This window comes from Bradyrhizobium sp. MI1.11 (assembly GCF_055811255.1).
In genome coordinates, this window is sequence record NZ_JBVVPM010000036.1 from 1 (window position 1) to 57,671 (window position 57,671).

The 57,671-nt window shown below is 65.2% G+C and carries 49 protein-coding genes (1 of these 49 running past the window's edge); 19 read left to right on the forward strand and 30 right to left on the reverse strand.

The window, feature by feature from the left end; all coding sequences use genetic code 11:
- Nucleotides 1-238 precede the first annotated feature (238 nt).
- Together AC0L30_RS28935 and AC0L30_RS28940 are read left to right on the forward strand one after the other, a co-directional pair.
- Nucleotides 239-616 carry a TIGR02301 family protein gene (locus AC0L30_RS28935; protein ID WP_007594891.1) on the forward strand — a complete coding sequence of 126 codons (378 nt, stop codon included), beginning with the start codon at nt 239-241 and terminating at the stop codon, nt 614-616.
- 253 nt (nt 617-869) lie between these two features.
- Complete coding sequence (locus AC0L30_RS28940; protein WP_007594892.1) at nt 870-1,136, forward strand: hypothetical protein; 267 nt, start codon at nt 870-872, stop codon at nt 1,134-1,136.
- A gap of 93 nt (nt 1,137-1,229) precedes the next feature.
- Here AC0L30_RS28940 and AC0L30_RS28945 read toward each other — a convergent pair whose 3' ends face one another.
- The 5 genes from AC0L30_RS28945 to AC0L30_RS28965 form a co-directional block, all read right to left on the reverse strand.
- Nucleotides 1,230-1,547, reverse strand: a complete 318-nt coding sequence (locus AC0L30_RS28945) for a cupredoxin domain-containing protein (protein ID WP_007594893.1) — start codon at nt 1,545-1,547, stop codon at nt 1,230-1,232.
- Nucleotides 1,548-1,557: 10 nt separating this feature from the next.
- The gene (locus AC0L30_RS28950; protein WP_219678664.1) at nt 1,558-2,091 is read right to left on the reverse strand and encodes a DUF4142 domain-containing protein; all 534 of its coding nucleotides are present in this window, start codon (nt 2,089-2,091) and stop codon (nt 1,558-1,560) included.
- Nucleotides 2,092-2,181: 90 nt separating this feature from the next.
- Nucleotides 2,182-2,886, reverse strand: a complete 705-nt coding sequence (locus AC0L30_RS28955) for an RNA polymerase sigma factor (RefSeq protein ID WP_473405765.1) — start codon at nt 2,884-2,886, stop codon at nt 2,182-2,184.
- A 105-nt stretch (nt 2,887-2,991) separates the two neighbouring features.
- Nucleotides 2,992-3,861, reverse strand: a complete 870-nt coding sequence (locus AC0L30_RS28960; RefSeq protein ID WP_219678668.1) for a sulfurtransferase — start codon at nt 3,859-3,861, stop codon at nt 2,992-2,994.
- A gap of 168 nt (nt 3,862-4,029) precedes the next feature.
- Nucleotides 4,030-5,364 carry a dihydroorotase gene (locus tag AC0L30_RS28965; protein WP_473366349.1) on the reverse strand — a complete coding sequence of 445 codons (1,335 nt, stop codon included), beginning with the start codon at nt 5,362-5,364 and terminating at the stop codon, nt 4,030-4,032.
- Nucleotides 5,365-5,465: 101 nt separating this feature from the next.
- Between AC0L30_RS28965 and ygfZ the strand changes: the two genes are divergently transcribed.
- The 6 genes from ygfZ (at nt 5,466) to AC0L30_RS28995 (ending at nt 12,185) form a co-directional block, all read left to right on the forward strand.
- Entirely contained in the window at nt 5,466-6,347 is an 882-nt protein-coding gene (gene ygfZ, locus AC0L30_RS28970; RefSeq protein WP_219678672.1) for a CAF17-like 4Fe-4S cluster assembly/insertion protein YgfZ, read from the forward strand.
- Complete coding sequence (locus AC0L30_RS28975) at nt 6,344-6,970, forward strand: DNA-3-methyladenine glycosylase I (RefSeq protein WP_473405766.1); 627 nt, start codon at nt 6,344-6,346, stop codon at nt 6,968-6,970. Before ygfZ ends, AC0L30_RS28975 begins: the two co-directional genes overlap by 4 nt.
- Complete coding sequence (locus AC0L30_RS28980; RefSeq protein ID WP_473405767.1) at nt 6,967-7,581, forward strand: YfbR-like 5'-deoxynucleotidase; 615 nt, start codon at nt 6,967-6,969, stop codon at nt 7,579-7,581. The genes AC0L30_RS28975 and AC0L30_RS28980 overlap by 4 nt, the downstream gene beginning before the upstream one ends.
- A 144-nt stretch (nt 7,582-7,725) precedes the next feature.
- Nucleotides 7,726-8,232: a tyrosine phosphatase family protein gene (locus AC0L30_RS28985; RefSeq protein WP_007594910.1), complete on the forward strand. Its 507-nt coding sequence runs from the start codon at nt 7,726-7,728 to the stop codon at nt 8,230-8,232.
- Between the two features lie 220 nt (nt 8,233-8,452).
- Nucleotides 8,453-9,421 carry an NUDIX hydrolase gene (locus tag AC0L30_RS28990; RefSeq protein ID WP_007594925.1) on the forward strand — a complete coding sequence of 323 codons (969 nt, stop codon included), beginning with the start codon at nt 8,453-8,455 and terminating at the stop codon, nt 9,419-9,421.
- Nucleotides 9,422-9,470: 49 nt separating this feature from the next.
- Entirely contained in the window at nt 9,471-12,185 is a 2,715-nt protein-coding gene (locus AC0L30_RS28995) for a DUF2339 domain-containing protein (RefSeq protein ID WP_473405768.1), read from the forward strand.
- 3 nt (nt 12,186-12,188) lie between these two features.
- Here the strand turns inward: AC0L30_RS28995 and AC0L30_RS29000 are convergent, their stop codons facing one another.
- The 9 genes from AC0L30_RS29000 to AC0L30_RS29040 form a co-directional block, all read right to left on the reverse strand.
- Entirely contained in the window at nt 12,189-13,877 is a 1,689-nt protein-coding gene (locus AC0L30_RS29000; RefSeq protein ID WP_354162036.1) for a methyl-accepting chemotaxis protein, read from the reverse strand.
- Nucleotides 13,878-14,164: 287 nt separating this feature from the next.
- The gene (locus AC0L30_RS29005) at nt 14,165-16,135 is read right to left on the reverse strand and encodes a methyl-accepting chemotaxis protein (protein WP_219678684.1); all 1,971 of its coding nucleotides are present in this window, start codon (nt 16,133-16,135) and stop codon (nt 14,165-14,167) included.
- 194 nt (nt 16,136-16,329) lie between these two features.
- Nucleotides 16,330-18,072, reverse strand: a complete 1,743-nt coding sequence (locus AC0L30_RS29010) for a methyl-accepting chemotaxis protein (RefSeq protein ID WP_473405769.1) — start codon at nt 18,070-18,072, stop codon at nt 16,330-16,332.
- A 285-nt stretch (nt 18,073-18,357) separates the two neighbouring features.
- Entirely contained in the window at nt 18,358-20,511 is a 2,154-nt protein-coding gene (locus tag AC0L30_RS29015) for a methyl-accepting chemotaxis protein (RefSeq protein WP_473405770.1), read from the reverse strand.
- A 328-nt stretch (nt 20,512-20,839) separates the two neighbouring features.
- On the reverse strand, nt 20,840-22,573 hold the full coding sequence (locus AC0L30_RS29020) for a methyl-accepting chemotaxis protein (RefSeq protein ID WP_473405771.1): 1,734 nt from the start codon (nt 22,571-22,573) through the stop codon (nt 20,840-20,842).
- 207 nt (nt 22,574-22,780) lie between these two features.
- Nucleotides 22,781-23,032: a DUF6894 family protein gene (locus AC0L30_RS29025; protein ID WP_007594936.1), complete on the reverse strand. Its 252-nt coding sequence runs from the start codon at nt 23,030-23,032 to the stop codon at nt 22,781-22,783.
- Between the two features lie 164 nt (nt 23,033-23,196).
- Nucleotides 23,197-23,796, reverse strand: coding sequence for a hypothetical protein (locus AC0L30_RS29030; RefSeq protein ID WP_473405772.1), 600 nt, complete (start codon nt 23,794-23,796; stop codon nt 23,197-23,199).
- Between the two features lie 112 nt (nt 23,797-23,908).
- Complete coding sequence (gene acuI / locus AC0L30_RS29035) at nt 23,909-24,895, reverse strand: acrylyl-CoA reductase (NADPH) (RefSeq protein WP_219684675.1); 987 nt, start codon at nt 24,893-24,895, stop codon at nt 23,909-23,911.
- Nucleotides 24,896-24,935: 40 nt separating this feature from the next.
- The gene (locus AC0L30_RS29040; RefSeq protein ID WP_007594939.1) at nt 24,936-26,189 is read right to left on the reverse strand and encodes an MFS transporter; all 1,254 of its coding nucleotides are present in this window, start codon (nt 26,187-26,189) and stop codon (nt 24,936-24,938) included.
- A gap of 330 nt (nt 26,190-26,519) precedes the next feature.
- Here AC0L30_RS29040 and nadA point away from each other — a divergent pair, with 330 nt between their 5' ends.
- From nadA to nadC, 3 genes are all read left to right on the forward strand, one after another.
- Nucleotides 26,520-27,626 (forward strand): quinolinate synthase NadA, encoded by a 1,107-nt coding sequence (gene nadA, locus AC0L30_RS29045; protein WP_007594940.1) that lies wholly within the window; start codon nt 26,520-26,522, stop codon nt 27,624-27,626.
- A 199-nt stretch (nt 27,627-27,825) separates the two neighbouring features.
- Nucleotides 27,826-29,433 carry an L-aspartate oxidase gene (locus AC0L30_RS29050; protein ID WP_473405773.1) on the forward strand — a complete coding sequence of 536 codons (1,608 nt, stop codon included), beginning with the start codon at nt 27,826-27,828 and terminating at the stop codon, nt 29,431-29,433.
- Between the two features lie 11 nt (nt 29,434-29,444).
- Nucleotides 29,445-30,323, forward strand: coding sequence for a carboxylating nicotinate-nucleotide diphosphorylase (gene nadC / locus AC0L30_RS29055; RefSeq protein ID WP_007594942.1), 879 nt, complete (start codon nt 29,445-29,447; stop codon nt 30,321-30,323).
- 4 nt (nt 30,324-30,327) lie between these two features.
- Here nadC and AC0L30_RS29060 read toward each other — a convergent pair whose 3' ends face one another.
- From AC0L30_RS29060 to AC0L30_RS29070, 3 genes are all read right to left on the reverse strand, one after another.
- Entirely contained in the window at nt 30,328-31,782 is a 1,455-nt protein-coding gene (locus AC0L30_RS29060; RefSeq protein WP_473405774.1) for a cell wall hydrolase, read from the reverse strand.
- 501 nt (nt 31,783-32,283) lie between these two features.
- Nucleotides 32,284-35,238 (reverse strand): pyruvate, phosphate dikinase, encoded by a 2,955-nt coding sequence (ppdK, locus tag AC0L30_RS29065; protein ID WP_473405775.1) that lies wholly within the window; start codon nt 35,236-35,238, stop codon nt 32,284-32,286.
- A gap of 96 nt (nt 35,239-35,334) precedes the next feature.
- Nucleotides 35,335-35,490: a DUF3096 domain-containing protein gene (locus AC0L30_RS29070; protein ID WP_007594951.1), complete on the reverse strand. Its 156-nt coding sequence runs from the start codon at nt 35,488-35,490 to the stop codon at nt 35,335-35,337.
- Nucleotides 35,491-35,713: 223 nt separating this feature from the next.
- Between AC0L30_RS29070 and AC0L30_RS29075 the strand changes: the two genes are divergently transcribed.
- A complete protein-coding gene (locus AC0L30_RS29075) occupies nt 35,714-36,067 on the forward strand; it encodes a DUF1236 domain-containing protein (protein WP_007594952.1) in 354 nt (117 codons plus the stop codon).
- 264 nt (nt 36,068-36,331) lie between these two features.
- Here AC0L30_RS29075 and glyS read toward each other — a convergent pair whose 3' ends face one another.
- The 6 genes from glyS to AC0L30_RS29105 form a co-directional block, all read right to left on the reverse strand.
- Nucleotides 36,332-38,431 carry a glycine--tRNA ligase subunit beta gene (glyS, locus tag AC0L30_RS29080; RefSeq protein WP_473405776.1) on the reverse strand — a complete coding sequence of 700 codons (2,100 nt, stop codon included), beginning with the start codon at nt 38,429-38,431 and terminating at the stop codon, nt 36,332-36,334.
- Nucleotides 38,431-39,378 carry a glycine--tRNA ligase subunit alpha gene (locus AC0L30_RS29085; protein WP_219684680.1) on the reverse strand — a complete coding sequence of 316 codons (948 nt, stop codon included), beginning with the start codon at nt 39,376-39,378 and terminating at the stop codon, nt 38,431-38,433. The genes glyS and AC0L30_RS29085 overlap by 1 nt, the downstream gene beginning before the upstream one ends.
- Nucleotides 39,379-39,588: 210 nt before the next feature.
- Nucleotides 39,589-39,780: a hypothetical protein gene (locus AC0L30_RS29090; protein WP_007607173.1), complete on the reverse strand. Its 192-nt coding sequence runs from the start codon at nt 39,778-39,780 to the stop codon at nt 39,589-39,591.
- Nucleotides 39,781-39,896: 116 nt separating this feature from the next.
- Nucleotides 39,897-40,805: a S49 family peptidase gene (locus tag AC0L30_RS29095; RefSeq protein ID WP_219684681.1), complete on the reverse strand. Its 909-nt coding sequence runs from the start codon at nt 40,803-40,805 to the stop codon at nt 39,897-39,899.
- A 211-nt stretch (nt 40,806-41,016) separates the two neighbouring features.
- Entirely contained in the window at nt 41,017-41,787 is a 771-nt protein-coding gene (locus AC0L30_RS29100; RefSeq protein WP_473405777.1) for a tRNA1(Val) (adenine(37)-N6)-methyltransferase, read from the reverse strand.
- A complete protein-coding gene (locus AC0L30_RS29105) occupies nt 41,780-42,007 on the reverse strand; it encodes a putative signal transducing protein (protein WP_007607161.1) in 228 nt (75 codons plus the stop codon). The genes AC0L30_RS29100 and AC0L30_RS29105 overlap by 8 nt, the downstream gene beginning before the upstream one ends.
- A gap of 132 nt (nt 42,008-42,139) precedes the next feature.
- On the opposite strand from AC0L30_RS29105, the gene AC0L30_RS29110 reads away from it, so the two are divergent.
- From AC0L30_RS29110 to AC0L30_RS29130, 5 genes are all read left to right on the forward strand, one after another.
- Complete coding sequence (locus AC0L30_RS29110; RefSeq protein ID WP_007594965.1) at nt 42,140-43,147, forward strand: polyprenyl synthetase family protein; 1,008 nt, start codon at nt 42,140-42,142, stop codon at nt 43,145-43,147.
- Between the two features lie 315 nt (nt 43,148-43,462).
- Nucleotides 43,463-43,978, forward strand: coding sequence for a winged helix-turn-helix transcriptional regulator (locus AC0L30_RS29115; protein WP_007594966.1), 516 nt, complete (start codon nt 43,463-43,465; stop codon nt 43,976-43,978).
- Between the two features lies 1 nt (nt 43,979).
- Entirely contained in the window at nt 43,980-45,236 is a 1,257-nt protein-coding gene (fabF, locus tag AC0L30_RS29120) for a beta-ketoacyl-ACP synthase II (protein ID WP_473405778.1), read from the forward strand.
- A gap of 60 nt (nt 45,237-45,296) precedes the next feature.
- Nucleotides 45,297-45,929: a LysE family translocator gene (locus AC0L30_RS29125; protein WP_473405779.1), complete on the forward strand. Its 633-nt coding sequence runs from the start codon at nt 45,297-45,299 to the stop codon at nt 45,927-45,929.
- A gap of 7 nt (nt 45,930-45,936) precedes the next feature.
- A complete protein-coding gene (locus AC0L30_RS29130) occupies nt 45,937-46,797 on the forward strand; it encodes an alpha/beta fold hydrolase (RefSeq protein WP_473405787.1) in 861 nt (286 codons plus the stop codon).
- Here AC0L30_RS29130 and AC0L30_RS29135 read toward each other — a convergent pair.
- The 3 genes from AC0L30_RS29135 to AC0L30_RS29145 form a co-directional block, all read right to left on the reverse strand.
- Entirely contained in the window at nt 46,794-47,678 is an 885-nt protein-coding gene (locus AC0L30_RS29135) for a 4-(cytidine 5'-diphospho)-2-C-methyl-D-erythritol kinase (protein WP_354127370.1), read from the reverse strand. The genes AC0L30_RS29130 and AC0L30_RS29135 overlap by 4 nt on opposite strands.
- Before the next feature lie 86 nt (nt 47,679-47,764).
- A complete protein-coding gene (locus AC0L30_RS29140; RefSeq protein ID WP_219684687.1) occupies nt 47,765-49,567 on the reverse strand; it encodes a tetratricopeptide repeat protein in 1,803 nt (600 codons plus the stop codon).
- Nucleotides 49,568-49,903: 336 nt separating this feature from the next.
- Complete coding sequence (locus AC0L30_RS29145; RefSeq protein ID WP_219684688.1) at nt 49,904-51,565, reverse strand: electron transfer flavoprotein-ubiquinone oxidoreductase; 1,662 nt, start codon at nt 51,563-51,565, stop codon at nt 49,904-49,906.
- Between the two features lie 135 nt (nt 51,566-51,700).
- On the opposite strand from AC0L30_RS29145, the gene AC0L30_RS29150 reads away from it, so the two are divergent.
- Nucleotides 51,701-52,510 (forward strand): uracil-DNA glycosylase, encoded by an 810-nt coding sequence (locus AC0L30_RS29150; protein WP_473405780.1) that lies wholly within the window; start codon nt 51,701-51,703, stop codon nt 52,508-52,510.
- Between the two features lie 120 nt (nt 52,511-52,630).
- Here AC0L30_RS29150 and AC0L30_RS29155 read toward each other — a convergent pair whose 3' ends face one another.
- From AC0L30_RS29155 to AC0L30_RS29170, 4 genes are all read right to left on the reverse strand, one after another.
- A complete protein-coding gene (locus AC0L30_RS29155) occupies nt 52,631-54,139 on the reverse strand; it encodes a glycosyltransferase family 39 protein (RefSeq protein ID WP_473405781.1) in 1,509 nt (502 codons plus the stop codon).
- A gap of 98 nt (nt 54,140-54,237) precedes the next feature.
- A complete protein-coding gene (locus tag AC0L30_RS29160) occupies nt 54,238-55,074 on the reverse strand; it encodes a ribonuclease HII (protein WP_473405782.1) in 837 nt (278 codons plus the stop codon).
- A gap of 84 nt (nt 55,075-55,158) precedes the next feature.
- On the reverse strand, nt 55,159-55,614 hold the full coding sequence (locus tag AC0L30_RS29165) for a VOC family protein (protein WP_007594979.1): 456 nt from the start codon (nt 55,612-55,614) through the stop codon (nt 55,159-55,161).
- Nucleotides 55,615-55,638: 24 nt separating this feature from the next.
- Nucleotides 55,639-56,802, reverse strand: coding sequence for a PA0069 family radical SAM protein (locus AC0L30_RS29170; RefSeq protein WP_473405783.1), 1,164 nt, complete (start codon nt 56,800-56,802; stop codon nt 55,639-55,641).
- 211 nt (nt 56,803-57,013) lie between these two features.
- Between AC0L30_RS29170 and AC0L30_RS29175 the strand changes: the two genes are divergently transcribed.
- Nucleotides 57,014-57,671, forward strand: partial view of a phosphoketolase family protein gene (locus AC0L30_RS29175; RefSeq protein WP_473405784.1) — the beginning only. The gene runs 1,757 nt beyond the window's last position; only the first 658 of its 2,415 coding nucleotides appear in the window; its start codon is at nt 57,014-57,016; its stop codon lies beyond the right edge, outside the window.

Below are 57,671 nucleotides of genomic sequence, written 5' to 3' on the forward strand. Positions count from 1 at the left end.
CCAGATCCTCTTCAGATGTCTCTTAGAGAATCGCAGATTCGCGATTTACGCAAAGCCCTCGCTTGCGGGAGAGGTCGACGCGCGAGAGCGCGGCGGGTGAGGGCCTTTTCCTCTTGGGGGTGCTCGCCTGCGGAGATACCCTCTCCCCGACCCTCCCCCGCAAGCGGGGGAGGGAGCGCAACGCTCGCACGGCCCGGCGCCTTGCGTCCACCGCCCCGAGGAGGCATACACCCGGCCGATGTCGATGCGATTTCTGGCCATTTTTGCCCTGATTCTCGCCTGCGCCTCGGTGCCCACGAGGGCTCAGGACGGGGCAGCGCCGTTTGACGGCGATTTGCAGCGGCTGGCGGAGATCCTCGGCGGGCTGCACTATCTGCGCGGCATCTGTGGGTCCAACGAGGGCAACAAATGGCGCAGCGAGATGCAGGCGCTGATCGATGCCGAAACCCCCGCGGGCGAACGCCGCACCCGCATGATCGCCGGCTTCAACCGCGGCTATAACGGTTTTCAGCAGACCTACCGGAGCTGCACGCCGGCCGCGACGGTGGCGATCCGCCGCTACATCGAGGAAGGCGCGAAGATCTCGCGCGATCTCACGGCGCGTTACGCGAACTGAACTCTCCATTCGTCATTCCGGGGCGCGACGATGTCGCGAGCCCGGAATCCATTCATCCACCGTCTCTGCGACCAGATGGATTCCGGGCTCGCGCTGCGCGCGCCCCGGAATGACAGCGGCGGGAACCCTGTCATCGACTTTGTACACAGCCGTTAACCGTTCCTAAAGAAGTGGCCTAGCGGGCGTTAACCCGCGTGCTACACCTCTCGCACAGCGCATCGCCGTGGATTGCGCCCCAGCCCTGACGAGTTTCATGAGCCATCCAGTGTCCTACGCCCCCGCACGCGCGCCGCTGCCCGATCACGAGCAGAAACAGGCCGCACTGAGCTATCTCAACGAGGCCTGGGCCGAAGCGCGCCATGACGGCGTCGACGGCGACTGCCTGGCGCAGGCGAGCCTGTTCGCGGCCCTTGCCGAGCTCGTCGGCACCTATGGCGAGGACGCGGTGGCGAAGTTCGTCGAAGGCTTTCCTGGCCGCATCCGCAACGGCGAATTCTCGGTCGACATCTCCCGACAGTAAGTCTTTCTTCAGGCAGTAAGCCTTGCCGAAAACGCCCCCGCCACGCGGGCGGGGCCGGTTTCCGCTGCCGTCGGGAATGCGCTCCCCAGCCCGTTACGGCTCGATCTTGAGCGTCGCTTTCATGTTGGGATGATAGCGGCAGTAATAATCGACCGTGCCTGCCTTCTTGAGGACCAACGTCCCTGATTTTTTCGCCGGCAAGTTCACGTCGAAATCGCCGTTCCTGGCCGTCGCGGTGTGGGCGAAGACGTCCTTGTTGATCCATTCAATGGTGTCGCCGACCTTGGCCGAAGCGTCTTTCGGCGACACTTCGAGATTCTCCATCGTGATCTCTATGGTCGCAGCGTGCGCCGGGACGGCCAACGCCACGAGCAGGACCGCTGACGCGATCGCAGACAATCGTCCCGGCATCATCGCCTCCCTATTTCAGCTCCGCCGCGATGTGCTCGGCGTGCTGCTGATGGCCCTGGAAAATTTTCAGGCCGGTCTGCAGCAGGCTCTTCAGTTCGGCATTGCTGGCGGACGGAATGAGCTGGGTTTCCAGCGCGCCATTGACGGTTTTGTGGTAGGCGACCTCGTTTGCGACGTAGGCCTTGTCGAAGGCCGCACCGCTCAGCTTGTCCAATTCGGCGAGCTTCTCGCTCGCCTGCTTCGACAGCGCCTTGCTGGTGTCGTTGTCTTCAGGCGTGACGTTCAGCTTCTTGACCAGCGCGAGCGCCTGCTTGTTGACGGCCTCGTGGTCGCGCAGCATGTCGTCGGCAAACGCCTTCACGTCCTTGTTCTTGGCTTTCTTCTGCGCCTGCTTGGCTGCGTTGATGTCGATCACACCCGCGGTGTAGGCGATATGGGCGATCTGCGGATTGGTCAGCTTGTCGGCTGCTCTGGCGCCTTGCAGCAGCGCGGGGCTCGACAACAAAATTGCAGCGGCGATCGCCGTGGTCCAACGAACGAACATGGTTTGACACTCCTGTGGTGCCGGATGTTTTACCGGCGCGTTGCTTCACAGGCGTTGGATGGAATTTTCGCGCGAACGTTCCCGAAGAATTCAGCCGCCGATGCCGAGCCGCTTCAGCACTGACACGGTCAGCCGCTCGCAGCGCCACCCGGCGAACGGGAACGCATCCATCACCACCGGACCGATCTCCTTCTCGACGTTCTCGCGCAACATGGTGCGCGCACGGTGCAGTCGCGTCTTCACGGTCTCGGGCTTGACGCCGAGCAGCTCGGCGGTCTCCTCGATGTTCATGCCTTCCATCACGCGTGCGACGAAGACCATGCGGAAGACATCCGGCAACTCATCGATGGCGCGCTCGACGACGCGCTGGATTTCACGTTGGGCCATGGTCCTTTCCGGATCGCCTGCGGGAGAAGCGGGAAATTTGATGATCTGCGCCTCGAGCGTCGCGTCGGGCACCGAGCCCAGCTCGACATGCGGCCTGGCGCCTCGCGTCCGGCCAAGCGCCTCGTTGATGGCGATGCGCGACAGCCATGTCGACAGACCGGACTCGCCGCGAAAACCGTCGAGATGGGTGAAGGCGCGGATATAGGTTTCCTGAACGACATCCTCGGCTTCGCTGTCGCTGCGCAGAATTCCGCGCGCCAGACGATAGAGCCTGCGATTGTTGGCCTGCATGATCTCGCGTAACGCGGCCTCGTCACGGCCCCGCGCCCGCTCGACCAGTTCGGCTTCCAATGTCCGGATTTCTGAAGTCTTAGCGCCGGCGGACAGGCCGGCTGCGGTCCGTGGCATGGCGGTCACCTGCTTGTTTGGCTTCGTTCCGGACATTGGATGCCGCCCCAAGGGAAAGGTTCCCAAGTTTCTGTCCTTCCCCTGGGGGAGAGACCAGGGAATGTCCTAATCCGTCTCGATCGGCAGCGCCGGATCCTTCGCCCACTCCCCCATCGAAGCATCGTACAGCGTCAGCTTGTCATAACCGAGCTGCGTCAGCAGCAGCAGATCGATCGTCGCCGAGATGCCGCCACCGCAATATAGGATGACATTCTTGTCGCAGGTGACGCCTGCCGCGGCGAATTTGGCTTCGGCATCGGCGAGCGTCGTCAGCGTCTTGTCGGCATTGGTGAGAACCGCCGCGGGAACGTTGACGCTGCCGGGAACCCGGCCGGGCCGCCCATAGCGGCTCGGCTCGAGGCCGCGATGAAACTGGGAACCGAGCGCGTTGACGATAACAGTCGCGGGATCGCCGAGCCGTGCCTTCACTGCATTCTTATCGACGAAGAAGCCTGCGCGCGGTATGGCCTTAAAGGTGGTGGCCGGATAGCCCTTCGGCGCGCCTGTCTCGACCGGCCGCCCCTCTTCCTTCCATTTGTCGAGGCCACCGTCGAGCACCCGCGCGTCAACGCCGAGCGAGCGCAGCATCCACCAGAACCGCGTCGACCACATCATGGTGCCGATGCTGTAGAGCACGACGGACTTGGACGCATCGAGGCCGTGGCGGCCGAAGGCGGTCTCCAGCTGGGCCACGTCAGGCATCATGAAGAATTGCTGCGCAGAGGCGTCGGAGAACTCGCCTTGCAGGTCGAGAAAATCGGCGCCTGGAATGTGGCCGGCCTCGAACGTCTTGTCGCCGGGCACGGCGCGATAGGGCACGTCGCTGCCCGGCGGCACCGGCTCGTTGTAGGTCGTGCAGTCGTAGAGGCGGAGATTGGGATCGCCGAGTATGGCGGCGAGTTGCTCGGTGGTGATGAGGGGTGTCGGTTGGGACATTCATTCCTCCCTCGGCGTCGTCCTGGCGAAAGCCAGGACCCATTACCACAGGATCAAGTTGTGGCGCGCAAGTGTTGGCCACCAGTCTTCGCACAAGATGCAGTCGGGGTAATGGGTCCTGGCTTTCGCCAGGACGACGCCGGGAGTGCGGAACGCTTGTGCCGCTCCCTACTGTTTCAACGTCTCCAGAAACCGCACCGGCTCACCTTGCGAGGCCGTCACGAGCTCGCCCTGCCACATCACGCGGCGGCCGCGGATGAAGGTGCCGACGGGCCAGCCGGTGACGCGCAACCCGTCATAGGGGGTCCAGCCGGCCTTGGAGGCCACCCATTTGTTGGTGATGGTCTCGCTGCGCTTGAGATCGACGACGGTGAAGTCGGCGTCGTAGCCGGCGGCGATGCGGCCCTTGCAGGCCATATTGTAGAGGCGCGCGGGGCCGGCGCTGGTGAGATCGACGAAACGCGCCAGCGACAACCGACCCGCATTGACGTGATCGAGCATGAGCGGCACCAGCGTCTGCACGCCGGTCATGCCGGAGGGCGAGGCCGGATAGATCTTCTGCTTCTCTTCGAGCGTATGCGGGGCATGATCGGAGCCGAGCACGTCGATGATGCCCTGCTCGATGCCGCGCCAGATCCCGGCGCGATGATCGGCGCCGCGCACCGGCGGATTCATCTGCGCCAGCGTGCCGAGCCGCTCGTAGCATTCGGGCGCCACCAGCGTGAGATGATGCGGCGTCGCCTCGCAGGAGGCGACGTCCTTGTGGTCGCGCAAAAATTCGATCTCTTGCTTGGTCGAGATGTGCAGCACGTGGATGCGCTTGCCGGTCTCGTGCGCGAGCTTGACCAGGCGTTGCGTCGCCATCAGCGCCGCGGTCTCGTCGCGCCAGACCGGATGCGAGCGCGGATCCCCCTCGATGCGCAGCGGCTTGCGCTCGTTGAGGCGGTATTCGTCCTCGGCATGGAAGGCGGCACGGCGGCGGATCACCTGGAAGATGCGGCGCAGGCTTTCGTCATCCTCCACCAAGAGCGCGCCGGTCGAGGAGCCGATGAACACCTTGACCCCGGCGCAGCCCGGCGCGCGCTCCAGCACCGGCAGGTCCTGCACGTTCTCGCGCGTGCCGCCGATGAAGAAGGCGAAATCGCAATGCATGCGGTGATGGGCGCGCTTCACCTTGTCGGTGAAGGCGGCTTCCGTCACCGTGAGCGGTGACGTATTCGGCATCTCGAACACGGCGGTGACGCCGCCCATCACGGCGCTGCGCGAACCGGTCTCGAGGTCTTCCTTCTGCTCCAGCCCGGGCTCGCGGAAGTGCACCTGCGTGTCCATCACGCCGGGCAGGATGTGCAGGCCCTTGCAGTCGATCACCTCCGCGGCGGAAGCCTGCGACAGGGTGCCGATCTCGGCAATGCGGCCGTTGACGACGCCGATATCGCGGGCTCCCTCGCCGTCCTGGTTGACGACAGTGCCGCCCTTGAGGATCACGTCGAAACGCTGGGTCATGGCTGAAGGCCTCTCTCGTCCCCAAGCGCAGGGCTTGAGGTCTTGTCGTTTTTGCCTTGCGGGCTTACGTTCCGGAGCAACATGTCGCAAGAGATTTTCGTATGAAATCAGCGTTTCTTCCGGACCGGGGCGTGATCAAGGTCGCGGGCGAGGATGCGCGCAACTTCCTCAATGGCCTCGTCACGACCGATGTCGACAAGCTGAAGCCGGGCCTCGGCCGATTCGGCGCGCTGCTGACGCCGCAGGGCAAGATCATCGTAGATTTCCTGATCACGGAAGCGCCTGCCGGCCATGGCGGCGGGTTCCTGATCGATTGCCCGAAGCCGCTTGCCGACGGCCTCGCCACCAAGCTGAAATTCTACAAGCTGCGCGCCAAGGTCACGGTGGAAAACCTGTCCGACGATCTCGGCGTGCTCGCGGCCTGGGACGGCAAGCCTGCGGCCCAGCCCGACCTCGCCTTCGCCGATCCGCGCAATGAAGACCTCGGCACCCGCATCCTGATCCCCGAAGATCTCAAACATAAGCTGTCCGATCTGATCGGCGCCGAGCTCGTCGACGCCGCCGCCTACGAGGCCCACCGCATCGCGCTCGGCGTGCCGCGCGGCGGGCTCGATTTCACGTACAGCGATGCGTTCCCGCACGAGACCAACATGGACCGTTTGGCCGGTGTCGATTTCGACAAGGGCTGCTATGTCGGCCAGGAGGTCGTCTCGCGCATGCAGCATCGCGGCACCGCCCGCACCCGCAGCGTCAAGGTGCTGCTCGAGGACTCCTCGCCTGAGCCCGGCGTCAGCGTCATGGCTGGCGACAAGTCGGTCGGTACGATGGGCTCGTCGGCGCAGGGCAAGGGTATCGCGCTGGTGCGCATCGACCGCGTCGCTGATGCGCTCGATGCAGGACAGGCGCTGACTGCCGGTGGCCTCGCTGTGAGGCTTGCGGAACCTGAAATTGTGCGCATTCCAACCAAGCAACCCATCGCATGAGCCGTGCCCCCCGCCTGCATCCCGACGGAAAGACGCGTTGCCCCTGGCCCGGCGAAGATCCGCTCTACGTCGCCTATCACGACACGGAGTGGGGCGTGCCGGAATATGACGACCGCGCGCTCTATGAGAAGCTGATCCTCGACGGTTTCCAGGCCGGCCTGTCCTGGATCACGATCCTGCGCAAGCGCGACAATTTCCGCAAAGCTTTCGACGATTTCCAGCCGGAAAAGATCGCACGCTACAACGAGAAGAAAGTTCACGCGCTGATGAACGATGCCGGCATCGTGCGTAACAAGGCCAAGATCGACGGCGCGATATCAAGCGCGAAATCCTATCTCGACATCATGGAGAAGGGCCCCGGCTTCTCGAAACTGCTGTGGGACTTCATGGACGGAAGGCCCAAGGTCAATCATTTCAAGACCACCGCGAGCGTACCGGCCTCGACGCCGCTCTCCACGCAAATCTCCAAGGAGCTGTCCTCGCGCGGCTTCAAATTCGTCGGCCCGACCATCGTCTATGCCTTCATGGAGGCGACCGGCATGGTCAACGATCATCTCGTCGACTGCCATTGTCACGCGAGCTGCGGCAAGACGCAGCGCAAGCCGCGCCTCAAGTCCAAATGACGGCCAGGAAGTCGTCACCCGATGTGGCGTCTCGTGCCTGGCAGCGCATGCTGTCGGGCCGGCGGCTCGATTTGCTCGATCCCTCCCCGCTCGATATCGAGATCGCCGACGTCGCGCATGGGCTGGCGCGTGTCGCCCGCTGGAACGGCCAGACCATCGGCGCACACATCTTCTCGGTCGCGCAGCATACGCTGCTGGTCGAAACCGTGATTCGGCACGAGAACCCGCGCGTGGATCTGCGCGTGCGGCTTGCCGCGCTGCTGCACGATGCGCCCGAATACGTGATCGGCGATATGATATCGCCGTTCAAGGCCGTGCTCGACGGTCATTACAAGGCAGTCGAAAAACGCCTACTCGGCGCCATCCACATCCGCTTTGGCCTGCCGCCGATGCTACCGGAGGAGATCACGTTGGCGATCAAGGCCGCCGATCGCGGCGCGGCCTATCTGGAGGCGACGACGCTCGCCGGCTTCAGCGAAAGCGAGTCCAGGCGCCTGTTCGGCCGCGATCCGGGCCTGCCCGACAGCGTCCGGCGCGACTATCTCACCCCCTGGACGGCTGCCCGGGCCGAGAAGCAGTTTCTGGAGCGGTTTGGCGCCGTGTTTGCGTGAACCCTATCCCTTCGTAGGGTGGGCAAAGCGAAGCGTGCCCACCAAACTGGTGGAGATGCGCAGTTGCGAAATGGTGGGCACGGCGCGATGCGCCTTTGCCCACCCTACGGGCGCTCGCTATACTCGCCGCCAAAAAGGTCCGCCATGATCCACGTCTGTTCCCTCGCCGCCCTTCCCGAAACCGTCCGCCTCACCAAGGCCAGCCACGTGCTGACCGTGATGGCCAATGTCGAGCAGGTGGCGCGGCCGGTGTCGGTGCTGCCGGCCAACCATCTCAAGGTATCGATGGACGACATCACCGAGGAGATGGACGGCTTCGTCGCGCCATCGGAAACGCATATCGAGCAGGTGCTGAACTTCGTGCGCAGCTGGGACCGCGACGCGCCGCTGGTGGTGCATTGCTATGCCGGCATCAGCCGCTCCACCGCGAGCGCCTTCGCCGCCGTGTGCGCACTCAATCCGGATCGCGACGAGACCGAGATCGCAAAGAAGATTAGAGCGGCTTCCCCGATCGCCTCGCCGAACCGCCGCATCGTCAGCCTTGCCGACCGTGCGCTGGGACGCAACGGCCGCATGCTGCGCGCACTCGACGAGATGGGCCCGGGCGCGATGATGGTCGAGGGCCGCCCGTTCGTGATCGAGCTCGAATGACAGTTGCGCACCACAGCAGAGGTGTGCTCCCTCTCCCGCTTGCGGGAGAGGGGTGGGGAGAGGGTATCTCCGCATCGGGACAGTCCCCTAGAGGAGAAAGCCCTCACCCGGCGCTGCGCGCCGACCTCTCCCGCAAGCGGGAGAGGTTACAGCGAGCCCGCGGCGAGACCGGCTCAAACAATTGGCATACCTATCTCATCACTCACGCGATCGCTGTCGCATGAGCGAAAAGCTGCTGACGCCGATCGAGATCGGCCTGACTGCCGCGATCGTCGCGATCGAGAATCATGAACCGCTGATCCTCACCGCGCGCGACAGTGATGGCCTGGCCGGCCTGCCGTTCGGCCCGTTCGATGCGCCGAGCCATCGCACTTTCGAGATCGGCCTGCGGGCCTGGGTCGAGGAACAGACGGGCCTGCGGCTCGGCTATGTCGAACAGCTCTACACGTTCGGCGATCGCGGCCGGCATGCCGAAGCCGGCGACATCGGCGCGCACATGGTGTCGATCGGCTATCTCGCACTGACGCGCGCCATCGGCGGCGAACTCGCAGCCACGAGTGCGAGCTTCGCGCCGTGGTATCGCTTCTTGCCGTGGGAGGACTGGCGCGAGGGGCCGCCCGCGATCATCGCGGACGACATCATCCCGGCATTGACCGAGTGGGCCGAAGAGGAGACGCCGGAGACGACGCGCGCACTGCCGCGCAAGGATCGCGTGCGGTTCTATTTCGGTCTCGACGGCGCGTCCTGGGACGAGGAGCGCGTGCTCGACCGCTACGAGCTCCTGTACGAGGCCGGGCTGGTCGAGGAAGCACGGCGCGACGGTCGCCCTGCGGCATTAGCGCGCAAGGCACTGCCCGCGCTCGGCACATCCATGCGCTTCGACCACCGCCGGATTCTTGCGACAGCGATCGCGCGACTGCGTGCAAAACTGAAGTATCGTCCTGTGGTCTTTGAACTTTTGCCCGCCGAGTTCACACTCACCGAATTGCAGTATACGGTGGAGGCGATCTCAGGCCGACACCTGCACAAACAAAATTTCCGCCGCCTGGTCGAAATGGAAGCCCTGGTCGAACCGACCGGGGTGATGTCGACACAGACGGGCGGACGTCCGGCGGCGCTCTACCGCTTCCGTCGCGACGTGCTCCAGGAGCGGCCCGCGCCGGGCTTGCGCGTACGCTCCCGGCGCTAACCCGAGATATGCGCGATCGGCCCCTGCCCGCCGATTGCCTGGAGGCTTTATGTCTGACGGCCCGTTCGACGTCTTCGCGCTGATCATTGCGGTCATCGCTTTCATCATCGCGATCAAGGCCTCCAGCCAGGCGGCTGAGCTGCGACGACGGCTGAGCTCGCTCGAAGCGACGTTCCACGCGCAACGGCCCGTGCAGCCGCCGCGGATCCCGGCAGATGTGTGGGCTGAAGCGTCCGCGACGACTTCTGCAGCGCCGCCGCCGCTTGTGCCCCAAGCCGAACCGGGAGCCGAGGCGCCGTCCCCGCCCGTCACGGAGGATGTTTCACCGCCTCCGCTCGAAGCGAGCACCGAGGCCGACGCGCCGCCGCCGCGGCCCGCACCCGCGCCCGCGCCCGGCTTCGAGGAACGGCTCGGCACGCGCTGGGTGGTGTGGATCGGCGGCCTTGCGCTCGCGCTCGGCGGCTTCTTCATGGTGCGCTATTCGATCGAGGCCGGCCTCGTCGGCCCCGGTGTGCGCGTGTTCCTTGGCGGCGTGTTCGCGCTGGCGCTGCTTGGCGCCGGCGAATGGTCACGCCGCAAGGAGAGCATCTCCAACATCGCTGCGCTGCCGATCGCCAACATTCCCGCGATCCTCACCGCGGCCGGCACGGCGGTGGCATTTGCGACCATCTACGCGGCTTACGCGCTCTATGGATTCCTCGTCCCCGCGACCGCCTTCCTGCTGCTCGGTCTCGTCGCGCTTGGCACGCTGGCTGCGGCGCTCCTGCACGGGCCCGCGCTCGCGGGCCTCGGCGTGGTCGGCGCGTTCGTGACGCCGATCCTCGTCTCGAGCGACAAGCCGAACTATTGGGCACTCTACATCTATCTCGCCATCGTCACCGCCGCGAGCTTCGGCCTCGCCCGTATCCGGTTGTGGCGCTGGCTTGCGGTCACCACGATCGCCTTCGCCGTGCTCTGGATCTTTCCGGGGCTCGATACCAGCGACTTGCAGGTCGCGCCGCACGCTTTGCATGTGATCGCAGGCTTCGTTCTTGCCGCTCTTCTCGTCGTCTGCGGCTTCATGTTCGGCCCGACGATCGAGGACGGTGAAATCGAGCCGGTCTCGTCGGGCTCGCTCGGTGCCTATCTGTTCGGCGCGATGCTGATCGTGCTGTCGAGCGCGCATGCGGACCTGGCGCTGATCGCCTTCACGCTGCTCGTCGGCGCGACGCTGCTTGTCGCCTGGCGCGCGCCGGCGGCCACCGGCGCGCTCGGCGCGGCCGCCGCGACCGTCTTCATCGTGTTCGCCGAATGGGCGGTGCGCGCCAATCCCGACATGCTGGTGCTGCCGGGCGGCCCCATCGCCGGCATCGCACCGACGGCGATCGACAGCGCGGTGACGCTGCATCTGGTGATGGCGGCGATCTTCGCCGCCGGCTTCGGCATCGCGGGATTCCTCGCGCAGGGCCGTTCGAACTCGGCGATCATTCCGGTGGTGTGGTCGGTCGCGGGTGTCGCGACGCCGATCGCGATCCTGGTCGCGCTCTACGCACGCATCGCGCATCTCGACCGCTCGATCCCGTTCGCCATCCTCGCGGTACTGCTCGCCGCCGCCTTCGGCGCTGCCACCGAAGCGCTTGCGCGCCGCGAGACCCGGCCGGGCGCCATGATCTCCACGGCCTTGTTCGCGACCGGCACGCTCGGTGCGCTGGCGCTGGCGCTGACATTTGCATTGGAGAAGGGCTGGCTCACGATCGCACTCGCGCTGATGTCGCTCGGCACCGCCTGGATCTCGATGCAGCGGCCGATCCCGTTCCTGCGCTGGCTGGCCGCGATCTTCGCAGGCCTGGTCACCGCTCGGATCGGCTATGATCCACGCATCGTCGGCGACGCCGTCGGAACCACGCCGATCTTCAACTGGCTGTTGTGGGGCTACGGCGTGCCGGCGGCATCGTTCTGGGCGGCGAGCCTGTTCCTGCGCCGCCGCGGCGACGACGCCCCGTTGCGCATGATCGAGAGCGCCGCGATCCTGTTCACCGCGCTGCTCGCCTTCATGGAGATCCGGCACTTTGCGACCGGCGGCGACGTGACGTCGGCACCGTCGCTGCTCGAATGCGCGCTGCAGGCCTGTGTCGCGCTCGCCATGGCGATCGGGCTGGAGCGTCTGCGGCAGCGCAGCCGCAGCATCGTGCACAATGTCGGCGCGATCGTGCTCACGGCAATCGGCGGGCTCGTGGGCGTGTTCGGCCTCTTGATCCTGGAGAACCCGATGCTGTGGCGCACCGACGTCGGCGGCGCCGTGTTCAACCTGCTGCTGCTCGGCTACGCGCTGCCGGCGGTGCTGATGCTGCTGCTGTCATATGCCGTGGCCGGCGAACGCGGCAAGGCCTACGCCAACACGATTGCGGGCGGCGCGCTGCTGTTCGCGCTGACCTATGTCACGCTGGAGATCCGCCGCTTCTATCACGGCCCGATCCTCTCCTCCGGGGAGACGACGGGCGCCGAGCAATATACCTATTCGATCGGCTGGCTCGGCTTCGGCGTGGTGCTGCTCGGCGTCGGCATTCTCGTCAATTCGGAGCGGGCGCGGCTGGCGTCGGCCGTCGTGATCGCGTTGACGATCCTGAAGGCCTTCGTCATCGACATGTCGACGCTGACGGGCGTCTACCGCGCGCTGTCCTTCATGTGCCTCGGCATCGTGCTGGTCGCGATCGGCTGGCTCTACCAGCGTATCCTGTTCCGGCGGCAGGTCGCACCGCCGCCGGCTCCGCAGACGAGCATTTGAGGCTCACGCCGCGCGAACCGATTCCAGGAATTGCGCGACCTCGACCTTGAGACGGGTGCTGTCGGTCGCGAGCGATTTCGCCGCCGACAGCACCTCGTTCGAAGCTTCGCCGGTCTCGAACGCACCCCGCTGCACATCGGTGATGTTCGACGAGACCTCCTGCGTGCCGACCGAGGCCTGCTGGACGTTACGCGAGATTTCCTGCGTGGCCGCGCCCTGCTGCTCGACGGCGGCGGCGATGGCCGCAGCCACCTCGGACAGCCGCTCGATGGTGCCGCCAATCTCCTGGATGGCACTGACCGATTCCTGCGTCGCTGCCTGAATGCCCGAGACCTGCGCCCCGATCTCACCGGTCGCCTTTGCCGTCTGCTCGGCCAGCGCCTTGACCTCGGAGGCGACGACCGCGAATCCGCGGCCCGCTTCACCGGCACGCGCGGCTTCGATGGTCGCGTTCAGCGCCAGCAGATTGGTCTGGCCCGCGATGGTGTTGATGAGCTCGACGACGTCGCCGATGCGGGACGCCGCCTGCGACAGCGCGTTGACGCGGTCGTTGGTCCGCGCCGCCTGCTCGACGGCCTCCGCGGCCATCCGCGCCGAATCTTGCACCCGGCGGCTGATCTCGGTGATGGAGGACGACAGCTCCTCCGAAGCGGATGCTACCGCCTGAACGTTGGTCGAGGCTTCCTCGGAGGCGGCTGCGACGACGGTCGCGAGTTCCTGTCCGCGCTGCGCGGTGTTGGTCAGCGTCGAGGCGGAGGCCTCGAGCTCGGTGGAGGCCGAGGATACGGTGCCGACGACCTCGCCGATCATGGCTTCGAACTTGCGGGTGATGGCGTCGACGCGGCGGCCGCGTTCGATCTTGACTTCGGCGTCGCGCGCAGCGGCCTCGTCGGCAGCCTTCTTGGCGATCAGCGCCTCCTTGAAGATCTGCAGCGCATCCGCCATCGAGCCGATCTCGGTCCGCTCGCCGCGATGCGGCACCTCGGCCGAAAGGTCGCCCTCGCCGAGCGACTGCATCGGGCGGATGATCGAGGCAATGCCACGGGAAACGTCGCGCACGAGATAATAGGCGGCGCCGATCGCGATCACGACCGAGAGCACGATGATGCCGACCAGCACGCGGAAGATCATGGCATAGCTGTCGGCGGCCTGCTTGGTCTCCAGCTCGGCGCCGCGATTGTTCATCTCGATGCCCTTCTGAAGCAGCGGGTCGGCGGCCTGGGCCATCTTCGCGACCTTGGTCTGCAACAGCTCGTTAGCGTCGGCCGGGAAACGGCCGACGCCCTTGCGCGACAACGCCATCACGTCCTGCACGCCGTTCAGATACTCGGCCCACGCCGTGCTCCATTGCCCATAGAGCGAGCGCTCCTCGGCGGAGGTGATCAGCGGCTCGTAGACCTTGCGGGTCTGGTCGATGCGCGCGCGCAGCGAGGCCAAGCGCTTCTCGGCGGCGTCCTTGCCCTCGACGCTGTCCTGCATCAGATGCAGACGGAGCGCCACGCGCAGCTCGTTAATGTCGGCGCGAAGCGAGCCAAGCGCGCGCACGCTGGGCAGCCAGCTCTCCGCAATCTCGACCGTATGGGAATTGATGTTCTGCATGGTGCCGATCGCCGTCACGCCGACACCGGCGAGCGAAAGAACGAGGACCGACAGCACGGCCAGAAGCTTGAAGACGATCGACAATTTCGACATCACGACAAATCCCGATGTTACCTGACAACGCGCAAATCACCTGCGCCGTGATCGCCACGACGGTGGCGAGACGGATGTCAGTTCAACAATGCTGGCTGGTTCTTATCCCGTGAGATTGCACACATAGTCGCAAGCAGGCGTTAACAGGGACCTACGTAAAATTACGGGACACTTCCGACAGTCGCTATTTCTCATGCAACCATTTGTTGCAGCTCGCAGCCACCTCATGCTGCCACGCGCAGCGTGTCCGCTTGCGCCGCAACATGCGACCAACGCGGCAGCGGCTGTCACGCCACCCGTACCGATTCCAGGAAGCGCGCGACCTCGCTCTTCAGCCGGTTGCTCTCCTGCGAAAGGGATTGCGCAGCCGAATGCACCTGCGCCGAGGCAGCCCCGGTTTCGCCCGCGCCGCGCTGGACGTGGCCGATATTCGCTGAGACTTCGGAGGTGCCATTCGCGGCGTGCTGGATGTTGCGGGAGATCTCCTGCGTGGCGGCGCCCTGCTCCTCGACCGCGGCCGCGATGGTCGACGAGATCTCCGACATCCGCGCGATGGTGTCGCCGATCTCCTTGATCGCCCCGGCTGAGTCTTGCGTTGCGGTCTGGATCGCACCGATGTGCTGGCTGATCTCGCCGGTCGCTTTCGCAGTCTGCTCGGCGAGCGCCTTGACTTCAGTCGCGACCACGGCAAAACCCTTGCCGGCCTCGCCCGCTCGCGCCGCTTCGATCGTCGCGTTGAGCGCCAGCAGATTGGTCTGGCTGGCGATGGTGTTGATCAGCTCGACCACGTCGCCAATGCGGGAAGCGGCCTTGGTCAGCTCGGCGACGCGCGCATTGGTGCGCTGGGCCTGCTCGACGGCGACATCGGCGACACGCGCCGATTCCTGCACCTGACGGCTGATCTCGGAGATCGAGGAGGTCATTTCCTCGCTCGCTGAAGACACCGACTGCACGTTCGCGGAGGCCTCTTCGGAGGCGGCCGCCACGACGGTGGCAAGCCCGTTGCCGCGCTCTGCGGCCTGCGTCAGCGTGTTCGAAGACGCCTCGAGCTCGGTTGCAGCCGATGAAACAGTATCGATGATCTCGCCGACCGCGCCTTCGAAATTATCGGCGAGCCGGTGCATGTCGGCCTTACGCTGCTGGCGCCCGCGCGCCTCGGCATCGATCTGCTCGACGCGCAGCCGCTCGGCCTCCACCATGTTGGTCCTGAACACCTCGACGGCACCGGCCATCTCGCCGATCTCGTCCCTGCGCCCGATGCCGGGAACGGAAATCGAAAGCTCGCCGCGCGCAAGCCGCGTCATCGCACCGACCATGCCGGCAAGCGACTTCGAGATCGAACGCCCCAGAAGGAAGCCGACTGCGGCGAGCACTACGACGGTGACGCCGAAGGCGACCATCATCCATATGCGCACGGCATCGCGGGTCGCGGCTTCCCCAAATTCGGCCTGCTTGTACAGGCCTTCGACTGTATTGCGTACCTCGACCATACCCGGCTCGAGCTCGCGGAAGGTCTTCATCATGCTGGCGTCAAGGGCTGCGCTCTGCCGTGCAGTGTCGGCCCACGCCGCGAACTCGGACTGGTATTTCTGCAGCTTGGCCGTGATGTCGTTCATCACCGCCGTAGGGACCGCGACAACCTCTATCGCCTTGGAGAATTCAACTGCGGCCTTCTTCATCTCGGCGATGTATTTTGGGTCGCGCCGCAGCATGAAATCCTTCTCATGCCGGCGCATCATCAGCATCCAGCTCGTGGACCTGGGATCGTCGATCTCCTTGAGCTTGGCCTCAATGTCGTGCACGGCGGCGCGGAGCGAGCCGGAGAGGCCCAGCGTCTCGTTCAGGCCGAGCCGGGTCTCCGCGGCCACCAATGCGCCGAAGTCCGACGCGTATCGCTTGAAGCCGTCATGCGCCTGCTTCATCCGGTCGGACAGCGCGCCCATGCCGCCGGCCGCAACCAGCCGCTCGATCTCCTCGAAGTCGCGGTTGATCGGGCCGATCAATTCGGCATGGGCCTTGGCGTAGCTTTCGTTGCGGCGCTGCTGGAAGTTCTTCTCGTCCCGGCGAGCCTCCAGCATCTCGATCGAGAGCTGCTTGTCGATGTCGGCGATCGCACGAGCCCGGTTGGCAATCTCGCGAGAGGCGTCCTGGGAGAGACTGCCGATCTCGTAGATCGCGCCGAAGGCGACGAGGCCCAACAATCCGAACAGTCCGATCGCCATGACCTTGTGGGCGAGGCGAATGGAAGGGCCGCTCATGAGTGTGCTCCAATACGTCGATACGCAATACGTGAGGGCGACTCAGCGCCCGGAATATTGCGGGGATCATGACTGCATCGGTTTTCCGGAAAGTTAACCCTGCGCGGTCTTCGTCGCGGCGCCGCAATATGCACGCGCGCAAACGCCGCGCTTCTACGCGCGGCGGTTGCAGTTCTCTCAGAGATATGCGCCCGTCAGGCCGCGCGCACGGTGTCGAGGAATTTGCCGACCTCGAGCTTGAGGCGGTTGCTGTCGCCCGACAGCGACTGCGCGGCTGCCAGCACCTGCGACGATGCCGAGCCGGTTTCGCCCGCGCCGCGCTGCACGTCGGTGATGTTGGACGAGACCCGATGGGTGCCTTCCGCCGCCTGCTGCACGTTGCGCGAGATCTCCTGCGTCGCCGCGCCCTGCTCCTCGACGGCCGCAGCGATCGTGGACGATATCTCGGACAGCTTTTCAATGGTGTTGCTGATGGCGCTGATGGCGGCGACCGAGTCCTGCGTCGCGGCCTGGATGCCCGAAATCTGCTGGCCGATTTCGCCGGTCGCCTTTGCGGTCTGCTCCGCGAGCGCCTTCACTTCGGAAGCCACCACGGCAAAGCCACGACCGGCTTCGCCCGCGCGTGCCGCCTCGATGGTGGCATTGAGCGCCAGCAGATTGGTCTGGCCGGCGATGGTGTTGATCAGCTCGACCACGTCGCCAATGCGAGCCGCCGCCTTGGACAATTCGCCGACACGGTCCGTTGTGGTGCGGGCCTGGGTCACCGCCTCGCTCGCGACCCGCGCCGATTCCTGCACCTGGCGGCTGATCTCGGTGATCGAGGACGACAGCTCTTCGGTCGCAGACGCCACCGATTGCACGTTGGTCGAGGCTTCCTCCGAGGCTGCTGCAACCACGGTCGTGAGCTGTTGCGTGCGCTCGGCGGTCGAGGTCAGCGTCGTGGCCGACGCTTCGAGTTCGGTCGAGGCCGACGACACCGTGCCGACAATCTCGCCGACGGCGCCTTCGAAACTGTCGGCAAGCCTGCGCATCTCGGCCTTGCGCTGCTCGGCCGCCATCTGGTCCTGCCGCATCTTGGCTTCCGCTTCCTCGCGCGCCTTCTGCTCGGATACGGTCTTGAATTTTTCGACGGCACCGGCAACGCCGCCGACCTCGTCCTTGCGGCCGAGGCCCGGCAGCACCACAGCGAAGTCGCCGCCCGCGAGCTTCTCCATCGCGACAGTCAGGGCGCGCATCGGACGGGCAATGCTGAAGATCGAGAAGACGCACGCGCCGATCAGGACCAGCGCGACCAGCACGCCTGCGACGAATGACGTCCGCGCAACGGACGCAGCCTCTGTTTCCGCCGCCGTGCGCGCCTCTGCACTCTTATGCTTGGCGAAGTTCGTGATCTCGTCGGCCAGTTCCGATATTTCCGCGTTGGTCGGCATCAGCATCTCCTTGCGGATGCGGATGATTTCAGCGGTCAGCTTTGCCAATTGCGTCGCCGCTTCGCCGTCCTTCCTCGACTCGAGCGCGAGCTCCTGCTTACGGATCGCCTCGATCTGCTGCTCGCCTTTCTGGAAATTGCCAATCAACACGGTCAGGCGGTCGATACGTTTGTGGTTCTCCGGCGATTGCGAGAGCCCTGCCATTTCACCGGAAAACTTAAGGGCAGCCGTCTGGCGGTCGTTGAAATAGCTGGCGGCCTTCTGCAACTCGGCAGGCGAGGACGAGGTCAGGATGTCGCGAATGCCGATCTGCATGCCCCGCACCGACGCCTTCGCTTCCGCGGCGTTTTGCGCGATCGCCTGCTGTCCCGATGCGCTATTGTTGAGCTTCTGGACCTCGGCACTTCCGCTCATCTGGAGGAGGATCATCAGCGCAACGAGCACGAGGGTCAGCGCCGAGGTGATGGCGAGTTTGGTGGCAATTCGCAGATTCTGAATGAACATCATCGAAAACATCCCCGGGATACGCATTGTCGCGGCGAAGCGCGCGAACAGCCTTGGAGGCTAGTCTGCGAGCTTTCCATTAACGTTAAGCGCGAGGCGATGCCGCTTGAGTAAAAATACTGAATATGTCGCTCAATTGCCGGATTATCGCAACCATCCCGCGCAATCGGAACACGCCTCGCGAATTTGCCGCGTCACGTGCGTTAACGTCAATCCCAGTGCGCGGGCGCGTCGTCGCTCAGCAGACGAACCCGATCTCGCGTTCCGCTTGCGCTGCGCGATGCCGCGTCACGCTGCGCGCACGGTATCGAGGAAGTTGCCGACTTCGAGCTTGGGACGGTTGCTGTCGCCAGAGAGCGACTGGGCCGCCGCCAGCACCTGCGACGACGCCGAGCCGGTCTCGCTCGCCCCGCGCTGCACGTCGGTGATGTTGGCCGAGACCTGATGGGTGCCTTCCGCCGCCTGCTGCACGTTGCGGGAGATTTCCTGTGTCGCCGCGCCCTGCTCTTCCACGGCCGCCGCGATCGTGGAGGAAATCTCCGAGAGCTTCTCGATAGTGCCGCTGATGTCCTTGATTGCGCCGACCGAATGCTCGGTCGCGGTCTGGATGCTGGCGATCTGCTGCCCGATCTCACCGGTGGCCTTCGCGGTCTGTTCGGCGAGTGCCTTGACCTCGGAGGCGACAACCGCAAAGCCGCGACCCGCTTCGCCGGCGCGCGCGGCCTCGATGGTCGCGTTGAGCGCCAGGAGATTGGTCTGACCTGCGATCGTGCTGATCAGCTCGACCACGGCGCCGATCCGCGTCGCCGCCTTGGACAATTCGCTGACACGCTCGGTGGTGACACGCGCCTGGCCGACAGCTTCGTGGGCCACGCGGGCCGATTCCTGCACCTGCCTGCTGATCTCGGTGATAGAGGACGACAGCTCCTCGGTCGCCGACGCCACCGCCTGTACGTTGGCGGACGCCTCCTCGGAGGCCGCAGCAACCATGGTCGTGAGCTGCTGCCCACGCTCCGCAGTCGATGTGAGCGTCGACGCCGAGGCTTCCAGCTCGGTCGCTGCCGAGGACACGGTGTCGACGATCTCCCCGATCGCGGCTTCGAAGCCGTCGGCCAGCTTCCGCATTTCCACCTTGCGCTGCTCGGCTGCCCGCTTCTCGGCCGCAGCGTGATCGCCGCGCATGCGTTCGACTTCGAGGCCGTTCTGCTTGAAGACTTCAACGGTCCGTGCCATCTCGCCGACCTCGTCACCTCGGCGGGTGCCTGGTACGACCGTCGTGAAGTCGCCATTGGCGAGCCCACCCATCGCAACCGAAATGGCTGAAAGCGGCTTGAGGATCCGGCCAAAGGTGATCCAGAAACTGAGGCCAGCGAGCATCACCGAGGCGCAGAGCAACACGACCGTGAAAGCGAAATTACGAGTGCTGACTTCTGCCTGCATCGTGGCTTCGCGGTCAGCGGCCGCGCCAATGGCTTCACCGAGCTTCAGCACCGCATTGATGCCGACAGTGGCCCGCGTGAAGTACTCGGGTCCGGTGATCTTGTAGTTGCCGCCTTCGCCACCGGCGAGCACAAGCGCCCGCGTTTCACCGTAGAGTCCAAAATAGGACTTCTCGACCTCCGTCATCGCCTCGCCGATCTGCAGGGCGAGGTCCGAGCGCAGCCGCACCGGCAATACGGTGTCCCATGCGAGTTCGACCTTGGCCCGCAGCGCCGAAAGGCGCTCATGGCCCTCCATCCCGAGCTTCGCACGCGCACCGACGACACCGGCCAGCAGGGCCCGCTCCCTTCCGGCATTCTCGGCCATCTGAGCTGTCAGATGTCGCAAGCCGATGAGCTGCGCCAGCCTTGCCACGGGCGGGCTGGTGAGCGTTTCGAGCGTCAGCCGCAAGCGGTTGCTCGCGACGTCGATCACCTCCGTAATCGTTGGCGCGAAGCCATCGACGAGGTCAGGTTCGCGTTCGACGCGCGGGCGCGACATTTCCACGTCGGCCTTCTCACGCAAGAGACGCAGCGCCTCGAATTTCGTCGCTGCGTCCGCAATCTGTCTTTGCCCCGCCGCCATTTCGGGAATCGCGCTGATATCGAGGATGGCTTGCCGAAAGGCCTCGTCGGCCGTCGCGCGCGCCTTTGCGATTTCGGCACGGCGCTCGGGGCTGACGACATCAGGAGACTTCAGCACGGCGTTGGTCAGCCCGCGTTCAATCGCCCAATGTCCTGCGCTGCGCAGCAGCAGCTGGGCAACTGCATTGACCTTCAGGAATGCCCCGGACTCTCGCCTCTTGAGGATGGCCTCATAGGCGATGAATCCGGCCGAGGCCAACCCCAGCAAGACCAGGGCAGAGATGATGATCGGCAAGATCGTGCCGATCCGAACATGTCCGAGCCGACTCCACGCGCTGGCGGCCTGAGTTCGGGCCTGATGATGTGCAGGGCTCAACATGGTACGTTTCCCCCGAAGGAAACACGCAGCCAAGTCCTTGCCGGCTGCATGGACGTTGATCGCCCTTGCCGGAGAATCTAGTCCTCGTGTTTTCGCATTCTGGTTAACGGGAGGGTTCGGAGAAATACTGAGATTTCAGCCCAAATAGTTGAAATCGAAGGGGTAATTTCGCGAGCAGGTTGTAAATTTCAGCTTGAGGTCGCCGCTGTTTGTTTTTGCAGCCGACGTTCGCCGAAGGCCTGCGCGAGACGTTCGCGGCGACGATCGGATGCAAAAACGCCCCGCCTAAGGAGGCAGGGCGTCTTCCGAGCTGTCCGGAACGAGGTTCTTAGGCGGCGCGCACGGTGTCGAGGAATTTGCCGACCTCGAGCTTGAGGCGGTTGCTGTCGCCGGACAGCGACTGTGCCGCTGCCAGCACCTGCGAGGATGCCGATCCAGTTTCGCCCGCGCCGCGCTGCACGTCGGTGATGTTGGACGAGACCTGATGGGTGCCTTCCGCCGCCTGCTGCACGTTGCGCGAGATCTCCTGCGTCGCCGCGCCCTGCTCCTCGACGGCCGCAGCGATCGTGGACGATATCTCGGACAGCTTTTCGATGGTGTTGCTGATGGCGCTGATGGCGGCGACCGAGTCCTGCGTCGCCGCCTGGATGCTCGAAATCTGCTGGCCGATTTCGCCGGTCGCCTTTGCGGTCTGCTCGGCCAGCGCCTTCACTTCGGAAGCCACCACGGCAAAGCCGCGGCCGGCCTCGCCGGCGCGTGCCGCCTCGATGGTGGCATTGAGCGCCAGCAGGTTGGTCTGGCCGGCGATGGTGTTGATCAGCTCGACCACGTCGCCAATGCGAGCCGCCGCCTTGGACAATTCGCCGACACGGTCCGTTGTGGTGCGGGCCTGGGTCACCGCCTCGCTCGCGACCCGCGCCGATTCCTGCACCTGGCGGCTGATCTCGGTGATCGAGGACGACAGCTCTTCGGTCGCAGACGCCACCGATTGCACGTTGGTCGAGGCTTCCTCCGAGGCTGCTGCAACCACGGTCGTGAGCTGTTGCGTGCGCTCGGCGGTCGAGGTCAGCGTCGTGGCCGACGCTTCGAGTTCGGTCGAGGCCGACGACACCGTGCCGACAATCTCGCCGACGGCGCCTTCGAAACTGTCGGCAAGCCTGCGCATCTCGGCCTTGCGCTGCTCGGCCGCCATCTGGTCCTGCCGCATCTTGGCTTCCGCTTCCTCGCGCGCCTTCTGCTCGGATACGGTCTTGAATTTTTCGACGGCACCGGCAACGCCGCCGACCTCGTCCTTGCGGCCGAGCCCCGGCAGCACCACGGAGAAGTCACCACCAGCGAGCTTGTCCATGGCAACCGTGAGCGCGCGGATCGGCCGCGCGATGGTCAGGAAGGACATCAGCCATGAACCCACGAGGACGAGCACGGCGCACGCACCGACCACCATGCCGAGACGCTCGCTCGCGGCCATCTCCTGGGTCGCGGCAGCGATTTCTTCCTCGCCTTTGTGCGTGGCGAAATCGGCGATCTCACTGGTCAAATTATCCAGTTGCGTCGCAAGCGGCAGCGTCACCTCACGGATCTGGCGCGCGCCTTCCTCGGAAATCTTGGCCGCGCGCGCGGGGTCCGTGGCCGCAACGGCAATGGCCTCGCTGCGAAAAGAGGCGTTCTGCTGTGCGCCCTTCAGGTAATCGGCGGACGTAGACCTGAGCTTCTCCATCCGCGCGCGATTTTCCGGGGAGTGCGTCAATCTGAGCATGGAATCGATGACGCCGTTCAGCGCTTTCGACCGCTCCAGCAGAGTCTCGCTCGCCTTTTGCAAGTCACCCTGATTGTTGGCGAGACGCATGTCGCGTACAGCGAGCTGCATGCCACGTATTCCAAGCTTGGCTTCGGTGGCCTCGCGCACCAATTCCTGCTGCGCAATTGCTGCTTGGTTGGAATGACGCACGGTGTTGTTGCCGATGACCTGGCTCGCGATCATGGCGCCGACGAGAATAACGCCGAACACCGAAGCGAGCGCGAGCTTGGTACCAATTTGTAGATTCTGGATGAGTCTCGACATGAGGGCGTTTCCCGGGATGCGCGGCCAAGTCATTGTCGGCCGCCCTCGGCGTTGATCGCCCTTGCCTAAGAACTGAGCTTCAGGTGTGGTGATCCGGTTAACGGCCACCCCCGGACAAATACCGGCTTCGCCGGGAAATCCCTTGAAAAATGGCACGGTCCGCGCGCTTAACAAGTTAACCACACGCGGCGGTAAGATGCCCGATTTCTAGCCAGTGCGACCAAGGGCTTTCTGGCTCTCGCCGATCAGGCTGATCCGGAACACCGGCTCCTTGTTCTCGTCGAGCAGCTCCATGCGCCATTCGGCGTCCTGTTTCAGGCCGCGTGAGATGCCGCCGAGCAAATTGGCACAGACTTCGGTCATCTCGGTCCAGGCCGCGGCGCGGTCCTCGAACTCATATGGCTGGTCGGCAGCACCGGAATAGCGGCCCGTGCTGATACGGAAGAAGTACAGCGACATCGTTGAACCCTTTTATCGGGCCGCGCCCCCCGGCCGTACGCAAACTGGGGCGCGAACAGCTACCAACGCATGAAAGCCGCCGTCCGTATGACTACGGCGCGGCGGCTTCGTGTTTGATGGCAGCTCTCAACGACAAAGTGCGCGGACTGTCCTGCGAAGCCAACTCACTGGGTCGAGCGGCGCAGCTCCAGCGGGGCGTCGTCCCTGGCGGGCTCCGATTTAACTTGCGGCTTCACCGGCTCGAGCCGGCTGCTCTCGACGCGTGGGGTCTCGACACGCGCGGCGACTTCGGTGTTGGTCGCGCCGACCGAACCCGTGTGTTCCGAGGTGCGCAGCGAGCGCGGCCGCGCGACGGCGCGCGCCATCAGCATCTGGTTGCCGCCTTGGTGATGGAAGTCGCAATAGGCAAAGCCCATCCCCGACACCGAGCCGCGGAAACTGCGATCGTCGGTCTTTTCAAGATTGAAACAGGGCTCGAACGGAATGCCCTTGATCGAGGCGCAGACGTTCTGGCCGCGGATCTGAAGCGTGTTGCCGGGCAGACGGAGATGTTTCACCGGACCTGCACCCGAGAACTGCACGGCGCCGGCGGCGCCGAGGTCGTCCATGATGCGGCCAGCCCCGCGGGTGCCGTCAAAGCAGTTGAAAGCAAACACCTTCCCGGCGACGAAGCGGCGCGCCTCATCGGCGTTCATGCTTCCAGCAATGGCCGGCGCAAACGTCGCTACCGCCGTGACCGCCCCCAACACAATACGCGCAAGCATGCTCAACTCCGAACCAACCCCGCAGCGGGCTATGCCTTATCTCTTTACCCGCTGCTTACCATACTAACCATGGCGACATTGGAGCAGCATGGTTGGTAAAGTCTGAACGCCGTTAGAGAATTTTTACCACGGTGCGACCGCGGACCTGGCCGGCCAGGATTTTCGCGCCCCACTCCGGAACTTCGGAAAGCGGAATTTCGTGAGTAATTTCAGCTAGTTTTGTCCGATCCAGATCGGACGCCAGGCGCTGCCAGGCGGCTTTCCGCGGCTCGATCGGGCACATCACGGAATCGATGCCGAGAAGGCACACCCCGCGCAAAATGAAGGGCGCGACGGAAGACGGCAGGTCCATGCCGGCCGCCAAGCCGCAGGCCGCGATCGCGCCGCCATACTTTGTCATCGACAGGAGATTTGCGAGCGTGGTCGAGCCGACGCTGTCGACGCCACCCGCCCAGCGCTCCTTGGCGATGGGCTTGGCGGCCGCTGACAATTCGTTGCGGTCGATCACCTCAGTCGCGCCGATCTCTTTCAGATAGTCCGCTTCGGACGCACGTCCCGTGGAGGCGATGACGTGATAGCCGAGCTTCGAGAGCACGGCGGTCGCAACCGAGCCGACGCCGCCCGCCGCGCCTGTCACCACGACCGGACCGCTGTTCGGCGACACTCCGTGCTTCTCCAGCGCCAGCACGGACAGCATCGCGGTGAAGCCGGCGGTGCCGATCGCCATGGCGTCGCGCGCCGACAGGCCCTGCGGAAGAGCGACCAGCCAGTCGCCTTTCACCCGCGCCTTCTCGGCATAGGCGCCGAGATGGGTCTCCCCCATGCCCCAGCCGGTGCAGACGACTTTATCGCCCGCCTTCCATTGCGGATGCGAGGACTGCTCGACGGTGCCGGCGAAATCGATGCCGGCAATCATCGGAAAGCGGCGCACCACCGGCGCCTTGCCGGTGAGCGCAAGGCCGTCCTTGTAGTTCAATGTCGACCATTCCACGCGGACGGTGACGTCGCCCTCCATCAGCTCGGCTTCGTCGAACTGCGTGAGCTGCGCGGTGGTGCCCTTGTCCGCCTTGTCGATCCGGATCGCCTTGAACGTCGCCACAGCAAAACTCCCTGACTTGTTTCAGGGGATGTTTAGCCGATCAGGCAGGCTGCGCAACCGCCCGCTGGACCGGTTTTTCCACGATCGGAAGATTGATCAGCGCCGAGAGCACGCCGAACAGGATCGAGAGCCACCAGATCGGCGTGTAGGAACCGAACCGCTCGAACACAATGCCGCCGAGCCAGACGCCGAGGAAGCCGCCGACCTGATGGCTGACGAAGGCGAAGCCATAGAGGGTGGCGAACCAGCGCGTGCCGAACATGATCGCGACCAGCGCCGAGGTCGGCGGCACGGTCGACAGCCAGGTCAGGCCGGAGACCGCGCCGAACGCAATCGCCGAGAATGGCGTGATCGGGAACGAGATGAAGGCAAACGTCGCAAGCGCGCGGGTGAAATAGATGCTCGAGAGGATGTAGCGCTTGGGAAGTGAGTTCTGGAGATAGCCGACGCTGAGCGATCCCATGATGTTGAACAGGCCGATCGCGGCGATCACCCAGCCGCCGACTTGCGTGGAGATGCCGTTATCGACCAGGAAGGCCGGCAGATGCACCGTGATGAAGGCAAGCTGGAAGCCGCAGGTGAAGAAGCCGAGCACAAGCAGCACGTAGGAGCGATGGCCGAAGGCTTCCGCGAGCGCTTTGGTGAAAGTCTGCTGGTCCGCGGGCGCCGCGTTTGCCGTGCTTGCGACCGGCGGCGTCGAGAGCGCCAGCGCCAGCGGGATGATCAGCAGCATCAGGAAGCCGAACACGGTGAGCGCCTGCTGCCAGCCGAAATTGTCGATCAGGGCCACACCGATCGGCGCGAACAGGAACTGCCCGAACGATCCCGCCGCAGTGCCGGCGCCAAGCGCAAGGCCGCGCTTCTCGGCCGGCAAGAGCTTGGTAAATGCCGAGAGCACCAGATTGAACGAGCAGCCGGCGAGACCGAAGCCAACCATGACGCCAGCGCCGATGTTGAGCGACAGCGGCGTCGAGGAATAGCGCATCAGGAGCAAGCCGCCGGCATAGAGCAGAGCGCCGACGCACATTACCCGGAACAGGCCGAAGCGATCGGCGACCGCGCCGGCGACGGGCTGGCCCAGTCCCCACAGCAAATTCTGAAACGCGATCGCGAGGCCGAACACGTCGCGGCCCCAGGCATATTCATGGCTCATCGGCTGTACGAAGAAACCGAGCGCCGAGCGCGGGCCGAAGCCGAGCATCCCGATCGCGCAGCCGCAGAGAATGATGATCGCCGGCGTACGCCAGGAGGAGGAACGGGAGACCGAACCGAGCTCGCCCATCTGTGTCGACATGCTGTTCCTCGTGCGTCGTCGCGGATTCGCAAATGGCAGCCGCGAGTCAGCTCGTTTAATGCATCTGCATGAAAACCCCAAGTCAAAAACGATTGCATTCCGCGAAGAGCTGGCGCGGGAGCATTGCATTTCCTCGCGACCTTAGCCGACGCGCCGGGCGCCGGACTTGACGGAAATGTGTGCGGCAAGATCTGGCGGCCCGCCGCGCGCCGTGTTATCTTCGATTTACTCAAGTTGAGCATATCGACGGTCCACCGGCCCCCTCGGCCGGATTTCTCAGGCCACAAATATACTCATATTGAGTACAACGGACATACTCGGGAGGCTTCGATGCCGCTAACTGGAATTTACGGCCCCGACGACTTTGCCAACCGGCCGCAGGGCCACGTCATCGCGCCGGCACGGCCGGGGCAGGCGCGAACCGGACCTCCGCTGCCGATGCCTTCACTGGAATGGACGCCGGAGGTCGAGCGAGCCACCGCACCGCTTTACGAGCGCGTGAAACAGGTGATCCCGCCGATCGAATGGCCGCTGATGGCCCCGACGATCAAGGCGATCAACGAACTGAAGCAGGCGCGCGGCGCGGTGATTCTCGCGCATAATTACCAGGCGCCGGAGATCTTCCACTGCGTCGCCGACATCGGCGGTGATTCGCTCCAGCTCGCGGTCGAAGCCACCAGGGTGAAGGCCGGCATCATCGTCCAGTGCGGCGTGCACTTCATGGCGGAGACGTCGAAACTGCTCAATCCGGACAAGACGGTGCTGATCCCTGATACGCGCGCGGGCTGCTCGCTCGCCGCCAGCATCACTGGCGCCGACGTCCGCCTGCTCCGCGAAAAATTTCCCGGCGTGCCTGTCGTTGCCTATGTCAACACCTCCGCGGAGGTGAAGGCCGAGGTCGATATCTGCTGCACCTCGTCGAACGCGGTTCAGGTGGTCGAGAGCCTCGGCGCGCCCAGCGTGATCTTCCTGCCCGACCGCTATCTCGCCACTTACGTGGCCTCGAAGACCGACGTGAAGATCATTGCCTGGAAGGGCGCCTGCGAGGTGCACGAGCGTTTCACCGGCGCCGAGCTGCGCAGCTACCGCGAGGCCGATCCCTCCGTTCAGATCATCGCCCATCCCGAATGCCCGCCGGACGTGCTGGCCGAGGCCGACTTCACGGGCTCGACCGCGCACATGATCAACTGGGTGCGCGAGCGGCGGCCGCGGCGGCTGGTGATGATCACGGAATGCTCGATGGCCGACAATGTGCGCGCCGAGCTGCCCGATGTGGAGATGCTGCGTCCCTGCAACATCTGCCCGCACATGAAGCGCATCACGCTCGCCAACATTCTGGAGAGCCTGCTGACGCTTCGCGACGAGGTCACGATCGATCCCACGCTTGCGGACCGCGCAAGGCGCTCGGTCGAGCGGATGATCAATCTGAAGAACTAGCAACACACACAGCGGTCGTCCCGGCCTAGTGCGCAATTGCGCACGGGGGCCGGGGCCCATAACCACCGAACGCCGCCGGTTGCAAAGAACAGCGTCAGGCAGCTGAGCCAAACAACAGCTGCTGCGGAGTATGGGTCCCGGCCCCCCGTGCGCAATTGCGCACTAGGCCGGGACGACAGCTGAGAGCTTGGAGAAAGCTATGACAACAAACACCATCCACCCCCTCGCCCGCAGCGCCGACGATGTCGTCATCGTCGGCGGCGGTCTCGCCGGACTCTTTTGCGCATTGAAGCTCGCGCCGCGGCCGGTGACATTGATCTCGGCCGCGCCGCTCGGACAGGACGCGTCATCCGCATGGGCGCAAGGCGGCATCGCCGCCGCAATAGCTGAAGGCGATACGCCGGAAGCGCACGCCGCGGATACGATCGCCGTTGGCGGCGGCATCGTCGACGAAGCTGTCGCATTGGAAATCGCGCGCGAGGCCGCGCCGCGGATTCACGATCTTCTCGCCTATGGCGTGCCGTTCGACCGCGATCTCGAAGGCAGGCTCGCCGTCGGGCGCGAGGCCGCACATTCGGCGCGGCGTATCGTCCATGTGCGCGGCGACGGCGCGGGCGCCGCCATCATCGCAGCCCTGAGCGAGGCCGTGCGGCGCACACCATCGATCCGGCTGATCGAAGGCTTTGTCGCCGAAGCGCTGTTGACCGAGGACGGCGCTGTCATCGGCCTTCAACTGCGCGAAGTCCGCAATTACGCCGCACGGCCGGTCCTCCTCGCTGCGCGGACGGTGGTGCTCGCCACCGGCGGCATCGGCCATCTCTATGCCGTCACCACCAATCCGCGCGAGGCCAGCGGATCCGGCCTTGCGATCGCCGCACGCGCCGGCGCGGTCATTGCAGATCCCGAATTCGTGCAATTTCACCCGACCGCCATCATGGTCGGCCGCGATCCCGCGCCGCTCGCCACGGAAGCCCTGCGCGGCGAAGGCGCGACGCTGATCAACGGCCGTGGCGAGCGTTTCATGGCGGCGCGCCATCCGCTCGCCGAGCTCGCACCGCGCGACATCGTGGCCCGCGGCGTGTTCGCGGAGATCTCGGCCGGGCGCGGCGCCTTCCTCGATGCGCGGCAGGCGCTGGGCGCACGTTTTGCCGACAGGTTCCCGACCGTTCATGCAAGCTGCATCGCCGCCGGCATCGACCCCGCCACGCAGGCCATCCCGATCGCACCGGCGGCGCACTATCACATGGGCGGCATCGCGGTGGACGATCGCGGCCGCAGCTCGATCGACGGGCTCTGGGCCGGCGGCGAAGTGTCGTCCACCGGCGCGCATGGCGCGAACCGGCTTGCGTCGAATTCGCTGCTGGAGGCCGTGGTCTACGCCGCACGCATCGCCGACGACATCGCCGGCCGCACCATTCCCTCGCCCGCGCGCCTTGCGGACGTGCCGACGCCGCGGGGCGACGCGCCGGATGCTGCGGACGTGAACCGGCTGCGGACGCTGATGAGCGCGCATGTCGGCGTGATCCGCAATGGTGAGGGGCTTGCGGAGGCGGTCCGCAGCTTCGCCGCGCTCGAATGCGAGGCCGCGAGCATCACGGTCTGCAACATGGCAACGGCAGCCCTGCTCGTGGCGGCGTCGGCCTGGAACCGGCGCGAGAGCCGCGGCGCGCATTTCCGCTCCGACCATTCCGCGGACGTTCCCGCGCTCGCGCAACGCACGATGACGACGCTCGCAGCAGTGCGCGAGATCGCAGATGGCCTAACCGAACGCCCGACACCACGCATCGCGCAACCCATGATCGCTTGACGGAGTCCGCCATGATCACCCCAACCTCTCTGCTCTACCCCGACGCCTTCCTCTCCCCGCTCGCGATCGACGAGGCTGTGCACCGCGCGCTCGATGAGGATCTCGGCCGCGCCGGCGACATCACCTCGCTTGCGACGATCCCCGAGGCAACGAAGGCGCAAGCGATCCTGGTCGCACGGCAATCCGGCGTGATCGCCGGCTTGCCGCTGGCGCTCGCCACCCTGCAAAGGCTTTCGCCCGACATCGAGGTACGCGCACATGTTCGCGACGCCGCGCGCGTCGCCCGCGGGCAGCAGGTGCTGACGATCTCGGGGCCGGCACGCGCCGTCCTCACGGCGGAGCGGACCGCGCTGAATTTCGTCGGCCGCCTGTCAGGCGTTGCGACGCTCACGGCGGACTATGTTGCGCGCACCGAGGGCACCCGGATGCGGATCTGCTGCACGCGAAAAACCACGCCGGGATTACGGGCGTTGGAGAAATACGCGGTACGTTGCGGCGGGGGCTTCAATCACCGCTTCGGGCTCGACGACGCGATCCTGATCAAGGACAACCACGTCGCGGTCGCCGGCGGTATCCGCCCCGTGCTGGAGCGCGCCCGCGCCCATGCCGGCCATCTCGTCAAGATCGAGATCGAGGTCGACACGCTGACGCAGTTGCGCGAGGTGCTCGACACCGGCCTTGCCGACGCCGTGCTGCTCGACAACATGGACATTGCGACGCTGCGCGAGGCCGTTGGGATCAACGAGGGACGCCTCAAGCTGGAGGCATCCGGCGGCGTCACCCTGGGCTCGATCGCAGCCATCGCGGCGACCGGCGTCGACTACGCTTCAGCCGGCGCGCTGACGCATTCGGCACCGAATTTCGACTGCGCGCTGGATATCGAGATGTGAGGCGCTACCTTCGCTCGATCGTGCCCATCTCGGCGGAGCTCTTGGCTTCCTGGGTGAGTTCGGCGGAGAGCGCGGCGGTCTGCGCCGGCGTGCCCCAGCTCGGTTCCTCGCTGCCGTCGCCCCAGGCGCGTGGGCGATAGAAGGTGTGGACGCCGGTCTTGTACATCTTCTTCATCTCGGCGACCCAGGACGGGCGCACCCAGTAGGCGTGGTAGTGCGTGGACTTGCCGACCTCGGGCAGCCAGATCTGGCCGTCGAGCATGGCCTTCGAGATCTTTTTCGCACGCTCCCACATCTCGGGCTCGCGGATCACGTCGGCATTGTTGTCGCAGGCAAAGGTGAACTGGCAGGCGAAATGCCGGTGCTTGTTCTGATAGACGGCGCCGCACACCGTGTCCGGATATTTGCCGGAGAACACGCGGTTCATCACCACCTGCGCAACCGCCATCTGACCGCGCACGGCTTCGCCGCGGGACTCGAAATAGACGGCCTCCGCGAGGCATTTTTCGGACTTCGCGCGCGACTTGTCGTCGAGCGCGAGCCGTTCCGCCGGCGATCTGGCGCGCTGGTTGTCGACGTTGACCTCACCCTTCGGCGCGACGCTCTCGCCGCTTTCGATATCCTTCGCAATATCCTCCGACGGCGGCGACAGCGAGGCCGTCACCTTCATGTCGGGGTCGGGCATCACGATCAGCGGCTCCGCACCCGGTTGCCAGCTCTCGATGCTCTCGACATTGCCGCCGAGCGAGGAACTGCCGAAGAATAGGTTCGAGGTCTTGACGCGGAACGGATCGCGCGGCGGTGCAGCCGGAATGGTGGCCTGCTTCAGCGCTTCGAGCGGCTGGAGCGCGATCGAGCGCGCGGCGTCGCTGGCCTGTGGCGCATTGGTGTATTGCGGCAGCGGCGGCGCGCGCAGCGCCTCCGCGAGTTCGGGATCGAGCGCGGCCGCGGACTCCGGCGACATCGCCTGTGGCAGCGCGACGGTCTTGGCGCCGAACACCGAGCTGTTCGACGTCGCGGGATCTTCCTGCGTCGGCGCTGCCGTCGGCGCGCCCGCTTCGGGAGCCTGCGTCGGTGTGACCGTTGCGAGGCGGTCACCCTTCATCGAGCGATCGACCTTGGGAAAATCGGCGGCCTGGTAGCGCGGCGGCGCCTGCAGCGCCGGATTGCGGCTGATCGCGCCGGTGACGTCGCGGCCGTCGAGGCTCGCGAGACGAACCATCGCGCTCTGCGGAGCCGAAGTGCCGATCGGCCGGGAAAAACTGTAAGTGGCCAGCTGTATGGAGGACGCAGCAGAGAATACCTGCTTCTGCCAACGCTCCGCGACGCCGGGTTGGCGCGCCAGCAGCGAGGCAATGTCCTGATAGCCGGTCTCTCTCGGCATCAATGCGAAGATGCAGAGACCGATGCCGAAGGACGCGAACCGCGCGCCCTTCGGATGGGTACGCAACAAAAACATCGATACGCTCACGCTACGCTTACGCTAGAAAAATCGAGCCGCAGTACATCCGTGCAATTCGATCTTTATCGTGAGTATCTAATTTAGGTTGCCGGGGCGTTAATCGGCGTTGCGCATGCGGCACACGCAAGCAATCGCAGGTGTTTTCACGGGGCGACGATGCGCATTGGTAAACGCGCCCTCACGCTGCGCGGTAAACAATTGGTCAACGCGAATGGTGAAGGAACTCTTGCTCGCACGTGTCATTACGGGACGCGATAGGTTCGGTCCCATCGCCACATCAACAGTAGCTGTCATGCCCCGCGAAGGCGGGGCATCCAGTACGCCGCGGCTTCTGCGTTCAAGCACTAACGTCTCGGCGTACTGGATCGCCCGGTCAAGCCGGGCGATGACAGCGAGTGTGCGGTGATCGCAATGGCGGCGTGGCGAGAGCATCGCTCCAAACAAAAGAGGCGGGGTTTAGCCCCCGCCTCTTTCGTTCTCAACATTTCAACTCGTCGCTTATGCCTGGCTCGCAACCGCCTTGCCGAGCGCGGCTTGCGCGGCGGCGAGGCGGGCGATCGGGACGCGGTAGGGCGAGCAGGAGACGTAGTCGAGGCCGATCGCGTGACAGAAGGCGACGGAGGCGGGATCGCCGCCGTGCTCGCCGCAGATGCCGACCTTGAGCGAGGCGCGCGTCTTGCGGCCGCGTGCGACGCCGATCTTGACGAGCTCGCCGACGCCTTCCTGGTCGAGCGCGACGAAGGGATCGATCGGCAGGATGCCCTTGGACACGTAGGTGCCGAGGAAGCTCGCGGCATCGTCACGGCTGATGCCGTAGGTCGTCTGCGTGAGGTCGTTGGTACCGAACGAGAAGAACTCGGCGCTCTCCGCGATCTCGGCCGCGAGCAGGCAGGCGCGCGGCAGCTCGATCATGGTGCCGACCTGGTAGGTCAGCTTGGTGTTGGTGTCGCGCATCACCGCCTTCGCGGTGGAATCGATGCGCGCCTTGACGAGGTCGAGCTCCATCTTGGTGGCGATCAGCGGCACCATCACCTCGAGGCCGACGGCCTTGCCGGTGCGCTTCTCGGCCTCGACTGCCGCTTCGAAGATCGCGCGCGCCTGCATCTCGGCGATCTCGGGATAGGCGATCGCGATACGGCAGCCGCGGAAGCCGAGCATCGGGTTGAACTCCGACAGCTCGCGCGCGCGGTCGGCCAGGCGCCGCGGGTCGGTGTTCATGGCGCGCGCCACTTCCTCGACCTCGGCATGGGTGTGCGGCAGGAACTCGTGCAACGGCGGATCAAGCAAGCGGATCGTGACGGGCAGACCCTTCATGATCTCGAACAGCTCGACGAAGTCGGCGCGCTGCATCGGCAGCAGCTTTGCCAGCGCAGCGCGGCGCGACTGCTCGTCCTCGGAGAGGATCATCTCGCGCACCGTGCGGATGCGCGTCTCCTCGAAGAACATGTGCTCGGTACGGCACAGGCCGATGCCTTCCGCGCCGAACTTGATCGCGGTGTGCGCGTCTTCCGGCGTGTCCGCGTTGACGCGCACGCCGATCTTACGGACCTGGTCGGCCCATTTCATTAGCGTGCCGAACTCGCCGGACAGCTCGGGCTCGATCATCGGCATGCGGCCGGCGAGCACCTGACCGAGCGAGCCGTCGATGGTGATCACGTCGCCGGTCTTGAAGGTGCGCGAGCCGATGCTCATGGTGCCGCGGCCGTAATCGACGCGGATGGTGCCGCAGCCGGAGACGCAGGGCTTGCCCATGCCGCGCGCGACCACCGCAGCATGCGAGGTCATGCCGCCACGGGTGGTCAAGATGCCTTCGGCGGCGTGCATGCCGTGGATGTCCTCGGGGCTGGTCTCGATCCGGACCAGAATCACCTTGCGACCGTCGGCCTGAAGCTTGGCCGCCTCGTCCGAGGAGAACACGATCTCGCCGGAGGCCGCACCCGGCGAGGCCGGCAGGCCGGTCGCGATCACGTCGCGCTTGGCATTGGGGTCGATGGTCGGATGCAGCAGCTGATCGAGCGAGGCGGGGTCGATCCGCGTCACCGCTTCCTTCTTGGTGATCAGGCCTTCATTGGCGAGCTCGACCGCGATGCGCAGCGCCGCTTTCGCGGTGCGCTTGCCGCCGCGGGTCTGCAGCATCCAGAGCTTGCCCTGCTCGACCGTGAACTCCATGTCCTGCATGTCGCGGTAGTGCTTCTCGAGCAGCGTGTAGATCCGGGTCAGCTCGTTGAAGGCTTCCGGCATCGCCGATTCCATCGACGCCTTGTCGGAGCCCGAGTCCTTGCGCGCTTCCTCGGTGATGTCCTGCGGCGTGCGGATGCCCGCCACCACGTCCTCGCCTTGCGCGTTGATCAGGAACTCGCCGTAGAGCTTGCTCTCGCCGGTCGAGGGATTGCGCGTGAAGGCAACGCCGGTCGCCGAGGTCTCGCCCATGTTGCCGAACACCATGGCCTGCACGTTGACCGCGGTGCCCCAGGATTCCGGAATGTCGTGCAGCCTGCGGTAGGTCACCGCGCGCGCGTTCATCCAGGATGAAAACACCGCGCCAATCGCGCCCCAGAGCTGGTCGTGCGGATCCTGCGGAAAATCCTTGCCGGTTTCGCGCGCGACCGCGTCCTTGTACTTGCCGACCAGATCGACCCAGTCGTCGGCGGTGAGATCGGTGTCGAGCGTGTAGCCCTGGCTGTCCTTGAAGGTGTCGAGGATTTCCTCGAAATGATGATGCTCGAAGCCGAGCACCACGTCCGAATACATGGTGATGAAGCGGCGATAGCTGTCATAGGCGAAGCGGCGATCGCCCGACAGTTCCGACAGCGCTTCCACGGTCTCGTCGTTGAGGCCGAGATTGAGCACGGTGTCCATCATGCCCGGCATCGAGGCGCGGCCGCCGGAGCGCACGGAAACGAGCAGCGGGTTCCTGGAATCGCCGAAGATCTTGCCGGTCAACTTGCCAACATGATCGAGCGCCTTCTCAACCTGCGACTTCAATTCCTTGGGGTAGGATTTGTCGTGCGCGTAGAAATAGGTGCAGACCGAGGTCGGGATGGTGAAGCCCGGAGGCACCGGCAGGCCGAGATTGGCCATCTCGGCGAGGTTGGCGCCCTTGCCGCCGAGCAGGTCGCGCATCTCCGCTTTGCCCTCGGCCTTGCCGTCCCCGAACGTGAACACCCACTTGCCGGCCTTGGCCGCAACAGGCGCCGCCTTGATTGAAGCAGCCTTGCTCGGTACCGACTTCGCGGCGACCTTCGGCGCAACCGGCTTCTTCGGCGCCTTCGCAACAGCCTTGGAAACGGCCTTGGCCGCAGGCTTCACAGCCGGCTTGGCAGCAGCCTTGGCCACGGGCTTCGGGGCGCGCTTGGCAAGTGCCTTGCGGGCCGCCGGCGCGGCTTTCGCCTTGGCAGAGGACTTTGATTTCGCTGGCATTTTCGCTGAAGTTTTCGAGGCGGCTTTGGCCATAGCTTGCACACAACCTGCGAGAGGAATGGGTAATCGCGGGCCTTACACCACTTTGGGCAGGTCCGCGCAAGTCGAAGAGTTCCGTAGAATGAAGGCCTAGAGATGGAGCCACTTCAACAATCCGAGCCCGATCGCACCATTTATGATGAGAAAAATCGCGACGATCAGGTTCAGCAGGCGCGGCATGATCAGGATGAGCACACCCGCAAGCAGCGACAGGATCGGCGAGATATGGGCGACGGTGATGTGCATGAACTTTCTTTCCGTGGGGTGGGGGCGAATCGCGGCGGGATCATAGCGGACTAGGTTCCGCGGGTAGAGACGCACTGGGCGGGCGCGAGTTCCCGGCTTCGCGAAAACTGCCCGAAAATGCCGCGAATGCGGCGGCCGTTTTCCGGAACATCGCGAAGACGCATGCATTGGCAACCGGTCGCGCCATTGGCGCTTCCCGAAAACCTTCTCGAAGGAGTTGCCCATGCGGAACAGGATTCTTGCTCTTGCAGCGCTCGCGGCCGCGATCGGCTCGCCCCTTGCGGCGCAGGCGCAAAGCAGCGTCACAGTGGGACGCGCACCCGTCGTCGTCGACAGCGGTCCGACCATTGCGGTCGAGCAGCGGCCGGCGTTCCGCGACTATGTCGTCGAACAACGTGTGCCGGCTTTCCGCATCCCGGATCGCGTGGTGGTCGGTGCCACCTTACCTGAAAGCGGCGTGACCTATTATGACGTGCCGCAACGTTTCGGCGCCACCACCTATCGCTACACCGTCGTGAACGGCGAGACCGTGCTGGTCGAGCCGCGCTCGCGGCGCATCGTCGAGGTGATGGACTAGCGTCTTCAGGGATCGACTAGGTGTCCGGCGCGTCACATCAATCAGGCTGACGCGAGCAGTAGAGTCGGACATCAGGCCCCGCCCGGTCCTCCCCCCGCCGGGCGGGGCTTTTTGTGCTTCGTGTGTGCGTGCTCTCGTGTCCCGGACGCGACGCAGCGCGTAGCGTTGCGGCGCAGAGCCGGGACCCAGAATCTTTTGCGGCGGCATGGGCCCCGCTCTGCAGCGCACCGCTAAGAAGCGCTGCGCCGCGTCCGGGGCACGAGGTCAATCCTGGATCTTCGAGAAATCCGCCACCGCACGCGTGGCGCTGCGGATCTCGTTGAGCAGCTTCAGGCGGTTTTCGCGCACCTTCGCATCCTCGTCGTTGACGCGAACTTTCTCGAAGAACGCATCGACCGGCGGGCGTAGCTTGGCCATCGCACTCATCGCGGCAGCGAAGTCTTCCTTCGCGACAGCAGCGCTGGCTTCCGCCTTCACTTCGCCGATCGCCTTGGCCAGCGCCTTCTCCTCGCCGAGGCCGTAGAGTGCAGCATCGGGCGCGCCGTCGAACGTGCGCTTATCCTTCTTCTCCTCGATGCCGAGGATATTGCTGGCGCGCTTGATACCGGCGAGCAGGTTCTTGCCGTCGTCGGTCTCGAGAAACTTGCCGAGCGCCTCGACGCGGCGAACGATCATCAAGAGATCGTCCTGGCCGCCGAGCGCGAACACGGCATCGACCAGATCGTGCCGCGCGCCCTGCTCGCGGAGTTGAACCTTCAGCCGGTCTGCGAAGAAAGCAAGCAGGTCGCTCGGAAGCTTCTGCGCATCGGCAGGCTTCAAGGACAAGCCGGCGAGTGCGGACGCCGCCATCTTCATGATGGACAGACGCAGTGCGTTCTCAGCGATCAGCCTGATCACACCTAGCGCCGCGCGACGCAACGCATAGGGGTCCTTGCTGCCCGTCGGCTTTTCGTCGATCGCCCAGAAGCCAACCAGCGTGTCGAGCTTGTCCGCGAGCGCCACCGCGACGCTGACCGGATCGGTCGGCACGCGATCGGCAGGACCTTGGGGCTTGTAGTGCTCCTCGCAAGCCGCGGCGACGGACGCATCCTCGCCCTGGGCCAGCGCATAGTATTTGCCCATTAGGCCCTGCACCTCGGGGAATTCGCCGACGACTTCGGTCAGCAGATCGGCCTTGGCCAGATGCGCGGCACGCGTCGCCTTCGCGACATCGGCACCGACAAGCGGCGCGATCTCGGCGGCGAGGCGTTCGATCCGCTTGATGCGTTCAGCCTGAGTGCCGAGCTTCTCGTGAAACACGATCTGCTCGAACTTCGGCAGACGATCCTCGAGCTTCGTCTTCAAATCCGTCTCGTAGAAGAACTTCGCATCCGACAAGCGCGGACGGATCACGCGCTCGTTGCCGGCGACGATGGTCTTGCCGCCGTCGGGCGCCTCGATGTTGGCGGTGAGGACGAACTTGTTGGTCAGCTTGCCCGTCTTGGAATCCCTGACGACGAAGCACTTCTGGTTGTTGCGGATCGTGGCGCGGATCACCTCGTCCGGGATCGCCAGATATTCCGGCTCGAACGATCCCATCATGACGACAGGCCATTCGACGAGGCCCGAAACCTCGTCGAGCAGCACCTGGTCCTCGACCAGCTCGAACCCTTGCGCGAAGGTCAGCTCCTTGGCGTCGGCGAAGATGATGTCCTTGCGCGCCTGCGGATCGAGGATGACCTTGGCAGCCTTCAGCTTCGCTTCGTAGTCCTCGAAGCGGCGCACGGAAATCGCGCTAGGAGCCATGAAGCGGTGACCGTAAGTGGTCTGGCCGGCCTCGATGCCATCCACCGAGAATTTGACGACATCGGGCTCTTCGGTCTCGGGTCCGAACGTCGCGGTAATCGCGTGCAGCGGACGCACCCAGCTCAGCGAGCCCGGTTTACCGGAGCGCGCGCCCCAGCGCATCGATTTCGGCCAGGGGAAAGTGCGGATGATCACGGGAAGGATTTCCGCGAGCACGTCGATCGCGTCGCGGCCGGGCTTCTCGATCAGCGCGATGTAGAAGTCGCCCTTCGGGTCGCGCTGGATCTTGGCCTCGTCCAGCGACGTCAAACCCGTCGCTTTCAGAAACCCCTGCACGGCAGCATCGGCCGCGCCGATCTTCGGTCCACGGCGTTCGGTCTTCAGGTCAGGCTGGCGCGCAGGGATGCCGTGCACGGTGAGCGCGAGGCGGCGCGGCGTCGCGAACGCCTTCGCGCCCTCGTAGACGAGGCCTTCGGCGACGAGCTTGTCGGTGACCATGCGGCGCAGGTCCTCCGCCGCCTTCGCCTGCATGCGCGCGGGGATTTCTTCGGAGAACAGTTCAAGCAACAAATCAGGCATCAGGCCGCTCCACCGGCTTCGGTGTGTATCCAGGCCTCGCCGCAAGCCTTTGCCAATTCGCGCACGCGAAGAATGTAGCTCTGCCGCTCGGTCACCGAGATCACGCCGCGCGCGTCGAGCAGGTTGAACACATGGCTTGCCTTGATGCATTGGTCATAGGCCGGCAGCGACATCAGATGGGCCTCGCGCTTGCCGGACTCCGAATTTTTTTGCCAACCTGCCTCGAGATATTTCCGGCAGGCAGATTCCGCCATCTTGAACTGCTCGAACAGCATCGCGGTGTCGGCCACTTCGAAATTGTGCTTCGAATATTCCCGCTCGGCCTGCAGGAAGACATCGCCATAGGTGACCTTGGCGTCACCTTCGCGGCCGTTGAAGTTCAGGTCGTAGACGCGATCGACGCCCTGCACGTACATCGCGAGCCGCTCGAGCCCGTAGGTAAGCTCGCCCGCGACCGGCGCGCATTCGACACCCGCGACCTGCTGGAAATAGGTGAACTGGCTGACTTCCATGCCGTCGCACCAGCACTCCCAGCCGAGGCCCCAGGCGCCCAGCGTCGGGCTCTCCCAATCGTCCTCGACGAAGCGAATGTCGTGCATGGCGGAATCGATGCCGATCGCGGCGAGCGACTTCAGGTACAGCTCCTGAAGGTTCGGCGGCGACGGTTTCATGATCACTTGGAACTGGTAGTAGTGCTGCATCCGGTTCGGATTCTCGCCGTAGCGGCCGTCCTTGGGACGCCGCGAGGGCTGCACATAGGCCGCATTCCAGGGCTTGGGCCCGAGTGCGCGCAGCGTGGTCGCCGGATGGAAGGTACCCGCACCCATTTCCATGTCGTAGGGTTGCAGGATCACGCAGCCCTGCTCGGCCCAGAACCGCTGGAGCGCGAGGATAAAACCCTGGAACGAGCGTTCCGGGCGCATATGGGCGGGCAAGGAGGCGTCCATCGTCAGATCGGGCTCTCGCGGGGGGTTGAATCGCGCGGGACCGTATCGACGGCAGGGGTGGGAATCAAGGCAAAGGGGGTTGAAATGGGCTGTCATTCCGGGGCGCCCGAAGGGCGAACCCGGAATCTCGAGCTTCTCAGGTGCGCAACTGCGCACCCTAGTTCGATGCTTCGCATCGCCCCGGAATGACGGCGTATGGAAAGACGCCAGCTAGCCCGGCCGATAGGCTCCGGTCACGGGATCCTGCTTCAGCGTCTGGACGGCCCCCCTATGGGCGGCCTCGGCGACGCGTGAGAGGCGCATCTCCTCCAGCTCCTGGTTGATCCTGACGGCGGTCTTGTAGGCCCAGCGGACCACGGCAAGCCCGCCCAAGACGCCCGCGAAAGCGACGAACGGCGGCATCGGTCGATCCTTGTTCAATGCTCAGCCCCCACGCGCATTCTTGCGCAGACCGGGCCGCGCCGCAATTGGCTCAGCCTCAAGTCTCCTTGGGACCAAATGGCGCGGAGGGGCTCCGTCTAGAACCCGAATTTCGCCCAGATCGCGCGCGTCTCGACCGCCGAGATCAGGTCGTCCGGCAGGCCGGCTATCGATTCCAGGGCCGAAAGCTGCCCCGCGCCGGGCGATTTCCGGCCCAAAAGGCTGGAGAGCAGACCGGTCGGCTGGGCAATCACGGGGGTGAGAACCTTCTCGCCATAGCGGGCACGAAGAGTTGAGCGGAGATCGCCGATGCTGTCGGCGAGCCCCAGCGCGATCGAACTCTCGCCGGCCCAGTATTCGCCCGTGAACAGGGTGTCGTCGGAGCCCTTCAACCGCGCGCCGCGGCTCTCCTTCACGAGCGCGATGAAGATCTGGTGGATCTCGCGCTGGAGCGCCTTCAGCTTGGCGACGTCGTCGGGGTTTTCAGGGAGAAACGGGTCGAGCATCGCCTTGTGCGCACCGGCGGTGTAGAGGCGCCGCTCGATGCCGAGCCGCTTGATCGCCTCCTGGAAACCAAAACTGCCGCCGACCACGCCGATCGAACCGAGGATCGAGGACGGATCGCAGATGATCTCGTCGCCGGCGCAGGCGATCATGTAGCCGCCGGAGGCCGCGACGTCCTCGACGAACACCAGCACCGGCAGCTTCTTCTCCGCCGCGAGCTGCTTGATGCGCAGGTAGATCTGGCGCGACTGCACCGGCGAGCCGCCGGGCGAATTGATCACCAGCGCCACCGCCTTGGCGTTGCGCGTCGAAAACGCCCGCTCCAGCACCCGCGAAACGGTCGCGAGCGTCATACCCGGACGCAGCGGCGTCACCGCGCCGATCACACCGGACAGCCGCACCACCGGCACCACGGCCGTGCCGGGACGGAAGCGCGCCGGCAGATATTGCATGAGCTTGTCGGCCAGGCCGGAACTCTCACGATCGTTCAATTGTTCGGCCATGCCGTTACCTCTGATTAACCATTTCTTATCACGCGACTGTCATTGGAAGGGCCCGGAACGTGTTTTGCAAAAACCCCGTTGAGAGGCTGCAATGGGCCAGCGGAGAACACCATGAAAATCTATCTGCTGATGCTGCTGATCGGTGCGCTATTCATGGCGATCCGCCTGACGACTCCGCAAGAGCACCAGTCGGAATCGCTTCCGCAATAGCTCAGCACGGTTCCACCAGGGGTAGAACCGCCCTTCCCTCCAGAATATCCATCACCTCTTTTTTAGGCACGCGTGACTCTTCGTTGAGCATGAGGCCAGGCAACAATCGTGCCGGGGCCCTCCCGCCCTTGACCGCGCGCACCAGCACGCGGATCGCGGGCCGCCCGGCTTCACCGTGAACCGGCAGAATCACAAGACTGCCGAAGCCGCGAGACAGCGCCGCCAAAACCTCCGCGATCCCATCTGCGCGCCAAATCAATGTCAGCGCGCCATTCGAGCGGAGGATGCGCCGCGCCGCATGCACCCAGGCATTCAGCGTCTCATCCGTCGCCACATGCGCGATCTGGCGCGCCTGGTCGGCCGAGCCGCGATGGCGAGCGGGATCGTTGAAGGGCGGGTTCGTCAGCACCACGTCGACGCTGTCGGGCGCGAGCCCGCTGGCCGCGAAGGCCTGCGCGTCCGCGGTGACGTCGAGCACGATCGTCTCGGCGGCAATCGCATTCGCTGCCGCATTGGCGCGCGCAAGCTCCGCCAGCTCGGGATCGATCTCGACCAGGCCGAGCCTGATCCCGGCAACGCGCCGAGCCAACGCAAGCCCGGCCGTGCCGATGCCGGCACCGAGATCGACGACACGGTCGCCCGCCCTCGCCTCCGTCGCCGCCGCGAGCAGAATGGCATCGTGCCCGGCGCGATGGCCGGACCGCTTCTGCTTCAGCCGCAATTGCCCGCCGAGAAAGGCGTCCTCGGTGAGGTCTGCCAGTGCTTCACTCATCGCCGCGCAGTTCGTGGCTGAGGCCGGCTTCGGTCAGAAGCTGCCGGGCCTCGATGGCGTCGTCCTCGTGGACCAGGATCCGCCGCGGCAAAATGCCGAGCGAGCCCTCGATGATGCTCATGTTCTGGTCCAGCACCAGATGATGGATGTTGGCGCCGTCGAGCAGCGCGCCGATCGCCGACACCAGGACCATATCGTTGGTCCGAACCAGTTCTCGCAAAACACAAGCCTCCTGCCTGACGGGGATTAAGCGCCAAATGTCAATGGTTCCACGGCCCTTGCCGCATCCCCGTCCAGTTTCTATTGTCTTTCCATCAGAATAGCCCTTCCGGGGCAAATATTGGAGACCGGCGTGGCCGTCATCGTACCTTTCGAAACTCCCGGCGCGTCGATCGAAGAGCTGGTTGCCCTTGTCGCCGGTGACATGGAGCGCGTCAACGCCACGATCCTGTCGCGGACCGGTTCGGACGTGACCATGATCCCGGAGGTCGCCAACCATTTGATCTCCTCCGGGGGCAAGCGCCTGCGGCCGATGCTGACGCTGGCCATGGCCAACCTCGCCGGCTACACCGGCGACGGCCATATCAAGCTCGCCGCCAGCGTCGAGTTCATGCATACCGCCACCCTGCTCCATGACGACGTCGTCGACGAAAGCGAGATGCGCCGCGGCAAGCTGTCGGCGCGCATGCTCTGGGGCAATGAGGCAAGCGTGCTGGTCGGCGACTTCCTGCTCGGCCAGGCCTTCCGCATGATGGTCGAGGTCGGCTCGCTCCGCGCGCTCGACATTCTCTCCGCGGCCGCCGCCACCATCGCCGAGGGCGAGGTGATGCAGCTTGCCGCCGCCAAGAACACCGCGACCACCGAGGACGAATATCTCGCCGTGATCCGCGGCAAGACCGCCGAGCTGTTCGCGGCCGCCTGCGAGGTCGGCCCCGTGATCGCCAATCGTCCGAAGGCGGAGCAGACCGCCTGCCGCTCGGTCGGCATGAATCTCGGCATCGCCTTCCAGCTCGTCGACGACGTGCTCGACTATGGCGGCAAGAGCGCGAAGCTCGGCAAGAATACCGGCGACGATTTCCGCGAGGGCAAGATCACGCTGCCCGTCGTGCTCGCCTTCCGCCGCGGCAACGACACCGAGCGCGCCTTCTGGATCCGCGCGCTCGAGCGCGGCGAAATCGGCGACACCGACCTCGACCACGCCATCGGGCTGATGAACAAGCATCGTGCGCTCGAAGACACGCGCAGCCGCGCCCAGCACTACGGCGCCATGGCGGTGGACGCGCTGGCGCTGTTCCCATCCTCGCCAATGAAGAGCGCGCTGGAGCAGGTCGTGGCGTTCTGTCTGGCACGGTCGCATTAGGGCTCCGCATCCTTAGCGCTTGCTGGTCGCCACACCCTCAGTGTCGTCCCGGCGAAGGCCGGGATCCATTACCCCGGTCAGCGTCGTCTGAGCGCGCTGTGGCCACCATCGTGCCACCACAACAACAGTCGTGGCTATGGGTCCCGGCCTTCGCCGGGACGACATCGTTGAGATAGCCTCACCACTTCATCAACACCGTCATTGCGAGCGCAGCGACAGCTCCAGCTTCGCAGCTGCCTTGGCTCCCTCCACCCGCATCGGCCACTGCTCGCCAAGTAACTTGCATTTTGCAAGCCACTCTCCTACCTTTGCCTCATGCAGCCCAAATCCCCTTCCATCCAGGAATGTCCGGTCGGCCGCGCCGTGGAGACGGTCGGCGAATGGTGGAGCATTTTGATCCTGCGGGATGCGTTCCAGGGCGCAACGAGGTTCGACGAATTTTCGCAAAGCCTCGGGATCGCGCCGAACATCCTGTCGCGGCGGTTGGCCCATCTCACCGAAAGCGGCATGTTCGTCCGCCGCCGCTACAATGAACGGCCGCCGCGCTATGAATATGTGCTGACGGACAAGGCCCGGGACTTCTTCCCCGTGGTCGCGACCCTGCTCGCCTGGGGCAACAAGCATCTCGCACCGAAGGGCGAAGCGATCCTGCTCGCGAACCGGCGCGATCGTCGTCCATTCAATCCGGTGGTGGTCGATGCCGCCGACATGCAGCCGATTACGCTCACCAATGCGGTCATCATCGCCGGTCCCCGCGCCAGCCGTCTCATGCGCAAACGGCTGACCTCGCTCAAAGCCATGAACCCGGCCGTCGCGCCGGCTGGAGACTGACATGCGTCGTATCGTCGTGACGGGAATGGGCGCGGTGTCGCCGCTTGGCTGCGGTGTCGAACTGTCGTGGCGCCGGCTGCTGGCCGGTCAAAGCGGGCTGCGCCCGCTGCCGGAATGGTCGCAGGCGCTGCCGGCACGCATTGCCGGCCTCGTGCCCGACAAGGCCGATGATGCGGACGGCGGCTTCGATCCCGCGCAGGCCGCCGCGCCGAAAGACCAGCGCAAGATGGACCGCTTCATCCTGTTCGCGCTGCTCGCCACTGCAGAAGCTGTGGCGCAGGCCGGCTGGACACCGCAGGACGCGGCAGCACAGGAACGAACCGCGACGATCATCGCCTCCGGCGTCGGCGGTTTTCCGGCGATGGCGGAGGCGGTGCGCATCACCGAACTGCGCGGCCCGCGCCGGCTGTCGCCGTTCACGATCCCCTCTTTCCTCGCCAATCTCGCTGCGGGGCACGTCTCGATCAAATACGGCTACAAGGGAGCGCTGGGCACACCGGTCACGGCGTGCGCCGCCGGCGTTCAGGCGATCGGCGATGCCGCGCGCATGATCCGCGCGGGCGAGGCTGATGTGGCGATCTGCGGCGGCGCGGAAGCCTGCATCGACATCGTCAGCCTCGGCGGCTTCGCTGCGGCCCGCGCACTGTCGAGCGGGTTCAATGACGCACGCGCCTCGCGCCCGTTCGATCGCGACCGCGACGGTTTTGTCATGGGCGAAGGTGCCGGCATCCTGGTGATCGAGGAGCTGGAGCATGCATTGGCGCGTGGCGCGACGCCGATCGCGGAGATTGTCGGATACGGTACGACCGCGGACGCCTATCACATGACATCGGGTCCGCCTGACGGTGACGGCGCGCGGCGCGCCATGGAGATCGCGCTCCGGCAGGCGAAGCTTGCGCCTGCGGATTTGCAGCACCTGAACGCGCATGCGACGTCGACACCGGCCGGCGACGAGAGCGAGCTTGGCGCGATTGCCGCCCTGTTCGGTCGTCACCGCGGCATCGCCGTGAGCGCGACCAAATCGGCCACCGGCCATCTGCTCGGCGCCGCGGGTGGGCTGGAAGCGGTCTTCACCGTGCTCGCCCTGCGCGACCAGATCGCGCCGCCGACGCTCAATCTCGAAAACCCTGATCCCGCCGCTGACGGCATCGACATCGTCGCCGGTGTGGCGCGCCCGATGCCGATGCAGCACGCGATCTCGAACGGGTTCGGATTCGGCGGGGTGAATGCCAGCGTGATCTTCCGCCGGATGGGCTAAACGCAAGCCTTGTAGACGACGGGGCCTTGCAATCGCGGCAAGCATCGCTACCAAAGCAGGATGATCAACACGAATTTCTGGCTGTTCCTGGCCGCCGCTTGTCTCATCGCCGCCGTTCCCGGCCCCGGTATTTTCTACGTCGCGGCACGGACCTTGTCGGAAGGGCGCGCCAGCGGTTTTGCATCGACCGTGGGCACCGCGCTCGGCGGGCTGGTTCATGTGGTCGCAGGCAGCCTCGGCATCTCCGCCGTCATTCTTGCCAGCGCCGAGCTGTTCGCCGCCGTGAAGTTTGTCGGCGCACTCTATCTGGTCTGGCTCGGCATCAGGACCTTTCGCAGCGCCGGCCGCACGCTGTCATTCGACAGCGAGCCCGTCGGCGACAAGCGCGCCGTTCGCGACGGCGTGCTGGTCGAGGCGCTGAACCCGAAGACCGCCGCCTTCTTCCTCGCCTTCATTCCGCAGTTCCTTGACCCCGCGGGATCGAACCCGACACTGCAATTCATCATGTTGGGTGCGATCTCGGTGACGCTGAACACGCTCGTCGACATCGTGGTGGTGCTGATGGCCTCCGCGACACGCACGCAGTTGATCGGAAGGCCGCATCTGATGCGACGTCTCACCCAGGGCTCCGGCGTCTTCATTGCAGGGCTCGGCCTGTCGCTCGCACTGGCGCGGCGGCCCGTGAATGGATAGCTCCACCATGCTCGCCCCGCAAAGCCGCACTTACGAGTCTCACGGCCTGCGGCTGCATTATGCCGATTGGGGCAACGACGGCGCGCCGATCGCCATCCTGGTTCATGGCGGCCGCGATCACTGCCGGAGCTGGGACGTCATCGCCCGGTCGCTGCAGCCGCATTTTCACGTGCTCGCACCCGACCTGCGCGGTCACGGCGATTCCGACTGGACCAAAGGCGGCAGCTATGCGCTGACCGAGTATGTGTACGATCTCGTCCAGCTCGTCCGCGTCGTCGCGGCACCTCAAGTCACTCTCATCGGCCATTCCATGGGCGGCATGGTCAGCCTGATCTTTACAGGGTCATTCCCCGAACAGGTCTCGAAGCTCGTCGTGCTCGACGGTGTCACGATGTTGCCGGATACTCCAAAACCGCCGGTGCATGAGCGCATCGGCAAATGGGTCGGTCAACTCGACAAGCTGCACGACCGCGCACCGCGCCGTTATTCGACCCTCGAAGACGCGGCGGCGCAGATGGTGCTTCACAACAAGCGGCTGTCCCGCGACCTCGCGCTGCATCTCGCCACCCACGGCGCGCGGCAGAACGACGACGGCACCTATAGCTGGAAGTTCGATCCCTACCAGCGCGCCTCTGCGCCGCACCGGCTCTGGCCGGACGATCACATCGCGCTGTGGTCCCGTATCACCTGTCCGACGCTGCTCTTGAATGCCGGCGAAAGCTTTCTGGCTGGCGCGAGAGCCGCAGGCCTGGAGCGCTACTTTCCGCAGGCGCGCGTCGAGACCATCGCCGGGGCCGGACACTGGCTGCAACATGACAAGCCGCAGGAGGTGTTAGGTGAGATCCGGGAGTTTCTCGGGCTGGCCTAGCTCAGCGTCCCCGCGTGCACCCACCAGCCGGAATGATCCCTGCGGATCGTCTCGGCGGCGGCATGCGCTTCGGAAGATTCGCCATAGATCGCAAAGCACGTCGCACCCGAGCCGGACATGCGGGCAAGCTTGACGCCGGCGGAGCCACGCAAGGCTTCCAGCACGTCGCCGATGACAGGCTCGATGCGCATCGCGGGGGCTTCGAGATCGTTGGCGACGGTCTCGAGCGTGTCGACCCAATCGGCAATGGAGGCGCCCTCGCCCGGCCAGGCCGGAGCGTCGAGGACGGAGGTGGCGCCGACCAGGAGTTCGCCGTTGCGCAGGCCCAGCGCCTGGAACACGTCCTTGGTCGCGACCGGCACGCGCGGATTGACCATCACGCACGGCATGCTCGGCAACGCGAGCGGCAGCAGCTGTTCGCCGACACCGGTCATGTCGCAGGCGCGCGAGAACAGACACACCGGCACGTCGGCACCGGTCGCAAGCGCAACCTTCTGCAGCCGCGGGTCGTCGAGCGAAAGATTGTTGAGACGCGCCAGCAACCGCAGCGCCGCAGCCGCGTCGGCCGAGCCGCCGCCGATTCCGGCCGCGACCGGGAGCACTTTGTCGAGCGCAAAGGCGCCCAGCTTCAGGTTCGGAACGGCTTCGGCCAGGAGCTTGGCCGCCTTGAATACGAGGTTGTCGGCCATATCGCCGCAGGCCGCCGCGAGTGGCCCTGTCGTGGTGAGCTTCAGCTCGCTGCCGGGCTCAAGCGTGAGCCGGTCGGCGCAGTCGGCAAACGCGACCACGCTTTCGAGATCATGATAGCCGTCGGCACGACGGCCGACCACGCGAAGGCTCAGATTGACCTTCGCGCGCCCTTCTTCAATCAACGCCGGCATTGACGACACGCCCCCAGAACTTAGTTCTTCCTACGCATGATCTTGCCGGAAAACCGCTACACACTTTTCCGGATCATGCGCTCAACTCAGCCGCCCTTGCCGTCGTCCTTTTTCTTCTCCTTCTCCGCCTGCGCAGCCGAGGAGTTCGAATTGTCGTCGGTCATTCCGTTGGCAATCTTGGCCTCGATCTTCGGAAGCTCATCCGCTTCGGGCTTGAGATCGCGGGCGTGCGCCCACTGGAACTTGGCTTCCAACGTGCGGCCGACGCGCCAATAGGCGTCGCCAAGGTGATCGTTGATCGTGGGATCCTCGGGCTTGAGGTCAATGGCGCGCTCGAGGTTCTTCACCGCGTCCTCGTAATTGCCGATGCGGTAATAGGCCCAGCCAAGGGAGTCGACGATGTAGCCGTCATCCGGGCGCTGCTCGACCGCCCGCTTGATCATCTTCATGCCTTCGTCGAGATTGATGCCCTGGTCGATCCAGGAATAGCCGAGATAGTTGAGGACGTGGGGCTGGTCGGGCTGCAGCTCCAGCGCCTTCTTCATGTCGGCTTCGGCCTTGCCCCACTGCTTGGAGCGCTCCTCGCAGATGCCGCGATAATAATACCAGACGCTGTTGGCCTTGTCGTTGCCGGCCGGCAGCACGTCGACGCCTTGCGAATAGGTCGCGCCGCATTCGCCGAACTTCTTGCGGCCGCGCTCGATGTTGCCGAGCGCCATGATGGCTTCGAGATCCTTGGAATCCTCAGTGGTGACGCCCTTGAGGATCTTGATCGCCTCGTCGGTGCGGTCGGCGGAATCCAGATCGATGGCGAGCTGAATCTGGGCGTTGCGTTTGAGCGGCGAGGACGCCGGCACCCGCTCATAGACCTTGATCGCCATCTGCGGCCGCTTCACCGATTCATAGAGATCGGCGAGCGAGAGCAGCGCCAGGGGATGGGTGGGCTGGAGGTAGAGCGAGAGCTGGAGGTAGACCAGCGCCAGATCCTCGCCGCCGCGGCGGGTCAGTGTGGCGCCGATGCCGTAGAGTGCTTCTGCGGCGCCGGCTTGCGCGCTATCGACCAGCGGCGGCATCTTCTTGCCGGCCTTGGTGTCGCGCAACCCTTCTACGATCAGCGGATGGCGGGCGAGCTTCTTGTCGAAAGCCTGGTAGACGGTGGTCGCGGCGGCCGAGTCCTTGTTGCGCGACAGCCAGCGCGCATAGGCCTCGGTGACACGCAACATGGAATCGTCGAGCTTGTAGGCACGCTCGAACCGGGCGCCCGCGTCTTTCTCCTTGCCGGCGAGCTCGAGGATCATGCCGGCATGGAGATCCTTGAACAGCGGATACCATTCCGGACCGGCCAGCTTGTCGATGGTGGCGACGCCGCCCTTGGCATCACCCGCACCATAGGCGGCCCAGCCCGACAGCAGCGTGGCGACGAGATCGGTGATCGGACCGCGGATCGACTGGTTGATGTTGGTCTGCGCGGTCGCGTACTTCTTGAACTTGAGATCGTGCACGCCGACGACGAGGCGCGCAACGCGGTTGGTCTTGTCGATGGTCAGGATGCGCTCGGCGAGTTTGACGGCTTCGTCGATGTCACCGTCGGCGACCGAAGAGATGAAGGCGCGGTCGAGCAGCTCGTTGTTCTTGGGATCGGTGCGCAGGGCCGAGCGATAGAACGCGGCGGCGGAGGCCGCGTCGCGCTCGACGCTGGCGTGGCGGGCGGCGAGATAGCTGCCGGAGGTGGTCAGCGCCTTCAGATCGTTTCGGGTCGGAAACTGCGCCGCCGTGTCGGACGGATGGTCCGGCGTCTGCGCCAGGACCGCGCCGGGGACCGTCGCCATCGCTGAGCCCATGAGGGCAATGGCGGCAACAGTCCAGCGGTTGAAACGATTTGAAAACATCAGGGCTCGCCTTGAGTTGGTAGTGCCTGGGTCTGAAGAAGGCCGTATCGCATGCGAACGCGGCCGGTGGCATGGGGACCCGGAACCGTCGGGCCGACAATGCCGCTTTTGGCGCTTCACCGCAAGGATTCGGGCCGGGCGATCCCCTCCGCACGCCCCAAATCGGCCAAGTGACCGGTCAAGAGCGCCCCAAGACGCCGCCAGTATGGCCTTATCGTGACCACGGACCGCGACCGCGGCCGGGTTCTCACGCGAACGTGCGTCGCAGGGCCAAGGTCACGCAATATTGGTCGCCCTTGGGCCTTGGTCACCTGGATCGTGGCTTGCGGACCCCGCCTACATCGCCTCGTAGTTCGGACCGCCGCCGCCCTCGGGGGGAACCCAGGTGATGTTGCCGTTGGGGTCCTTCACGTCGCAGGTTTTGCAGTGAACGCAGTTTTGGGCATTGATCTGGAAGCGCGGGCCGGAACCTTCCTCGATCCACTCATAGACGCCGGCCGGGCAATAGCGATTCGAGGGACCTGCAAACACGTCGTGCTCGGACGTCTTCTGGAGGTTCATGTCCGTGACCTTGAGATGGACCGGCTGGTCCTCCTCATGATTGGTATTGGACAGGAATACCGAGGAGAGCTTGTCGAAGGAAATCTTGCCGTCAGGCTTCGGGTAGGTTCTCGGCGCGTGGGTCTTGGCCGGATCGAGCGTCGCGCGATCGGGCTTCGCGTGCGACTGGGTGCCAAACAGGGACCCGCCGAACAGCGTGTTGCACCACATGTCGAAGCCGCCGAGCGCAACGCCGAGCACTGTGCCGAACTTCGACCACAGCGGCTTGACGTTGCGGACCAGGAACAAATCCTTGCCGACCGAGGAGGAGCGCCAGGTGTTCTCGTAATCGACGATCTCGTCATTGGCGCGATCGGCGGCAATGGCGGACGCAACGTGCTCGGCGGCGAGCATGCCCGTGCCCATCGCGTTGTGCACGCCCTTGATCCGGGGAACGTTGACGAAGCCGGCCGCGCAGCCGATCAGGGCGCCGCCGGGGAAGCTGAGTTTCGGGACCGACTGATAGCCGCCCTCGGTGATGGCGCGCGCGCCATAGGCGAGCCGCTTGGCACCTTCGAAGGTGGAGCGGATCGACGGATGGGTCTTGAAACGCTGAAACTCGTCGAACGGTGACAGATACGGGTCGTCGTAGTTGAGATGCACGACGAAGCCGACGGCAACGAGGTTGTCGTCGTAGTGATAGAGGAACGAGCCACCGCCGGTCTTCAGATCGAGCGGCCAGCCGAACGAATGCTGGATCATGCCCTTCTGGTGCTTGGCGGGATCGATCTGCCAGACTTCCTTGAGCCCGATGCCAAATTTCGCCGGCTCGCTCGTGGTATCCAGCGCGAACTTCGCGATGAGCTGTTTGGTCAGGCTGCCGCGCGCGCCTTCCGCGAACAGCGTGTACTTGCCGAGCAATTCCATGCCACGGGTAAAGGAGTCCTTCGGCTTGCCGTCCCGGCCGATGCCCATGTCGCCGGTGGCAATGCCCTTCACCGCGCCCTGCTCGTCATAGAGCACCTCGGCCGCGGCAAAGCCCGGATAGATCTCGACGCCGAGGGCCTCTGCCTTGCGCGCCAGCCAGCGGCAGACATTGCCAAGCGAGCCGATATAGCAGTGATGATTGTCCATCAGCGGCGGCATGATGAAGTTAGGCAGCCTGATCGCGCTGCCGCCCGTCATCCAGTAGAAGCGATCGTCCTTCACCTGGGTCTTCAGAGGACAATCGGAATCCTCGCGCCAGTCCGGGATCAGCTTGTCGAGCCCGGCCGGGTCGATCACGGCGCCGGAGAGAATATGCGCACCGACCTCGGAGCCCTTCTCCACAACGACGACATTGAGATCGGCATTGATCTGCTTCAGCCGGATCGCTGCAGCCAGGCCCGAGGGGCCGGCGCCGACGATGACGACGTCGAATTCCATGGATTCGCGCGGGGGAAGTTCTTCGGTGCTCATCTGATCTCAGCCCTTGAGACGGTCCTTGGTCGATTGCGCCCTCTTGTTTCCGATTTTTCCGGGTAGGACAACCTCGGAAATGCGTTTCGCCGGGGTGCAAGGCGCCCCAAACTGGACTAATAGTCAGACTTTCCAATGATCCCAGAACCCGCACCCACGGTCCGAGAGCTTCTCGCCTTCTATCTGGAGGCTGGAGTCGATTGCACGCTCGCGGAGGAACCGATCGACCGCCTGGCGGAATTGGATGCTCCACCTCCGGCTCCGCGCGCGCCACCTCCGGTCGAGGCCCCACGGCCGGTCGCCGCGCCCGCGGTGTTGCGCGGCGAGGCTGCGCCCGCGCCCGACGTCGCAATCGCCTCGGCGCGCGAGGCCGCACGCACCGCGCCGACCTTGGAGGCGTTGCGCGAGCTGATGCAGAGCTTTGACGGCTGCGCGCTGAAGCACACCGCGACACGCTTGGTTTTCGCCGACGGTAATCCGCAGGCGCGCATCATGTTCGTCGGCGAGGCACCGGGCCGCGACGAGGACATCGAGGGGCTGCCCTTCGTCGGGCGCAGCGGCAAGCTGCTCGATTTGATGATAGGAGCCATAGGCCTCAACCGCACCACGGCCTACATCGCCAACGTGATCCCCTGGCGGCCGCCCGGCAACCGCACGCCGACGCCGCAGGAGACGCAAATCTGCCTGCCCTTCATCCAGCGCCAGATCGAGCTGGTGAATCCGGATGTGCTGGTGACGCTCGGCAATCCCTCGACGCAGACGCTGCTGTCGACCCGCGAAGGCATCATGCGCACCCGCGGCCGCTGGTTCGACTACGAGACGGGCGCGCGCACCATCCGCGCGCTGCCGACCTTCCACCCCGCCTATCTGCTGCGCTCGCCGTCGTACAAGCGGCTGGCCTGGCAGGATCTGCGCGCGATCGCGAAGGTGCTGGCGGGCGCGTGAGGAGTCGTACGACCTCTCTCCGTCATTGCGAGCGCAGCGAGGCAATCCAGAATCTTTCCGCGGACTCTGGATTGCGTCGTCGCAAGCGCTCCTCGCAATGACGAGGGAAAGAGCGAGCGACTAAGTCCCCTTCGGCCGCACGATGGCCCAGCCGATACGCAGGAGTTGCTGGCGTCCGGTCACCAGCCATTCGAAGGCGCGCGGGACTTCCGGGACGATGCCGGGAAAGCGCGCGAGGATGTCCGGCGGCGGAGTGCCGCCGGTATCAGAGGCGCGCCAGACCACGACGCCGCCGGTCTCGCTGAACTTGGCCTGATTGATCCAAGGCGTCCGCGCGGGCTCGGCATCGATGAAGAGATGCGGCCGGCCGGAATGCAGCGTGATCAGGCTCGCAAGCTGGGTCTCGCCGGCGACCGCGCGCAGGCGATGATTGGTGCGACGGGCAAAGCTCTCGTCGAAGAAGTCCGAAATCGCGCGCGCCGGCATCGAGGTCGCGATCTCGTTGGCACCGGTCCACGGCAGGAGCAGGACGGCGAGCACGACGCCGATTGCGGGCGCGATGACGGCGGCCGCCCAGACCATCCGCAGCATCCTCGCGCGGCGCATCGCGATGAGATCGCCGGCCCCCACGACCACGGCAAGCCCCGACAACACCAGCACGACGCCGGCGCCGCCGACGACGGCGTCGAGGCCCAGCAGGCCGGAGATCAGCACCGCGCCGAGTGGCGGCGCCAGCGCGAAGAAATAGACGAAGTTGCGCGCGAGCGGCTCGACCGGCGGGCGGTAGATGATCGGCGCCTCCTCGCTCTTGGGAACAAACAGGCCGGTGTTGAGGACCGTCAGCGCCGGGATCGCCGCCGCACCGAGCAGGAGCCCCCCGAGCAGCCAGGCCGCGTGCAGCGCGCGGGCATTGAGCTGGGCGACCTCAGGCAAGGCCGGCAGGACGAGCACCTCGGCGCGCATCAGCCAGACGGCATAGGGCAATGCCAGCACGGCGACGACCACCAGCGCAAACAGTGGGTCGAATGCGCGCAGCGTGTGGCGGCCGTCCGCGGTTGCGAGCGCGAAGACGACGATCAGCAGCAAGAAGAAGATCGCAGCCGGCGTCGTCAGCAGCAGGAGGCCGGCCTCGATCGACCAGGCGAACCAGGCGTTGCCACGGCGCTGTCCGATGATCTGCCAGGAATGCAGCAGCAGCAGCGCCCAGAGCGGCCGCGCCAGCACCAGGGGGCCGAAGTCGAGTGCGGGCGAGGAGAAGGCCAGCAGCGTCATGGTCAGCAGCACGGCCAGCACTGCCTGCTGGGGACCGACCACCGCGCGGGACAGATGATAGAGCGCGATGAAGGTCGCGACCCCACAGAGCTCCGCCAGGACGTAGACGCCGAACACGTGGCCGCCGGCAGCGCGATAGGCGATGTCGGCGAGCCAGACCGGCAAGGGCGGGCCTAAATCAGTGCCGACCTGGTATTCGCGGCCGAAGGCCAGCAGAGTCGCGAGGCTGCCGGGCGGGCTGCGATAAAACACCAGCGCCACGAACAGCCACATCGCGGCCTGGAGCAGCACGGCGATCCAGACGATCAGCCGCGGCCGCGCGCGAATGAGCTCGATGACCAGGGAGGTAAACCGCATGTAACGTCCGAAAGATGCAGCCAACCCGTGAAGCCGGCCCTATTCGCTCACGACTATTTTGATAGAGGGCGCGGCGCGTCGTGGCAACCGAGTCTCGTCTAGAGATTTGCCGACGCGTCGACTTCCAGGCTCGTGTCCACCTGCAGCTCGATCTCGGTCACCGCAAACAGATCCTGTGCCGGCTCGACCGTCCAGGGCATGTGCTTGGCGCGGGCGGCGGCGACGGGGGCGAAGAAGCTGCGGTGGTGGACGGTGGGACCGAGGCGGTTGAGCGCGTCGAGGTGCTCGGGCACAGCGTAGCCCTTGTGCTGCTCGAAACCGTAGCCGGGACAGTCCTGAGCCAACGCGCACATCAGGCGGTCCCGCGTCACCTTGGCGATGATCGAGGCCGCTGCGATCGACAGGACGATGCCGTCGCCGCCGATCACGGCCTCGCAATCGCATTCAGTGTCGAGCCGGTCGCGGCCGTCTACGAAGACGTGCCGGGGCTGCTCGGGCAGCGCCACCACGGCGCGCTTCAGCGCCCACAGCGAGGCGCGCAGGATGTTGTCGCGGTCGATGCGGGAGCGCGAGGCGACGGCCACCGAGACCTGGGCGGTCGCGCAGATCTTGTCGAACAGTCTTTCGCGCTGCTCGGCCGTCAGGCGCTTGGAATCATCGATGCCGCGCGGGATGCGGTCGGGATCGAGAATCACCGCCGCCGCCACCACAGGACCCGCCAGCGGCCCGCGGCCGGCCTCATCGCAGCCCGCCACCGGCCAGACGCCGCGCTTCATCAGCGCGCGCTCGCGGCGGAAGCTTGGGGCGACGATGATGGCGCTCTTTGTGCCGGCCAGCGCCTTGGCGATTTTTTTGGGCGCAGCTTTCTTGTTTTCAGGCGCAGCCTTCTTGGGCGCACCTTTGGCCGGCTTCTTGGCGGACTGATCCCGAATCATGGCGGGGATCGTGCGCAAGCGGCACGGCCTGCGCAACCGGGAACCTCGGACAATTCCCGCTATTCAAGATTCAAGTCAGCCGCCCTATTCCGCCAGATGCACCCGCCGGTCCTCGCCGACGTCGATGCCGGGTGCGACCACGACTTCCCATGGATGGCCATCAGGATCGGCGAAATAGCCGGAATAGCCGCCGTAATCGGTCTCATGCGCGGCCTTCAGCAGCGCGGCTCCCTTGCCGATGGCGAAAGCCAGCACCGCATCCACCTCCTCACGCGCGCGGCAGTTCCAAGCGAGCGTCATGCCGCGGAACGTCGATGGCCTCGGATGATCCGGCAATCTGGCGTCGACCGCGAGCTGGTCCCAGGGAAACAGCGCGAGCACCGGACCGCCGGTGTCATAGAACGCAACGGCCTCACCGGTCACCTTGAGCCGGCGCGAAAACCCGAGCGCGTCGTAAAAGGCAATGCTGGCGCGGATGTCATTCACGCCCAGCGTGATGACGGTGAGCCGCGGGATTGGAGCTGGCAGTTCCTGGCTCATACGACGCCTCTCCCACTTCGTCCCTCAGAACAGGCTGAGCTGATCGCCGTTCCGCTTCGGCTTGGCAAAATGATCCGTCGTCAGCTTGGAGCGCCGCTTGTTCAGCCCGAGCCTGTCGCAGGCGATCTCGAAGCGGCGGCCGATGGTCCAGGCCATCGGACCGGTGCCCTTCATGCGCTCGCCCCATTTCGCGTCGTAGTCGCGGCCGCCGCGCATGTCGCGGATCAGCGTGAAGACGTGGCGATAGCGGTCCGGATAGTTCGCCATCAGCCATTCCCGAAAGAGATCGCGCACCTCGAGCGGCAACCGCAGCAACACGTAGGAGGCTTCCTTGACGCCGGCATGAGCGGCGGCGTCCAGGATGCGCTCGATCTCGGAATCGTTCAGCGCGGGGATGACGGGGGCGACCATGACGGTGGTCGGAATGCCGGCCTCGGAAAGCTGCTTCAGCGCCTCCAGCCGCTTCGGCGGCGTGGACGCCCGCGGCTCCATGGTGCGCGCCAATTTCGGATCGAGCGAGGTCACGGAGATCCCGACCTTGGCGAGGTTGCGCTTGGCCATGCGCGCGAGAATGTCGATGTCGCGGGTCACCAGCGCCGACTTGGTGACGATACCGACGGGATGGCCGGCGCGCTCCAGCACCTCCAGAATGCCGCGCATGATTTTGCGCTCGCGTTCGATCGGCTGATAGGGATCGGTGTTGGTGCCGATCGCGATCATCCGCGGCTCGTAGCCCGGCGCTGCAAGCTCCTTCTCGAGCAGCGCCGGCGCCTCGGGCTTCACGAACAGCTTCGACTCGAAGTCGAGCCCCGGCGACAGGCCGAGATAGGCATGGGTCGGCCGCGCGAAGCAATAAACGCAGCCGTGCTCGCAGCCGCGGTAGGGATTGATCGAACGATCGAAGCCGATGTCGGGAGAATCGTTGCGGGTAATCACCTTGCGCGAGGTGTCGATCCCGACCGTGGTCTTGAACGGAGGCAGTTCTTCAAGGCTTTGCCAGCCATCGTCGAATGCGACGCGCGCCTCGGCCTCGAACCGGCCGCTGGCGTTGGACTGCGCGCCCCGGCCTCGCCTGCGCTGGCGGTCGATGGCGACCGCCAGCTCAGGGAAGTCAGAAGGCGCAACCGCCGGCTCGGAGGGCGCCGTGACCGGCGGGTGCTTGAGAGCATGAGAGGATGCTGGACTCATGAAGCCAAGATAGCACGCCAAAGGAACAAATCAAGAACACAAACGAAAAACGTGAAAACAACCCCATGCACAGTAGAGCTGCCCAAACTTCGCGCGCCCGCTTTTGACCTCACGCAACAGTGGCGTCACGGCGATCCCGTTTGATGCTGCCGAAGGATCGATCTCGCCGGAACTCGGTTGGTGACGATCCCGGGTGAAGGTCGGCAGGAACATGACAAATCAACAACAATTGGCCGCAGCGAGCAGCGACCTCGATCTGCTCGACCGCTACTGGCGCGCCGCGAACTATCTCTCCGTCGGGCAGATCTACCTGCTCGACAATCCGCTGCTGCGCGAGCCGTTACGGCCCGAGCACATCAAGCCGCGTTTGCTCGGCCATTGGGGCACGACGCCCGGGTTGAACTTCATTTACGCCCATCTCAACCGCGTCATCCGCGCGCTGGACCTGAGCGTGATCTATGTCTGCGGTCCCGGCCACGGCGGCCCCGGCATGGTCGCCAACACCTATCTCGAAGGCAGCTACAGCGAGATCTATCCCGATATCGCGCGCGATGCCGACGGATTGCGCAAGCTGTTCAGACAGTTCTCCTTCCCCGGCGGCATCCCGAGTCACGCGGCGCCGGAAACGCCCGGTTCGATCCACGAAGGCGGCGAGCTCGGCTACGCGCTGGTGCATGCCTATGGCGCGGCCTTCGACAATCCCGACCTGATCGTCGCCTGTGTCGTCGGCGACGGCGAGGCCGAGACCGGCCCGCTCGCCGCGTCCTGGCACTCCAACAAGTTCCTCAATCCTGCCCATGACGGTGCGGTGCTGCCGATCCTGCATCTCAACGGTTACAAGATTGCCAATCCGACCGTGCTCGGGCGGA

Bases quoted from the DNA above. Each gene is read 5' to 3' on its own strand.
- AC0L30_RS28980 (WP_473405767.1), top strand. From the start codon at position 6,967: ATGACGGCCAGGAAGTCGTCACCCGATGTGGCGTCTCGTGCCTGGCAG.
- AC0L30_RS29160 (WP_473405782.1), bottom strand. From the start codon at position 55,074: ATGATTCGGGATCAGTCCGCCAAGAAGCCGGCCAAAGGTGCGCCCAAG.
- ygfZ (WP_219678672.1), top strand. From the start codon at position 5,466: ATGAAATCAGCGTTTCTTCCGGACCGGGGCGTGATCAAGGTCGCGGGC.
- AC0L30_RS29010 (WP_473405769.1), bottom strand. From the start codon at position 18,072: ATGATGTTCATTCAGAATCTGCGAATTGCCACCAAACTCGCCATCACC.
- AC0L30_RS29090 (WP_007607173.1), bottom strand. From the start codon at position 39,780: ATGCCGCCGTTCGTCGCTTTCGCGGGCGTCTTGGGCGGGCTTGCCGTG.
- AC0L30_RS29060 (WP_473405774.1), bottom strand. From the start codon at position 31,782: ATGTTTTTGTTGCGTACCCATCCGAAGGGCGCGCGGTTCGCGTCCTTC.
- AC0L30_RS29155 (WP_473405781.1), bottom strand. From the start codon at position 54,139: ATGCGGTTTACCTCCCTGGTCATCGAGCTCATTCGCGCGCGGCCGCGG.
- fabF (WP_473405778.1), top strand. From the start codon at position 43,980: ATGCGTCGTATCGTCGTGACGGGAATGGGCGCGGTGTCGCCGCTTGGC.
- AC0L30_RS29085 (WP_219684680.1), bottom strand. From the start codon at position 39,378: ATGGACGCCTCCTTGCCCGCCCATATGCGCCCGGAACGCTCGTTCCAG.
- glyS (WP_473405776.1), bottom strand. From the start codon at position 38,431: ATGCCTGATTTGTTGCTTGAACTGTTCTCCGAAGAAATCCCCGCGCGC.
- AC0L30_RS29025 (WP_007594936.1), bottom strand. From the start codon at position 23,032: ATGTCGCTGTACTTCTTCCGTATCAGCACGGGCCGCTATTCCGGTGCT.
- AC0L30_RS29145 (WP_219684688.1), bottom strand. From the start codon at position 51,565: ATGAGCACCGAAGAACTTCCCCCGCGCGAATCCATGGAATTCGACGTC.
- AC0L30_RS28965 (WP_473366349.1), bottom strand. From the start codon at position 5,364: ATGACCCAGCGTTTCGACGTGATCCTCAAGGGCGGCACTGTCGTCAAC.
- AC0L30_RS29165 (WP_007594979.1), bottom strand. From the start codon at position 55,614: ATGAGCCAGGAACTGCCAGCTCCAATCCCGCGGCTCACCGTCATCACG.
- AC0L30_RS28940 (WP_007594892.1), top strand. From the start codon at position 870: ATGAGCCATCCAGTGTCCTACGCCCCCGCACGCGCGCCGCTGCCCGAT.
- AC0L30_RS28995 (WP_473405768.1), top strand. From the start codon at position 9,471: ATGTCTGACGGCCCGTTCGACGTCTTCGCGCTGATCATTGCGGTCATC.
- AC0L30_RS28955 (WP_473405765.1), bottom strand. From the start codon at position 2,886: ATGCCACGGACCGCAGCCGGCCTGTCCGCCGGCGCTAAGACTTCAGAA.
- AC0L30_RS29100 (WP_473405777.1), bottom strand. From the start codon at position 41,787: ATGAGTGAAGCACTGGCAGACCTCACCGAGGACGCCTTTCTCGGCGGG.
- AC0L30_RS28960 (WP_219678668.1), bottom strand. From the start codon at position 3,861: ATGTCCCAACCGACACCCCTCATCACCACCGAGCAACTCGCCGCCATA.
- AC0L30_RS29040 (WP_007594939.1), bottom strand. From the start codon at position 26,189: ATGTCGACACAGATGGGCGAGCTCGGTTCGGTCTCCCGTTCCTCCTCC.
- AC0L30_RS29005 (WP_219678684.1), bottom strand. From the start codon at position 16,135: ATGAGCGGCCCTTCCATTCGCCTCGCCCACAAGGTCATGGCGATCGGA.
- AC0L30_RS28950 (WP_219678664.1), bottom strand. From the start codon at position 2,091: ATGTTCGTTCGTTGGACCACGGCGATCGCCGCTGCAATTTTGTTGTCG.
- AC0L30_RS29000 (WP_354162036.1), bottom strand. From the start codon at position 13,877: ATGTCGAAATTGTCGATCGTCTTCAAGCTTCTGGCCGTGCTGTCGGTC.
- AC0L30_RS29050 (WP_473405773.1), top strand. From the start codon at position 27,826: ATGACAACAAACACCATCCACCCCCTCGCCCGCAGCGCCGACGATGTC.
- ppdK (WP_473405775.1), bottom strand. From the start codon at position 35,238: ATGGCCAAAGCCGCCTCGAAAACTTCAGCGAAAATGCCAGCGAAATCA.
- AC0L30_RS29130 (WP_473405787.1), top strand. From the start codon at position 45,937: ATGCTCGCCCCGCAAAGCCGCACTTACGAGTCTCACGGCCTGCGGCTG.
- AC0L30_RS29015 (WP_473405770.1), bottom strand. From the start codon at position 20,511: ATGTTGAGCCCTGCACATCATCAGGCCCGAACTCAGGCCGCCAGCGCG.
- AC0L30_RS28990 (WP_007594925.1), top strand. From the start codon at position 8,453: ATGAGCGAAAAGCTGCTGACGCCGATCGAGATCGGCCTGACTGCCGCG.
- AC0L30_RS28945 (WP_007594893.1), bottom strand. From the start codon at position 1,547: ATGCCGGGACGATTGTCTGCGATCGCGTCAGCGGTCCTGCTCGTGGCG.
- AC0L30_RS29135 (WP_354127370.1), bottom strand. From the start codon at position 47,678: ATGCCGGCGTTGATTGAAGAAGGGCGCGCGAAGGTCAATCTGAGCCTT.
- AC0L30_RS29030 (WP_473405772.1), bottom strand. From the start codon at position 23,796: ATGCTTGCGCGTATTGTGTTGGGGGCGGTCACGGCGGTAGCGACGTTT.
- AC0L30_RS29020 (WP_473405771.1), bottom strand. From the start codon at position 22,573: ATGTCGAGACTCATCCAGAATCTACAAATTGGTACCAAGCTCGCGCTC.
- AC0L30_RS28985 (WP_007594910.1), top strand. From the start codon at position 7,726: ATGATCCACGTCTGTTCCCTCGCCGCCCTTCCCGAAACCGTCCGCCTC.
- AC0L30_RS29095 (WP_219684681.1), bottom strand. From the start codon at position 40,805: ATGGCCGAACAATTGAACGATCGTGAGAGTTCCGGCCTGGCCGACAAG.
- AC0L30_RS29075 (WP_007594952.1), top strand. From the start codon at position 35,714: ATGCGGAACAGGATTCTTGCTCTTGCAGCGCTCGCGGCCGCGATCGGC.
- AC0L30_RS29140 (WP_219684687.1), bottom strand. From the start codon at position 49,567: ATGTTTTCAAATCGTTTCAACCGCTGGACTGTTGCCGCCATTGCCCTC.
- nadC (WP_007594942.1), top strand. From the start codon at position 29,445: ATGATCACCCCAACCTCTCTGCTCTACCCCGACGCCTTCCTCTCCCCG.
- AC0L30_RS29170 (WP_473405783.1), bottom strand. From the start codon at position 56,802: ATGAGTCCAGCATCCTCTCATGCTCTCAAGCACCCGCCGGTCACGGCG.
- AC0L30_RS29125 (WP_473405779.1), top strand. From the start codon at position 45,297: ATGATCAACACGAATTTCTGGCTGTTCCTGGCCGCCGCTTGTCTCATC.
- nadA (WP_007594940.1), top strand. From the start codon at position 26,520: ATGCCGCTAACTGGAATTTACGGCCCCGACGACTTTGCCAACCGGCCG.
- AC0L30_RS28975 (WP_473405766.1), top strand. From the start codon at position 6,344: ATGAGCCGTGCCCCCCGCCTGCATCCCGACGGAAAGACGCGTTGCCCC.
- AC0L30_RS29115 (WP_007594966.1), top strand. From the start codon at position 43,463: ATGCAGCCCAAATCCCCTTCCATCCAGGAATGTCCGGTCGGCCGCGCC.
- AC0L30_RS29070 (WP_007594951.1), bottom strand. From the start codon at position 35,490: ATGCACATCACCGTCGCCCATATCTCGCCGATCCTGTCGCTGCTTGCG.
- AC0L30_RS29150 (WP_473405780.1), top strand. From the start codon at position 51,701: ATGATCCCAGAACCCGCACCCACGGTCCGAGAGCTTCTCGCCTTCTAT.
- AC0L30_RS28935 (WP_007594891.1), top strand. From the start codon at position 239: ATGTCGATGCGATTTCTGGCCATTTTTGCCCTGATTCTCGCCTGCGCC.